This window comes from Microbacterium flavescens (assembly GCF_018588945.1).
Classification (GTDB): Bacteria; Actinomycetota; Actinomycetes; order Actinomycetales; family Microbacteriaceae; genus Microbacterium; species Microbacterium flavescens.
This window is the reverse complement of the sequence record NZ_JAFIWA010000008.1, coordinates 1-57,671: the sequence shown is the minus strand read 5'-3', so window position 1 is coordinate 57,671 and position 57,671 is coordinate 1. Positions and strand designations below refer to the sequence as shown.

General features: G+C 71.1%; 47 protein-coding genes (1 of these 47 running past the window's edge). 26 read left to right on the top strand and 21 right to left on the bottom strand.

Annotated elements, in window-relative coordinates; all coding sequences use genetic code 11:
- The 4 genes from JX005_RS14785 to JX005_RS14770 form a co-directional block, all read left to right on the top strand.
- Positions 1 to 231 carry the 3' end of an ABC transporter permease gene (locus JX005_RS14785; protein ID WP_214468364.1) on the top strand. The gene continues 582 nt to the left of window position 1, outside the view, so only the last 231 of its 813 coding nucleotides appear in the window; its start codon lies off the left edge, out of view; its stop codon occupies positions 229 to 231.
- A gap of 87 nt (positions 232 to 318) precedes the next feature.
- The gene (locus tag JX005_RS14780) at positions 319 to 1,476 is read left to right on the top strand and encodes an ABC transporter substrate-binding protein (protein ID WP_214468363.1); all 1,158 of its coding nucleotides are present in this window, start codon (positions 319 to 321) and stop codon (positions 1,474 to 1,476) included.
- A gap of 121 nt (positions 1,477 to 1,597) precedes the next feature.
- A complete protein-coding gene (locus JX005_RS14775) occupies positions 1,598 to 2,914 on the top strand; it encodes an aspartate aminotransferase family protein (protein ID WP_214468362.1) in 1,317 nt (438 codons plus the stop codon).
- Positions 2,915 to 2,966: 52 nt separating this feature from the next.
- Positions 2,967 to 4,499, top strand: a complete 1,533-nt coding sequence (locus JX005_RS14770) for a CoA-acylating methylmalonate-semialdehyde dehydrogenase (protein WP_214468361.1) — start codon at positions 2,967 to 2,969, stop codon at positions 4,497 to 4,499.
- A gap of 212 nt (positions 4,500 to 4,711) precedes the next feature.
- Here JX005_RS14770 and JX005_RS14765 read toward each other — a convergent pair whose 3' ends face one another.
- Both JX005_RS14765 and JX005_RS14760 read right to left on the bottom strand, forming a co-directional pair.
- Entirely contained in the window at positions 4,712 to 5,674 is a 963-nt protein-coding gene (locus JX005_RS14765) for a diacylglycerol/lipid kinase family protein (protein WP_307858606.1), read from the bottom strand.
- A 30-nt stretch (positions 5,675 to 5,704) separates the two neighbouring features.
- The gene (locus JX005_RS14760) at positions 5,705 to 6,190 is read right to left on the bottom strand and encodes an Lrp/AsnC family transcriptional regulator (RefSeq protein ID WP_214468360.1); all 486 of its coding nucleotides are present in this window, start codon (positions 6,188 to 6,190) and stop codon (positions 5,705 to 5,707) included.
- Between the two features lie 119 nt (positions 6,191 to 6,309).
- Between JX005_RS14760 and JX005_RS14755 the strand changes: the two genes are divergently transcribed.
- The 3 genes from JX005_RS14755 to JX005_RS14745 all read left to right on the top strand — a co-directional run bounded on the left by JX005_RS14755 (position 6,310) and on the right by JX005_RS14745 (position 9,641).
- Entirely contained in the window at positions 6,310 to 7,740 is a 1,431-nt protein-coding gene (locus JX005_RS14755) for a DUF6421 family protein (protein ID WP_214468377.1), read from the top strand.
- Positions 7,733 to 8,419, top strand: coding sequence for an SDR family NAD(P)-dependent oxidoreductase (locus tag JX005_RS14750; RefSeq protein ID WP_214468359.1), 687 nt, complete (start codon positions 7,733 to 7,735; stop codon positions 8,417 to 8,419). The genes JX005_RS14755 and JX005_RS14750 overlap by 8 nt, the downstream gene beginning before the upstream one ends.
- A gap of 151 nt (positions 8,420 to 8,570) precedes the next feature.
- Entirely contained in the window at positions 8,571 to 9,641 is a 1,071-nt protein-coding gene (locus tag JX005_RS14745) for a threonine aldolase family protein (RefSeq protein WP_214468358.1), read from the top strand.
- Between the two features lie 74 nt (positions 9,642 to 9,715).
- On the opposite strand, the gene JX005_RS14740 is transcribed toward JX005_RS14745, so the two are convergent.
- The 3 genes from JX005_RS14740 to JX005_RS14730 all read right to left on the bottom strand — a co-directional run bounded on the left by JX005_RS14740 (position 9,716) and on the right by JX005_RS14730 (position 14,186).
- A complete protein-coding gene (locus tag JX005_RS14740) occupies positions 9,716 to 11,287 on the bottom strand; it encodes a coiled-coil domain-containing protein (protein WP_214468357.1) in 1,572 nt (523 codons plus the stop codon).
- Between the two features lie 294 nt (positions 11,288 to 11,581).
- Positions 11,582 to 13,504, bottom strand: coding sequence for a M3 family metallopeptidase (locus JX005_RS14735; protein ID WP_214468356.1), 1,923 nt, complete (start codon positions 13,502 to 13,504; stop codon positions 11,582 to 11,584).
- 22 nt (positions 13,505 to 13,526) lie between these two features.
- Positions 13,527 to 14,186, bottom strand: coding sequence for an NUDIX hydrolase family protein (locus JX005_RS14730; protein WP_214468355.1), 660 nt, complete (start codon positions 14,184 to 14,186; stop codon positions 13,527 to 13,529).
- A gap of 95 nt (positions 14,187 to 14,281) precedes the next feature.
- Here JX005_RS14730 and JX005_RS14725 point away from each other — a divergent pair, with 95 nt between their 5' ends.
- From JX005_RS14725 to JX005_RS14715, 3 genes are all read left to right on the top strand, one after another.
- Positions 14,282 to 14,932: an alpha/beta hydrolase gene (locus JX005_RS14725; protein WP_214468354.1), complete on the top strand. Its 651-nt coding sequence runs from the start codon at positions 14,282 to 14,284 to the stop codon at positions 14,930 to 14,932.
- A 265-nt stretch (positions 14,933 to 15,197) separates the two neighbouring features.
- Positions 15,198 to 16,874, top strand: coding sequence for an ABC-F family ATP-binding cassette domain-containing protein (locus JX005_RS14720; protein WP_214468353.1), 1,677 nt, complete (start codon positions 15,198 to 15,200; stop codon positions 16,872 to 16,874).
- Positions 16,875 to 16,947: 73 nt separating this feature from the next.
- Complete coding sequence (locus tag JX005_RS14715; RefSeq protein ID WP_214468352.1) at positions 16,948 to 17,130, top strand: PspC domain-containing protein; 183 nt, start codon at positions 16,948 to 16,950, stop codon at positions 17,128 to 17,130.
- Positions 17,131 to 17,151: 21 nt separating this feature from the next.
- On the opposite strand, the gene JX005_RS14710 is transcribed toward JX005_RS14715, so the two are convergent.
- Positions 17,152 to 18,168, bottom strand: a complete 1,017-nt coding sequence (locus tag JX005_RS14710) for a hypothetical protein (RefSeq protein WP_214468351.1) — start codon at positions 18,166 to 18,168, stop codon at positions 17,152 to 17,154.
- Between the two features lie 152 nt (positions 18,169 to 18,320).
- Here JX005_RS14710 and JX005_RS14705 point away from each other — a divergent pair, with 152 nt between their 5' ends.
- The 9 genes from JX005_RS14705 (at position 18,321) to JX005_RS14665 (ending at position 32,125) form a co-directional block, all read left to right on the top strand.
- Positions 18,321 to 23,111: an Lhr family ATP-dependent helicase gene (locus JX005_RS14705; protein ID WP_214468350.1), complete on the top strand. Its 4,791-nt coding sequence runs from the start codon at positions 18,321 to 18,323 to the stop codon at positions 23,109 to 23,111.
- Positions 23,104 to 23,907 carry a DNA-formamidopyrimidine glycosylase family protein gene (locus JX005_RS14700; RefSeq protein WP_214468349.1) on the top strand — a complete coding sequence of 268 codons (804 nt, stop codon included), beginning with the start codon at positions 23,104 to 23,106 and terminating at the stop codon, positions 23,905 to 23,907. The genes JX005_RS14705 and JX005_RS14700 overlap by 8 nt, the downstream gene beginning before the upstream one ends.
- 271 nt (positions 23,908 to 24,178) lie before the next feature.
- Positions 24,179 to 25,348, top strand: a complete 1,170-nt coding sequence (locus JX005_RS14695) for an ABC transporter ATP-binding protein (protein WP_307858605.1) — start codon at positions 24,179 to 24,181, stop codon at positions 25,346 to 25,348.
- 84 nt (positions 25,349 to 25,432) lie between these two features.
- Entirely contained in the window at positions 25,433 to 26,602 is a 1,170-nt protein-coding gene (locus JX005_RS14690; protein ID WP_214468347.1) for a polyamine ABC transporter substrate-binding protein, read from the top strand.
- Positions 26,595 to 27,536, top strand: coding sequence for an ABC transporter permease (locus JX005_RS14685; RefSeq protein WP_214468346.1), 942 nt, complete (start codon positions 26,595 to 26,597; stop codon positions 27,534 to 27,536). Before JX005_RS14690 ends, JX005_RS14685 begins: the two co-directional genes overlap by 8 nt.
- Positions 27,533 to 28,444, top strand: a complete 912-nt coding sequence (locus JX005_RS14680) for an ABC transporter permease (RefSeq protein WP_214468345.1) — start codon at positions 27,533 to 27,535, stop codon at positions 28,442 to 28,444. Before JX005_RS14685 ends, JX005_RS14680 begins: the two co-directional genes overlap by 4 nt.
- Positions 28,445 to 28,449: 5 nt before the next feature.
- The gene (locus JX005_RS14675) at positions 28,450 to 30,105 is read left to right on the top strand and encodes an amidohydrolase (RefSeq protein ID WP_214468344.1); all 1,656 of its coding nucleotides are present in this window, start codon (positions 28,450 to 28,452) and stop codon (positions 30,103 to 30,105) included.
- A 245-nt stretch (positions 30,106 to 30,350) separates the two neighbouring features.
- Positions 30,351 to 31,787, top strand: coding sequence for an NAD(P)/FAD-dependent oxidoreductase (locus JX005_RS14670; protein WP_214468343.1), 1,437 nt, complete (start codon positions 30,351 to 30,353; stop codon positions 31,785 to 31,787).
- Positions 31,784 to 32,125 (top strand): cupin domain-containing protein, encoded by a 342-nt coding sequence (locus JX005_RS14665; RefSeq protein WP_214468342.1) that lies wholly within the window; start codon positions 31,784 to 31,786, stop codon positions 32,123 to 32,125. Before JX005_RS14670 ends, JX005_RS14665 begins: the two co-directional genes overlap by 4 nt.
- A gap of 214 nt (positions 32,126 to 32,339) precedes the next feature.
- Here JX005_RS14665 and JX005_RS14660 read toward each other — a convergent pair whose 3' ends face one another.
- A complete protein-coding gene (locus JX005_RS14660) occupies positions 32,340 to 33,926 on the bottom strand; it encodes a PucR family transcriptional regulator (RefSeq protein WP_214468341.1) in 1,587 nt (528 codons plus the stop codon).
- 168 nt (positions 33,927 to 34,094) lie between these two features.
- On the opposite strand from JX005_RS14660, the gene JX005_RS14655 reads away from it, so the two are divergent.
- Positions 34,095 to 35,501, top strand: coding sequence for an aspartate aminotransferase family protein (locus JX005_RS14655; RefSeq protein WP_214468340.1), 1,407 nt, complete (start codon positions 34,095 to 34,097; stop codon positions 35,499 to 35,501).
- 17 nt (positions 35,502 to 35,518) lie between these two features.
- On the opposite strand, the gene JX005_RS16310 is transcribed toward JX005_RS14655, so the two are convergent.
- Positions 35,519 to 35,641 carry a hypothetical protein gene (locus JX005_RS16310; RefSeq protein WP_281422076.1) on the bottom strand — a complete coding sequence of 41 codons (123 nt, stop codon included), beginning with the start codon at positions 35,639 to 35,641 and terminating at the stop codon, positions 35,519 to 35,521.
- Positions 35,642 to 35,899: 258 nt separating this feature from the next.
- Between JX005_RS16310 and JX005_RS14650 the strand changes: the two genes are divergently transcribed.
- Together JX005_RS14650 and JX005_RS14645 are read left to right on the top strand one after the other, a co-directional pair.
- Complete coding sequence (locus JX005_RS14650) at positions 35,900 to 36,307, top strand: LbetaH domain-containing protein (RefSeq protein ID WP_214468339.1); 408 nt, start codon at positions 35,900 to 35,902, stop codon at positions 36,305 to 36,307.
- Positions 36,308 to 36,398: 91 nt separating this feature from the next.
- Positions 36,399 to 37,004, top strand: a complete 606-nt coding sequence (locus tag JX005_RS14645) for a thermonuclease family protein (RefSeq protein ID WP_214468338.1) — start codon at positions 36,399 to 36,401, stop codon at positions 37,002 to 37,004.
- A 13-nt stretch (positions 37,005 to 37,017) separates the two neighbouring features.
- Here JX005_RS14645 and JX005_RS14640 read toward each other — a convergent pair whose 3' ends face one another.
- Positions 37,018 to 37,416 carry a DUF1304 domain-containing protein gene (locus JX005_RS14640; protein WP_214468337.1) on the bottom strand — a complete coding sequence of 133 codons (399 nt, stop codon included), beginning with the start codon at positions 37,414 to 37,416 and terminating at the stop codon, positions 37,018 to 37,020.
- Between the two features lie 34 nt (positions 37,417 to 37,450).
- On the opposite strand from JX005_RS14640, the gene JX005_RS14635 reads away from it, so the two are divergent.
- Positions 37,451 to 38,218 (top strand): LysR substrate-binding domain-containing protein, encoded by a 768-nt coding sequence (locus JX005_RS14635; protein WP_214468336.1) that lies wholly within the window; start codon positions 37,451 to 37,453, stop codon positions 38,216 to 38,218.
- Between the two features lie 220 nt (positions 38,219 to 38,438).
- Here JX005_RS14635 and JX005_RS14630 read toward each other — a convergent pair whose 3' ends face one another.
- The 4 genes from JX005_RS14630 to JX005_RS14615 are packed head-to-tail and all read right to left on the bottom strand — an operon-like array spanning position 38,439 to position 43,833.
- Entirely contained in the window at positions 38,439 to 40,886 is a 2,448-nt protein-coding gene (locus JX005_RS14630; RefSeq protein WP_214468335.1) for a CHAT domain-containing protein, read from the bottom strand.
- Between the two features lie 16 nt (positions 40,887 to 40,902).
- A complete protein-coding gene (locus tag JX005_RS14625) occupies positions 40,903 to 42,642 on the bottom strand; it encodes a S8 family peptidase (protein ID WP_214468334.1) in 1,740 nt (579 codons plus the stop codon).
- Positions 42,643 to 42,695: 53 nt separating this feature from the next.
- Positions 42,696 to 43,163 carry a hypothetical protein gene (locus JX005_RS14620; RefSeq protein ID WP_246534030.1) on the bottom strand — a complete coding sequence of 156 codons (468 nt, stop codon included), beginning with the start codon at positions 43,161 to 43,163 and terminating at the stop codon, positions 42,696 to 42,698.
- A complete protein-coding gene (locus JX005_RS14615) occupies positions 43,153 to 43,833 on the bottom strand; it encodes an RNA polymerase sigma factor (RefSeq protein WP_214468332.1) in 681 nt (226 codons plus the stop codon). The genes JX005_RS14620 and JX005_RS14615 overlap by 11 nt, the downstream gene beginning before the upstream one ends.
- A 113-nt stretch (positions 43,834 to 43,946) precedes the next feature.
- On the opposite strand from JX005_RS14615, the gene JX005_RS14610 reads away from it, so the two are divergent.
- Entirely contained in the window at positions 43,947 to 44,702 is a 756-nt protein-coding gene (locus JX005_RS14610) for a glutamine amidotransferase-related protein (protein WP_214468331.1), read from the top strand.
- Here the strand turns inward: JX005_RS14610 and JX005_RS14605 are convergent, their stop codons facing one another.
- From JX005_RS14605 to xylA, 7 genes are all read right to left on the bottom strand, one after another.
- On the bottom strand, positions 44,703 to 45,503 hold the full coding sequence (locus JX005_RS14605) for a TspO-related membrane protein (RefSeq protein ID WP_214468330.1): 801 nt from the start codon (positions 45,501 to 45,503) through the stop codon (positions 44,703 to 44,705).
- A gap of 72 nt (positions 45,504 to 45,575) precedes the next feature.
- Positions 45,576 to 46,067 (bottom strand): glutaminase, encoded by a 492-nt coding sequence (locus tag JX005_RS14600; protein WP_214468329.1) that lies wholly within the window; start codon positions 46,065 to 46,067, stop codon positions 45,576 to 45,578.
- A complete protein-coding gene (locus tag JX005_RS14595; protein WP_214468328.1) occupies positions 46,064 to 47,266 on the bottom strand; it encodes a cation:proton antiporter in 1,203 nt (400 codons plus the stop codon). Before JX005_RS14595 ends, JX005_RS14600 begins: the two co-directional genes overlap by 4 nt.
- 34 nt (positions 47,267 to 47,300) lie before the next feature.
- Entirely contained in the window at positions 47,301 to 48,041 is a 741-nt protein-coding gene (locus tag JX005_RS14590; RefSeq protein WP_214468327.1) for a GTP pyrophosphokinase, read from the bottom strand.
- Positions 48,042 to 48,089: 48 nt separating this feature from the next.
- Positions 48,090 to 48,923 (bottom strand): transposase, encoded by an 834-nt coding sequence (locus JX005_RS14585; protein ID WP_214468326.1) that lies wholly within the window; start codon positions 48,921 to 48,923, stop codon positions 48,090 to 48,092.
- A gap of 396 nt (positions 48,924 to 49,319) precedes the next feature.
- Positions 49,320 to 50,624 (bottom strand): xylulokinase, encoded by a 1,305-nt coding sequence (xylB, locus tag JX005_RS14580; protein ID WP_214468325.1) that lies wholly within the window; start codon positions 50,622 to 50,624, stop codon positions 49,320 to 49,322.
- Between the two features lie 99 nt (positions 50,625 to 50,723).
- Positions 50,724 to 51,911: a xylose isomerase gene (gene xylA / locus JX005_RS14575; RefSeq protein ID WP_214468324.1), complete on the bottom strand. Its 1,188-nt coding sequence runs from the start codon at positions 51,909 to 51,911 to the stop codon at positions 50,724 to 50,726.
- 133 nt (positions 51,912 to 52,044) lie between these two features.
- On the opposite strand from xylA, the gene JX005_RS14570 reads away from it, so the two are divergent.
- Both JX005_RS14570 and JX005_RS14565 read left to right on the top strand, forming a co-directional pair.
- Positions 52,045 to 53,049 carry a LacI family DNA-binding transcriptional regulator gene (locus tag JX005_RS14570; protein WP_214468323.1) on the top strand — a complete coding sequence of 335 codons (1,005 nt, stop codon included), beginning with the start codon at positions 52,045 to 52,047 and terminating at the stop codon, positions 53,047 to 53,049.
- Positions 53,050 to 53,199: 150 nt separating this feature from the next.
- Positions 53,200 to 56,655, top strand: coding sequence for an endo-1,4-beta-xylanase (locus JX005_RS14565; protein WP_214468322.1), 3,456 nt, complete (start codon positions 53,200 to 53,202; stop codon positions 56,653 to 56,655).
- 119 nt (positions 56,656 to 56,774) lie between these two features.
- Here the strand turns inward: JX005_RS14565 and JX005_RS14560 are convergent.
- The coding region (locus JX005_RS14560; protein ID WP_214468321.1) for a glycoside hydrolase family 3 C-terminal domain-containing protein at positions 56,775 to 57,671 on the bottom strand (897 nt) is incomplete at its 5' end.

Below are 57,671 nucleotides of genomic sequence, written 5' to 3'. Positions count from 1 at the left end.
ATCCGCATCGCGAGCTCGCTCGCCGTGATCTCCGCGCTCGTCGCCGAGTACTTCGGCGGTCCGCGCGGAGGCCTCGGCACCTTCATCGCCACCTCCGCCGCCACCAGCGCCTACGCCCGGGCGTGGGCGTATGTCGCAGCGGCGATCGCGCTCGGCCTCGTCTTCTACCTCGCGACGGCACTCCTCGAGTGGCTCGTCCTCCGCCGCATCCCGACCGGGGGCGCGCGATGATGCGCCGCCTCGCCCGACGTCCTCGCCCTGCGAGGCCGGCCATGCACCACTGCAGCCAATCCCCGTGAGGGGACGGAAAGGAACGACATGAGACACAGCACACGTCGCGCGCTCGCGACAGGCGCGTTCGCCCTGTCGGCCGTGCTCCTGCTCGCCGGATGCTCCGGCGGCGGGAACAGCCCTGACGAGGGCGGCGATCCGGAAGGCGGCGGCGAGCTCACCCCGGTCAAGCTCCAGCTCCAGTGGCTGCCGCAGGCCCAGTTCGCCGGCTACTTCGCCGCCATCGACCAGGGCTACTTCGAGGAGGAGGGCCTGGACGTCGAGATCATCCCGTCGGGAGGTGACATCGTCCCGCAGGATGCGCTCGCCAACGGCGACGTCGACTACGCGATCGCGTGGGTTCCCAAGGTGCTCGGCTCGATCGAGGCAGGCGCCAACCTCACCGACATCGCCCAGATCTTCCAGCGCTCGGGGACGCTGCAGGTGTCGTGGGCCGACTCCGGCATCGACTCGGTGGCCGACTTCGAGGGCAAGACCATCGGCTCGTGGGGCTTCGGCAACGAGTGGGAGATCTTCGCGGCGATGGCGGCGGAGGGACTCGACTCGACCACTGTGCAGATCATCACGCAGGACTTCAACATGAACGCGTTCCTGCAGGGCGACATCGACGCCGCGCAGGCGATGACCTACAACGAGTACGCGCAGCTGCTCGAGACGGTGAACCCCGACACCGGCGAGCTGTACCAGCCGGAGGACTTCAACGTCATCAGCTACGAGGACACCGTCGGAGCGATGCTGCAGGATGCGATCTGGGCCGACACCGCCCGGCTCGACAGCGACGAGGAGTACGCCGACACGACCGTCGCCTTCCTCAAGGCGGTCGTCAAGGGCTGGGCGTTCGCGCGCGACAACCCCGAAGAGGCCGCTGAGATCACCCTCGCGAACGGCTCGGCGTGGGGTCCGAGCCACGAGCTGTGGATGATGAACGAGATCAACAAGCTCATCTGGCCGTCGGCTGAAGGCATCGGCATCATCGATGAGACCGCGTGGCAGCGGACCGTGGACGGCGCCCTCTCGGCCGTCAACGAGACCGGCGCCCACCTCATCACTGAGGAGCCGCCGGCGACCGCCTGGTCGAACGAGTACATCCAGCAGGCGCTGGACGAACTCGAGGCCGACGGCATCGACCTGACCGGCGAGTCGTTCACGCCGATCGACGTCGAGCTGCAGGAGGGCGGCAACTAGCCGCGCCCGGACGTTTCGTATCGCTTCGCTCGCTCAACGACCGGGATCGTCGGTTGACCCCCGGTCGTTGAGCGACGAGCGTAGCGAGGAGACGAAATCCACCGATCCCGAGGAGCACACGATGTCCGACGACCTCGACGCCACGGCGAAGCAGCTCGACCGCGAGCACGTGTTCCATTCGTGGTCGGCGCAGGCCGGGCTCGACCTCCCCGTCATCGCGGGCGGGTCGGGCACCGTCGTGTGGGACCACGCCGGCAATCGGATGCTCGACTTCGCGAGCCAGCTGGTCAACGTGAACATCGGGCACCAGCATCCCGCCGTCGTCGCGGCCATCCAGCAGCAGGCAGCCGAGCTCGCGACGATCGGCCCCGCGACCGCGAACCTCGCGCGCGGGCAGGCGGCGCAGCGCATCCTGTCGAAGGCACCGGACGGGTTCGCGAAGGTCTTCTTCACCAACGGCGGCGCCGACGCGAACGAGAACGCCATCCGCATGGCGCGGCTCCACACCGGCCGCGACACGGTGCTGTCGACCTACCGCTCGTATCACGGCAACACCGGCGCGGCGATCGTCGCGACCGGCGACTGGCGGCGGGCGCCGAACCAGTACGCCCGCGGCCACGCGCACTTCTTCGGCCCCTACCTCTACCGCAGCGAGTTCTGGGCCACGACGCCCGAGGAGGAGTCGGCGCGAGCGCTGCACCACCTCGAGCGCGTCATCCAGTCGGAGGGCGCGACCACGATCGCCGCGATCCTCCTCGAGTCCATACCCGGCACCGCCGGCATCCTCCTGCCGCCGCCCGGCTACCTCGCCGGCGTGCGCGATCTGTGCGATCGGTACGGGATCGTGCTGATCCTCGACGAGGTGATGGCCGGGTTCGGCCGCACCGGCCGCTGGTTCGCCTTCGACGGCCACGACGTCGTGCCCGACCTCATCACCTTCGCGAAGGGCGTCAACTCCGGATACGTGCCGGTGGGCGGCGTCATCATCTCGGACGCGATCTCAGCCACGTTCGACGAGCGCGTCTTCCCGGGCGGGCTCACGTATTCCGGGCACCCGCTGGCCGCGGCATCCATCATCGCCTCCATCGACGCGATGGAGAGCGAGGGCATCGTCGAGAACGCCCGGCGCGTCGGCGCCGACGTCATCGGCCCCGGACTGCAGGAGCTGGCGGCCAAGCACCCGCTCATCGGGGAGGTGCGCGGCGAGGGCGTCTTCTGGGCCATCGAGCTCGTGACCGACCGCGAGAGCCGCGAGCCGGTGGGCGCCGATGTGATCGGCAAGCTCAAGAAGCAGCTGTCGTCGCGGGGACTGCTTCCCTTCGCTGCCGACAACCGGATCCACGTCGTGCCACCCTGCGTCGTCACCGACACGGAGGTATCCCAGGCCATGACGATTTACGATGAAGCCTTGACGAGCGTCGAAGAAGACCTCTTCTGACGCGTGCGCGTCCTCTCACGAGGAGGGCTTCCCAATGAAGGGCAGGAACACGATGACCGACACAACGACCCTGGAGCGGACCGACCAGTCCACCACCACGATCCTCGAGCACTGGGTGGGCGGGGCGGCCTGGGCCGGCGAGTCCGAGCGGACCGGCCAGGTCTACAACCCCGCGTTCGGCACGGTGCAGAAGCAGGTGCGGTTCGCATCGACGGCGGATGTCGGAGCCGCGGTCGACGTCGCATCCGAGGCGTGGGCGCAGTGGCGCGACGCCTCCATCTCCAAGCGGCAGACGGTCCTCTTCGCCTTCCGCGAGCTCCTCAACGCCCGCAAGGGCGAGCTGGCCGAGATCCTGACGGCCGAGCACGGCAAGGTGCTCTCCGACGCGCTCGGCGAGATCGCGCGCGGCATGGAGGTCGTCGAGTTCGCGTGCGGGCTCGGCCACCTGACGAAGGGTGCGTACTCCGAGAACGTCTCGACGGGCATCGACGTCTACACGCTGCGCCAGCCGCTCGGCGTCGTGGGCATCATCAGCCCGTTCAACTTCCCGGCGATGGTGCCGCTGTGGTTCTTCTCCATCGCGCTGGCCGCCGGCAACGCCGTCATCCTCAAGCCGTCCGAGAAGGACCCGACCGCGGCCAACTGGCTGGCGGCGCTCCTCAAGGAGGCCGGGCTCCCCGACGGCGTGCTCAATGTCGTCCACGGCGACAAGGAGGCGGTCGACGCCCTCCTCGAGCACCCCGACGTGCGGGCCATCTCCTTCGTCGGCTCGACGCCGATCGCGAAGTACGTCTACGAGACGGCGACCGGGCACGGCAAGCGGGTCCAGGCCCTCGGTGGCGCGAAGAACCACATGCTGATCCTCCCCGACGCCGATCTCGACCTCGCCGCCGACGCCGCCGTGAACGCGGGCTTCGGCTCGGCGGGCGAGCGCTGCATGGCGATCTCGGTCGTCCTCGCCGTGGACACGATCGCCGACGAGTTCGTGCAGAAGGTGTCCGAGCGCATGGCGACGCTGCGCACCGGCGACGGCATGAAGGGCTGCGACATGGGCCCGCTCATCACCGGTCAGCACCGCGACAAGGTGACGTCGTACATCGACGTGGCCGGAACCGATGGCGCGACGGTCGTCGTCGACGGCCGCGACGCCGAGATCGACGGCGACGAGAACGGGTTCTGGCTCGGACCGACCCTCATCGACAAGGTGCCCACCTCGTCGACGGTGTACACCGACGAGATCTTCGGCCCGGTGCTCTCGGTCGTGCGCGTCGAGGGCTACGAGGACGGTCTCGACATCATCAACTCGAGCCTCTACGGCAACGGCACGGCGATCTTCACCAACGACGGCGGCGCCGCCCGGCGCTTCCAGCGCGAGGCGCAGGTCGGCATGATCGGCATCAACGTGCCGATCCCGGTGCCGGTCGCGTACCACTCGTTCGGCGGCTGGAAGGCCTCGCTGTTCGGCGACGCTAAGGCGTACGGCCCCCACGGGTTCGACTTCTTCACGGCCGAGAAGGCGATCACCTCGCGCTGGCTCGACCCGTCGCACGGCGGTCTGAACCTGGGCTTCCCGCAGCACGACTGACGCGGAACGGGGCGCGTTTCGACTCGCTTCGCTCGCTCAACGACCCGGGGGTGCGACCACCGGGTCGTTGAGCGAGAAGCGAAGCGACGAGACGAAACGCCCCTCATCAGCGCAGAGCGTTTCGTCTCGCTTCGCTCGCTCAACGACCCGGGGGGAGCTTCGCTCGCTCAACGACCCGGGGGTGCGACGCGAAGCGACGAGACGAAACGCCCCTACACGCGCAGGGCGTACACCCGCAGCGCATCGGGCACCACCGCACACCGCAGGCGGAAGCCGCCCGGATCGCGCTCCTCGAGCTCGCCGTCGTGGACGAAGACCGACGGGCGCCCCGGCTGCGGCGTGACCCTCAGCTCGAGCTCGCGCACCACCAGCCGCTCGATGTCGGCGTCACGGGGGAACAGGCCCACCGCCCGCAGCACCGCGGCGGTGCGCTTGCCGAAGGCGAGTGAGGCGAGCGCGCGCACGCGCGACCCGCGAGAGTGGTGGATGCGCACGTCGAGCACCGACGCCTCCGCCGCCTGGCGCTGCATCGTGGCGACGCGCTCGGGGTCGTTCCGGCCGACGCTCACGAAGACCGACCACACTCGCGCGCGCTTGCCGCCGACGACGATGGTGAGCGGCTCGGTGCTGCGCAGCGCCGCCCAGGTCGCGGCCACACCGCCCAGCCACTTGCCGAGGCTGCTGCGGCGTTCGCGCTCTCCGATCAGCTCGGGGTAGGCGCCGACCGACACCACGTTGAGCACGGTCACCGCCTCGTCGTCGTCGGCGATCGCGTCGACCACGCCCACCGGCACCGTCGACCCCGCCTCCAGCGCGTCGATCGCCGCCTCGACGTCGGTGAGGCCGAGCGCCCGCGCGAAGTGGTTGAAGGTGCCGCCGGGCAGCGCGAGCAGCGGTCGATCATGGCGACGGGCGAGGTGCGCCATGCGCGACACCGACCCGTCACCGCCGTACACGCCGAGCACCTCGGGCGGCCGATCGGAGGCCATGGCCGCGGCGACGACGTCGTCGAGCTCCTCGCCCTCGGCGAGCTCGTGCACGTCCGCCTCCGGCAGTCGCGTGGCGAACACCTCCGCTGGGTCGGCCCGGACGACCGCCGTGCCGGACTGCGCGTTGCGCACGACGAGCACGCCGCGCCCCCGCGCGTGCGCGCCGACTTCGCTGGACCCCTCCACGGGCCCGAGCGTACCCGCCCGACCGCCGGGTCAGGCCGGAAAGATGGGCCGGTTCTCGTAGAACGTCTGCAGCACGACGGTGGTGCGCGTGTTCACCGAGGCGGCGAGGCGGATGTCGCGGATCAGCGACTCCAGGTGCCTCGGCGTGCTCACGCGCACGAACAGGATGTAACTCGCGTCGCCCGCGATGGAGTGGCACGCCTCGATCTCTGTCAGGTGCTCGAGCATCTCGGGCGCGTTGTCGGGCTGCGCCGGATCGAGGGGCGTGATCTCGACGAAGGCCGACAGCGGCTTGCCGACCGCCTCCGCGTCGATGACCGCCCGGTAGCCGGTGATCACGCCGCGCGACTCGAGCCGGCGCAGCCGCGTCTGCACGGCCGACACCGACAGCCCCGCCGCCGCCGAGAGCTCCGCGAGCGTGGCCCGTGCGTTGAGCGACACCTCCCGCACGATGACCGCGTCGATCGGGTCGTCGACCGTTGCCGCCGGCTCGGGCTGGGCGTCGGAGCTGAGCATGCGTCGACAATACCAATCACGGCCCACCACCACAGGAATGTTTCCGGTCGTGCGGCTGAAACGCCGGAAGTTCTCCCGTACAATTGCGGATGTCCTACTCGACCGATCGGAGGTTCACCATGCCCACCAGCCCGACTTCTGCACCGCAGGCCATCGTCGGCGAACCCGAGGTCGTCGAGGACGCCCGTGGCGTCGAGACGTCGCCCGCGTGGATCTCGCTCAAGGCCGCCGCGACCGCTCTGCAGTCCCTGCAGATCAAGGACGGTTCGATTCCGGATGCCGCGGCCCACCCGCAGGCGCGCGAGCACGTCTCCGCGATCATCGCGTCGATCACCGAGCTCGCGCCCCGTTTCCCTCACGACGCCGCCTACCTCGAGGCATCCGTCCGCGATTTCGAGCGCTGGATGGGCGAGGACTTCGGCGTTCCCGACTTCCTCGACTCGCTCGTGGCCTTCCAGCCGCAGCAGCACCGGGTCGACGGCATCCGTCACCTCGTCGTCTTCCCGATGTACACGCAGAACGGCTCCTCCGACCGTCATGTCGAGGCCGTCCTCGTCGAGGTCATCTGGCCGGAGTTCATCGCCGAGCTCGAGACCGAGTACACGAACAAGCTGTTCGTGTCGCTGCGGTTCCTCGACTTCACGCCGGGGTACGACACCAACAGCGCCGTGCTCTTCCCCGAGACGGTCGCGATGCGCGAGATTCCGTCGTTCACGTGGGGCGCGATCTTCCAGGACCGCGAGGCCGCGCGCTACCGACGCGTCGTGCGCGCCGCGGCCGAGATCACGAAGCTCGACCTCCCCGCCGACGCCGCGCGCATGCTCGACGATCAGGCGCTGACCGAGAAGACGTTCGTGATGTGGGACATCATCCACGACCGCACGCACATGCGCGGCGACCTGCCGTTCGATCCCTTCATGATCAAGCAGCGGATGCCGTACTTCCTGTACTCGCTCGAGGAGCTGCGCTGCGACCTGACGGCCTTCCGCGAGTGCGTCGCGATCACGAAGCGCCTCCGTGCGCGCGTCGACGCCGGCGCGACGCTGGATGCCGCCGAGGCCGAGATGCTCGAGCACGCCGTGCTCGTGCAGTACGCCGTGATCTTCGACCGCATCTTCCGGTTCGCGATCACCGGGTCGCGCGTGCGCAACTACGACGGGCTCGGCGGGCAGCTGCTGTTCGCGTGGCTGCATCAGCGCGGCGTGCTGCACTGGACCGACACCGCCCTCGCCTTCGACTGGGACGAGGTGCCGGCCGCGGTCGTCGCGCTCGCCGACGCGATCGACGAGCTCTACTGGCGCTCGATCGACCGGCCCAAGACGGCGCACTGGCTGGCCGCCTACGACCTCGTGCGCGGAACGCTCACGCCGAACCCGGCATCGGCCTGGGCCCGCGGCCTCCCCGACGAGATCCTCGCCGGCGCGCCGAAGGGATACACCGACGCCGTCATGGACGACGAGTTCCCGCTGTCGATGTTCTTCGAGGCGCTCGGCAAGAAGATGAAGCCGGTCATCGAGTCGACCGCCGGGATCGTCGCCGCCGATGCCTGAGAGCAACGTGGACGGTCGGCTCGTCCTGATCGCCGGCGCCACCAGCGCCTCGGGTCTCGCGGCCGCCCGCGTCCTGGCTTCGGCCGGGGCGCGGGTCGTCGCGGTCGGCCGCGACGCCGAGAAGCTCGACGAGCTCTCGGCCGCGGTGCCCGGCCTCCGCACCGAGGTGTGCGACCTGACCGACGAGGACGACGTCGCCGCACTGGCCGGCCGCGTCCATGCGGCCGACGGACCGGTCGACGGGGTGCTCCACCTCGTCGGGGGCTGGCGCGGCGGCGGCGGACTCGCCGGGCAGACCGACGAGGACTACCGCGCGCTCGAGGCATCGTTCACCGCCCTGCGCCACGTCAGCCGTGCCTTCGACGCCGACCTCCGTGCATCGGATGCCGCGCGCCTGGCGGTCGTGTCCTCGACCGCCGTCGCCCGCCCGCTCGCCGGCGGCGCCAACTACGCCGCGGTCAAGGCGGCCACGGAGGCCTGGGCGCGCGCGGTCGCGCAGGGCTTCGCGAAGGGCGCCCGGGATGCCGCAGCGCCGCTGGCCGCGGCATCCGTCGTCTTCCGGGTCAAGAGTCTCGACGGCCTCGAAGAGGCGCTCGCACAGCGGTTCGCCGACCTCTGGGCCAGCGAGGCGGCGGACGTCAACGACACGATCGTCGAACTGACCGACCCCTCGCTCTGACCCGGGCGCGGGCCGAGCTGCCGTGCGCTGCGCGTACCGTTCTCAGGACCAGAGCCGAGCGCCCCTCGTCCCGCCCGCGGGAAGTCGCGGCGGCCGCCTCCCCACCCGACACCTCCTCCTGAGCTGCGGCACGCAGCTAGATTGGAACATCGTGACGACGATCCACGACCCGAACCTCCGCGGCTTCGCATCCGACAACTACTCCGGCATCCACCCCGAGGTGCTGGCGGCGATCGCGGCCGCGAACGACGGCCACCAGGTCGCGTACGGCGAGGACGTCTACACCGAGCGGCTGCAGTCCGTGATGGCCCGCCACTTCGGCGACGGGGTCGAGGCGTACCCGGTCTTCAACGGCACCGGAGCGAACGTCGTCGGGCTTCAGTCGATGCTGCCCCGCTGGGGCGCCGTGATCTCGGCGACGACCGCGCACATCAACGTCGACGAGGGCGGCGCGCCCGAGCGCGTCGGCGGGATCAAGATCCTGAGCGTCCCGACCGACGACGGCAAGCTCACTCCCGAGCTCATCGACCGCGAGGCGTGGGGCTGGGGCGACGAGCACCGGGCCCAGCCCCTCGTGGTCTCGATCACCCAGTCGACCGAGCTCGGCACGCTGTACTCGGTAGAGGAGATCCGCACGATCGCCGACCACGTGCACGGCCACGGCATGCGGCTGCACATGGACGGATCGCGCCTCTCGAACGCGGCCGCCTCGCTGGGCGTGCCCTTCCGCGACTTCACCCGCGACGCCGGCGTCGACGTGCTGAGCTTGGGCGGCACGAAGAACGGGGCGATGCTCGGCGAGGCGATCGTCGTGCTGAACCCCGAGGCATCCCAGGGTCTGACCTACCTCCGCAAGCTCGACATGCAGCTGTCGTCGAAGATGCGGTTCGTCTCGGCGCAGCTCGTCGCGCTGCTCGACGGCGACCTGTGGCACCGCAACGCCTCCCACTCGAACGCGATGGCGCAGCGCCTGCGCTCCGGCGTCGAGGCCGGACTCGCCGACGGCACCATCCGCGGGGTGGCCTTCACGCAGCCGACGCAGGCGAACGGCGTCTTCGCGACGCTGCCCGACGGCGTCGCCGACCGGCTCCGCGAGTCCTTCCGCTTCTACGACTGGGATGCCGCGAAGAACGAGGTGCGCTGGATGTGCTCGTTCGACACGTCCGAGAACGACATCGACGCCTTTCTGGCCGCGATCGCGCGCGAGACCACGCGCGACTGACCGCGACCCCGCCCGGGGACGAAGAAGGGGCAGGATCCGCCACGGCGGATCCTGCCCTTCGCGTACTCGGCGGGTCAGGCGTCGGCGGGCTGCTCGGCCTCGTCGTCCGAGTGCTGCTCCTCCGGCTGCTGCTCCGCGTCCTCGGCGGACTCCGCGGAGTCGTCCGTCGGCTCCGCCTGCCCGCCCTCGCCCGCCTGCTCGCCCTCAGCGGAGGGGTCGCCTTCGGCGACCGGCGCCGCGTTCTCGCCGTGCTCGGCGTCGACGTCTTCTGCGTGCACCACGTGCTCGATGGGCGCGGCGTCCTCGAGGGGGTCGGCCACGGCGTCGGGCGCCGAGAAGTCGACCGGCGCGGCGGGCCGGATGAGGTCCTTGACCTCCGCCATGAAGCTGGTCAGCTGGTGCTGCTGCCAGCGCAGCTGGCGGGTGCGGTCCTCCGCGTCGCGGAGCACGGCCTGCGAGTGGTTCGTCACCAGGTCGATGATCTGCTGCGCCTTGGCACGGGCCTGGTCCAGCTGCTCGCGGGCGCGGACGTTCGCGTCGGCCTCGACCTGCTGAGCCTGGGCCCGCACGAGCCGCTCGAAGTCGTCGGCCTTCGCCGACACGCGCTGGGCGTGCTCGAGCGACGCGGCCACCTGGTCGTTTGCGTCCTGCGTGATGCGCTCGGCGTGTGCGACGGCCTGATTGTGCAGCACGAGGAACTCCTGCTGGGCGTCGTCCTGACGGCGGGTGAGGGATGCCTCGAACTCGAGGGCGCGCACGCGCAGCTCGCGCACCGCCTCCTCCGCCTCGGACCGGGCGTGCGCCGTCTCGCGGGCGACCATCGACCGCAGCGTCGCGACGCCCTTCTCGGCCTCGGAGCGGATCGCGGCCGCTTCGCGCTCGGCCTGCGAGATCTTCTCGGCCGCATGCGCCGTCTCGCGCTCGATGCGCGTCTGGTGTGCGGTGAGCTCGGTCTCGATGCGCAGTCGCGCCTGCTGCGCCTCGTGCTGGGCCTGCGAGATGATCGCGTCGGCTTCGACCTTGGCGTCCTTGCGGCGGTTGGCGATGTCTTCGTGGGCGGCTCCGAGCAGTCGCTCGCCCTGCACCGTCGCGTTGCGCAGCACGACGCTCGCCTGCTCCTCGGCGACGCGGAGGATCTCCTCGAACTGCGGGCGGTTGGGCGATGCCGACTCCTCGGTCGCGCTGACCAGCTCCTCCGTGAGCGCCTGGACGCGGTGCTCGGAGTTCGCGAGCTTGGCCTGGAGCGCCGCGAGCTCCGCCTCGAGCCGCGCGACGGCGTCGCGGTCGCGGGAGCCCGCCGCCTCGGCCTCGAGGCGCTCGAGCGCCTCCTGCCGCTGGGAGTTCGCGGCGGCCAGCTCGCTCTCAAGGCGGTCGGCCTTCTCGCGGCTCTGCGACACCGCCGCGCTGGCGCGACGCTGGTTCTGCTTGAGCAGCGTCACCTGCTCGGTGGCGGCACGGACACGGGCGTTGAGGCCCGCGATCATCGCGTCGACCTCGTCCTTGTCGTAGCCGCGGAAGGCGGTGGTGAACGCGGCGTCGGCGTTGGCCGCCGGCGCGCTGCCGGAGCTGCCCATCAGGCGGTCGAACGGGTGGGTGCTGGTGTCTTCGGCTGCGTCATGACGCGTGGGCGAGGGATTGTCGGACATCGGCTGTCTCCGCTTCTACGGGGATCGGGGGTCGGCGAGCGCATCGGGGGGATGGGGCGGCGCAGACCCGCGTTCCTCGTCCCGGCGGAGGGTGCATCCGACAGCGGCGAGGGGCGGAGACGACGCCCTCGACGACACCAGGGTTCTGGGCGCAGCGAACTGCGGCTCGGGCAGGTGAAGACTACCCCGCCGACCTGTGTGTCGGGCATGCGCGGAGGACGAACCTGTGGACAGCGGACACGACGCCGCGCGGGCGATTCGCGGGGCCGTGACAAGTGCCCGGATACCGCGGCTTCAGGCCCCCGCGAGCCACTCCCGGTAGGCCTCGAAGGAGTACTCGCGGCCCAGGAAGGACTGCACCAGTTCGCGGGCGTCACGCGACCCGCCGGGCTCGAGGATCTCGCGCCGGTAGCGGTGCGCCGTCTCGCCGTCCATGAGGCCCTTGTCGAACCCCGACAGCAGGTCGCGGGCGATCACGAGGCTCCACTGGTACGTGTAGTAGCAGGCGCCGTACCCGGTGAGATGACCGAAGCCGGCGTACGGGTGCAGCCCCGGCAACGGCTGGACGGGACTCGTGGCGGCGTAGAGGCGCTCGGTCTCGGCCTGGAGGTCGCCCGGACGGTCGACGTGCAGGTGGTACGAGACGTTCGCGTGACCGAGCTGGCGCCGCACTTCGAGCGCGCGCCCGAACGCGTCGGCGACGCGCATCTTCTCGACGAGCTCGCCGGGGATCGGCTCGCCGTCGGCGTTCGCGGTGAACGACCGCAGCACCTCGGCGTCCCACGCCCACTCCTCGAGCAGCTGGCTCGGCGCCTCGACGAAGTCCCACTCGGTCGCGACGCCACTGAAGCGCACCCAGCGCTGATCGGCGCCGAGGATGTCGTGCACGAGGTGTCCGAACTCGTGGAAGAACGTCACGACCTCGTCATGCTCGAGCAGCCCGCGAGAGAAGTTGCACAGCAGCACCGCTTCGGGGAGCGAGCGGCCGGAGACGCCGGGCACGAGCGGGAAGCACGCCGCGTGGTTGAACTTCCCGGCGCGCGGGTGCAGGTCGAGGTGGATCCGGCCGATCCGCTCGCCGTCGCGCAGCACGTCGTAGCTCGACACGTCCTCGTGCCAGGTCGGCACGTCGACGGGCCGGTACTCGACGCCGAGCAGCCGCGCGGTCACGTCGAGGACTCCCGGCTTCACGCGCTCGAAGGGGAAGTAGGACCGCACCAACTGCGCGTCTACGTCGTACTCCTCGCGCTTCAGCGCGCCGAGCAGGTACCAGTAGTCCGCGATCGTCACGACGTCGGCATCGGCGACGTCGCGGCGCAGCCGCTCCTGCAGCCGGGAGTGCTCGGCGTCCGCCGCGGCGGCGGACGCGGCATCCAATCGGGAGAGGAATGCTGGGATCTCGGCACCCGAGCCGATCATGCGGGTCTCGGTCTCGTAGTCGGCCCAGTCGGTGAAGCCGAGCAGCCGCGCGCGCTCCTCGCGCACCTGAAGCAGCTCAGCGAGCACACGGTCGTTGTCGGGCCATGCGAGGTCGTTGTAGGCGCTGAGAAGCGCGACGCGGGTCGCGCGGTCGGCGGCGTACTCGCGCACCGGCATGAGGTCGGTGTAGTCGGTGGTGAGGGTGACGGTGCCGTCCGCATCGGCGGGATGCGCGTCGATGAAGTCCTGCGGCAGACCGGCGAGCCCGGCCGCCGGCACGCGGACCTCGCGGCGGCCGTCACGCACGTTCCGTGAGAACTCGAGCGACAGCTCCGTGTCGCGCTCGGTGAGCGCACGCACCCGCTCCCGCGTCTCGTCATCGAGGTCCACTCCGCCGCGACGGAAGTCGCGCAGGAGGTGCGACAGCAGCCGGGCGGCGTCGTCGTCGAGTCCGGCGGGGTCGGCGTCGGCGAAGACAGCCCAGAGTTCGCGGTCGAGCAGGCGGGCGCTGCTGAGAGCCTCCACCGCCTGCACCTGCGCCTCGGCCGCGTCGCGCACGGCCTCATCAGGGTGCGCCTCGCTGAGCAGGTAGGCCGCGCTCAGCGCTTCGGACAGCGCGATCTCCGCGTCGTTCCACAGCTCGAGCCGCTCGACCGTCGACAGCTCGGGCCCCGCCTTGAGCCGGTCGTCCAGCTCGGCCACACGGGCGATGCGTTCGGCCGCGCGATCGGTGGCGAGGGTCAGCCAGCCCGCGGCGTCAGTGGGGAAGGACAGGGGCTCGAGAACGTCGGTGGTCACCGGACGAGCCTACGACGCCCGATCAGCGCAGTGCCCCGACGCTCGCGAGAGCGAGGCGCACGAGGGTGCCCCGGCCGCCCTCCATCTCGGCGGAAAGGGCATCGGATGCCGCTTCCTCCGGCTTCAGCCACGTCACCTCGAGCGCGTCCTGGCGCGGCTCGCACGTGCCCGTGACCGGGACGACGAAGGCGAGCGACACGGCGTGCTGGCGGTCATCGTGGAACGGGCTCACCCCGGGGATCGGGAAGTACTCTGCGACCGTGAACGGGGCGGGCTGCGGCGGCAGCATGGGGAAGGCCATCGGGCCCAGGTCGTTCTCGACGTGGCGGAACAGGGCGTCGCGCACGGTCTCGCCGTACCGGACCCGGCCCGAGACGAGAGTGCGCGTCATCTCGCCGAGGGGCGTCGCCCGCAGGAGGATGCCCACCTCCGTCACGGTCCCGATGCCGTCGGTGCGCACCGGCAGCGCCTCGACGTACAGCATCGGCAGGCGGCGCCGGGCCTCGGCCAGTTCGACGTCGGTGAGCCAGCCGGGGTTGGCCGCGGCATCCGGTGTCGGCGATCCGAAACCGCCCTCGCCCAGCGGACGACCTCCCGCGCCGAAGGACGCGCCGAGCGGATCGCGGGGGGTCCCGTCGTCGTCGCGCTCGTTGGGGTCGGGATCGGGGGTGCGCACCGGCATGCCTCCTGTATACCCCACGGTCCCGTGCGGCGAGAGTGCCCGGGCGGGGCGTGCGTGAGCCTGCGGCCCGCGCGAGAGCGAGGCAGGATGGAGGGGTGAGCACCCACGCGCCCCTCGACGCGGACGCCGTGCTGTGGTCCGCGGATGCGGGCGACCACGACGGACGGCCGCTTCTGATCCTGCTGCACGGCTACGGTGCGGACGAACGCGACCTGTTCGGGCTCGTCCCCTACCTGCCGCCCGAGTTCGCGGTCGCCGCCGTGCGGGCGCCGCTCGCCCCGCCGTTCCCGGCGCCGGGGTACTCGTGGTACCCGATCGAAGGCCTCGAGACCCGCGACCCCGCGCATGTCACGGCAGCGGCACGCGGACTGATCGAGTGGACGGATGCCGCGGCATCCGCTCACCGCACGGTGGGGCTGCTCGGCTTCTCGCAGGGAGGAGCGGTGGCGCTGCAGGCGATGCGGCTCGACCCGGCGCGCTTCGCCTTCGCGGTCAACCTCTCGGGCTACGTCACGCCCGGCGAGCTTCCCGGCGACCCGGACCTCGCGGAGCTGCGCCCGCCGGTGTTCTGGGGCCGCGGCACGCACGACGACGTCATCCCCGACTTCCTCGTCACCCACTCGACCGACTGGCTTCCCGGCCACGTCGAGCTCAGCGGCCGGGTCTATCCCGGTCTCACCCACAGCGTCTCGGAGCAGGAGCTTGCCGATGTGAGGGTCTTCCTGGACAAGCAGCTCGAGCAGTAGGAACCACGAGATTCCCAGGCGGATCTGCGAGGCATCCGCTATCGTGTCCTCTGGCCTTGTCCCCTCTGTGAGGAACTCCGTTGAAGCTGATCGTCGCGACCGCGCTGTAATCGCGCTGCTCCGTCGTTCCTTCTGACGGCCCAGCGCTTCCGATTCGCGCTGCCGTCGATCCTGCCGCTTCCCCCCGGCTTCTGCCTGCCTTCCGCCGGCGTCGGGTGACCCCGCGGCATCCGGTGCCAGCGCATGACCGCACCACGGAGGTCTCATGCCTACCCATACCCTCACCCCTTCCGTCGTCCTCGAGCGCGTCTCGTTCGCGTGGCCGGACGGCACTCTCGCCCTCGCCGACGTATCCGGCTCCTTCGGAGTCGGGCGCACCGGCCTCGTCGGCCGCAACGGCTCGGGCAAGTCCACGCTCCTGCGGCTCATCGCCGCGGAGCTCGCGCCCGCTTCGGGCAGCGTCGCGACGTCCTCGGATGTCGCGTACCTGCCGCAGCGGCTGACCCTCGACGTCGATCGACCCGTCGCCGAGCTGCTCGGCGTGTCCGGGCCGCTCTCGGCGCTGCGGGCGATCGAGTCCGGCGACGCCGACCCGCGGCACTTCGACGCCGTCGGCTCCGACTGGGACATCGAGGCCCGCTCGCACGCCGCGCTCACCGAGGCGGGCCTCGCGCCCGACATGCTCGACCGACGCGTCGGCGAGCTGTCCGGCGGCGAGGCCGTGCTCACCGCGATCGCCGGCATCCGCCTGCGCGAGGCATCCATCGCCCTCCTCGACGAACCCACCAACAACCTCGACCGCGACGCCCGGGCCCGGCTCGGCGCGATGGTGCGGGGGTGGCGGGGAACGCTCATCGTGGTGAGCCACGACGTCTCGCTGCTCGAGCTGATGGACGAGACCGCCGAGCTCTACGACAACGAGCTGTCCGTCTTCGGCGGCCCCTACTCGGAGTGGCGTGCGTGGCTCGACAGCGAGCAGGATGCCGCGAAGCAGGCCGAGAAGGCGGCCGCGCAGGCCGTCCGGCGCGAGAAGCGCGAGCGCATCGAGACCGAGACCAAGCTCGCCCACCGGAGCGCGGTGGGCAAGAAGGCGCAGGCCGAGAAGCGCGTCCCGGGGATCATCGCGGGCGGCCGCAAGATGTCCGCCCAGGTCTCGGCCGGGAAGCTGCGGACCGAGGCGCGCGGGAAGGAGGCGGAGGCGCGCGACGTGCTCGACGCCGCCGGCCGGCGCGTGCGCGACGACGACACGATCCGCATCGACCTCCCCGACCCGGGGGTGCCCGCGGGGCGCCGCATCGCGACGCTGAGCGACGACCACCGGTCGTGGGTCGTGCAGGGACAGGAGCGGGTCGCCCTCGTCGGCGCCAACGGCGTCGGCAAGACGACCCTGCTGGAGCGTCTGGTCGGGTCGGCGTGTCACAACTCAGCCTCGAATGGCGGTGGCGTCCCCGATGCCCCCGCGACGACGGGCGAGGCGAGCCAGGACGCCGATCCGAGGCGGAGTCACGGCACTGCCGAGCTGCACACCGACCGGGTCGGGTACCTGCCCCAGCGGGTGGACGGCCTGGACGAGGACGCGTCCGTGCTCGAGAACGTCAGGGCCGCGGCATCCGCTGTCCCCGTTCCCGAGCTTCGCAACCGGCTGGCCCGGTTCCTCATCAGGGGCGCCGCGGTCGAACGGCCGGTGTCGACACTGTCGGGCGGCGAGCGGTTCCGCGTCGCGCTGGCCCGCCTGCTGCTCGCCGACCCGGCGCCGCAGCTCATCGTGCTAGACGAGCCGACGAACAACCTCGACCTCGACACGGTCGGGCAGCTCGTCGACGCACTCGCCGCCTACCGCGGCGCGGTGCTGATCGTGAGTCACGACGACGCGTTCCTCGAGCGGCTGGGTCTCGACCTGAAGCTCGAGCTCGGACGCGACGGCGGCCTCACCGAGCTGTGACCGCGACGCTCGGCATCCGGTTCCTTCCGCGGAACCGGGTGCCGAGCGCGCCGAACAGGGCCATCATGAGCACATGAACCAACTCGTCCGGCCCCGCGAGGGGCGCATGATCGCCGGAGCGTGCCTCGCGGTCGCCAACCGGTTCGGTGTGAACGTCGTGGCGGTGCGGATCCTCACGGTCCTCGCGACGGTGTTCTTCGGCCTGTCGATCTGGGTGTACCTGCTGCTCTGGGTGCTCATCCCCGCCGAGCGCTGAGCAGCGGGTCTCGGCCCGGGCTCAGAGCTGGAAGTCGGATGCCGCAGCCGCGGCGACCGCCGTCGCGATCTGCTGCTCGCTCCAGCGCCCCTCGTTACTGACCTCCGCGCTCACGCCGTTCACGCCGTCCGTCAACTCGTACACGCGCCAGACGGTGTAGCCGCCCTTGTCCTTGACGAATGAGTCGATCCCGGGAATCCCCAGGTCGATCGGCTCTCCCAGACCTTCCCACGGCACGTCCCAGGCGATGCCGGCGTCGGCCCGCACGACGACGAACGCTTCGCCGTCGTCATCGGACAAGCTGCACCACGCCATGCGCGACGCGGCATCGGCGATCTCCGTGGCCGCGCCCGCCGGGTCGTGATACCCGGCTTCGGCGGCGGTGACGTCGCTCCCGAGCTGTTCGCCGACCGCGGCCGCGATGTCGTCGCAGGTGAGGATGGGCAGCCATCCCGTGCGATCCCGCGCCCAGAGGTCGTCCGAAGACCTCCAGCTCTCCGCGACGGCCGGTCCGACGGAAGCCGCCGCGGCATCGGCCTCCTCGCGTGTGCGACCCTCAGCCCCCCAGCTCGAGCCGCTGACCCACAACGACTCGTCCTCCCACACCCACGCGCACGCGTAGTCGCAGGCACCGAAGTAGTACGTCTGCGAGCCCGGTTGGAGCTCCGCTTCTCCCAGCCCCGCGCGCGGGATGATGTCGAGCCGCCCGCCTTCCCACTCGCAGCTGAGCCCTCCCGCTGCGCTGATCGACCGTGTCCAGCGCAGGTCCCTGGCCGTGTAGCCGATCACCTCGTACCCGAGGGCCTCGCCGAGCTCGGCGGCTGAGATCGCGGCCTCGCAATCACCGCTGAACGCCGCCGGGGGGCGTTCGGCCGCGCCGACCACCCGCACCTCGGAGGACGGCGTCGTGCTCGGCGTGGCGTCAGGCGCGGGTGCGGCCGCGGCTGTCTGCTCCGGTTGCGTGGAGGGCGTCGCGCACCCCGCGAGCATGACGACAGCGGTCGCGAGGACCGCGGCGGCGAGGGGGGAGCGTCGCATCACGGGAATCCTTGGGAGTGAAGTTGTCGGGCGACTCTATCCCGGCGGCGTCGGCGCGCAGCATCCGCTTTCCAACGATTCGGCAACGACCGCTCGCGAGAGGCTCGCGTCAAGCCCGCCCGGATGTCGCCGCCAGCGACCAAGATGGAGGGATGAGCGACGTGCTCGAGCGGTTCAGCCCTGCCACGCAGGACTGGTTCCGCGGCGCCTTCGCCCGCCCGACCGACGCGCAGATCGGCGCGTGGGACGCCATCTCGCACGGCAAGCACGCCCTCGTCGTCGCCCCGACCGGGTCGGGCAAGACCCTGTCGGCGTTCCTCTGGGCCATCGACCGGGTCTTCCGCGAGCCCTTCGATACGGCGGCTTCGCCGCCTACTCAGGGACCGGGTGCCCGCGGCCAGGGCAAGAAACGGCGCGACCACGACGCGACCAGGCGCACCCGCATCCTCTACATCTCCCCGCTCAAGGCGCTGGGTGTCGACGTCGAGCGCAACCTCCGGTCGCCGCTCGTGGGCATCGGGCAGTCCGGGCGGCGCCTCGGCGTCGCCGTGCCGGATGTGACCGTGGGCGTCCGCTCCGGTGACACGACGTCGAGCGATCGGCGGAAGCTGGTCACGGCACCGCCCGACATCCTCATCACGACACCCGAGTCGCTGTACCTGATGCTCACGAGCGCGGCGGGCGAGACGCTCAAGGGCGTCCACACCGTGATCGTCGACGAGGTGCACGCCGTCGCCGCGACCAAGCGCGGCGCGCACCTCGCGGTGAGCCTCGAGCGCCTCGACGCCCTGCTCGAGAAGCCCGCACAGCGCATCGGACTCTCGGCGACGGTGCGCCCGATCGATGAGGTCGCGCGGTTCCTCGGCGGTTCGGCACCGGTCGAGATCGTCGCCCCGAAGTCGTCGAAGGCGTTCGACATGCGAGTGGTCGTGCCGATCGACGACATGCTGAACCCTCCTCCTCCGCCGGGCACCGCACCGCCGGAGGACTGGGCACCGGCCGCCGCCTCCAGAAACGGCGACGGCGACGGCGACGGCGACGCGATCGACGAGGACTGGTTCGCCGACGGGTCGAGCGGCAAGACGCGCGCGGCCGGCGCCGGCGAGATCGAGATGACGGGCTCGGTGTGGCCGCACGTCGAGGAGGCGATCGTCGACCGCATCCTGCAGCAGCGGTCGACCATCGTCTTCTGCAACTCGCGCCGCCTCGCCGAGCGGCTCACGGGGCGCCTCAACGAGATCTACTCCGAACGGCTCGGGCTCGCTCTGCCCGAGACATCCGTCCCCGCCGCGATGATGGCGCAGGCCGGGGCGACCGCAGGAGCCGACCCGGTGCTCGCCAAGGCGCACCACGGCTCGGTCTCGAAGGAGCAGCGCGCGCAGGTCGAGGAAGAGCTGAAGTCAGGCGTCCTGCGATGCGTCGTCGCGACCAGCAGCCTCGAGCTCGGCATCGACATGGGGGCGGTCGACCTCGTGATCCAGGTGGAGGCACCGCCCAGCGCGGCCTCCGGCCTGCAGCGCATCGGGCGCGCCGGCCACCAGGTCGGCGAGGTGAGCCGGGCGGCTCTGTTCCCGAAGCATCGCGGCGACGTGCTCCACACCGCAATCGTCACGGAGCGCATGCTGGCCGGCCAGATCGAGGCGATCTCCATTCCCCAGAACCCGCTCGACATCCTCGCGCAGCAGACGGTCGCGGCCTGCGCGCTCGCTCCGATCGACGTCGAGGGCTGGTACGAGACGCTCAAGCGCAGCGCGCCGTTCCGCTCGCTTCCGCGCTCGGCCTACGAGGCGACGCTCGACCTGCTCGCCGGGCGCTTCCCGTCCGACGAGTTCGCCGAGCTGCGGCCGCGGCTCATCTGGGATCGCGACCACGGCACGCTCACCGGGCGCCCCGGCTCGCAGCGCATCGCCGTGACGAGCGGCGGCACCATCCCCGACCGCGGGCTCTTCGGCGTCTTCGTCGCGGGGGAGTCGGCGAACGCCCGCGTGGGCGAGCTCGATGAGGAGATGGTCTACGAGTCGCGCGTCAACGACGTCTTCACACTGGGCACGACGAGCTGGCGCATCGTCGAGATCACCCACGACCGGGTCAACGTCGTGCCGGCGTTCGGGCAGCCGGGCAAGGTGCCGTTCTGGCACGGCGACGGCATCGGCCGCCCCGCCGAGCTGGGCGAGGCGCTCGGGAAGTTCTCGCGGGAGGTCTCGGCGGCGAAGCCCGGCGCGGCCGAGGAGCGGCTGAGCGAGGCCGGCCTCGACGACTACGCGCAGGGCAATCTGCTCGCGTACCTCGCCGAGCAGCGGGAGGCGACCGGCACCCTCCCCACCGACCGGCAGCTGACCGTCGAGCGCGGCCGCGACGAAGTCGGCGACTGGCGGGTCATCCTGCATTCCCCGTACGGCATGCAGGTGCACGCACCGTGGGCGCTGGCCGTGAACGCGCGCATCCGCGAGCGGCTGGGCGTCGAAGGATCCGCGGTCGCGAGCGACGACGGCATCATCGCGAGGATCCCGGATGCCTCGGCCGAACCACCCGGGGCGGAGCTCTTCGTCTTCGACCCCGACGAGCTCGAGCAGATCGTCACCGAGGAGGTGGGCGGCTCGGCGCTGTTCGCCTCCCGGTTCCGCGAGTGCGCGGCGCGGGCGCTCCTCATGCCCCGGCGCAACCCGGGTCGGCGGAGCCCGCTGTGGCAGCAGCGTCAGCGGTCCGCGCAGCTGCTGGAGGTGGCGCGGCGCTATCCGACGTTCCCGATCATCCTCGAAACGCTGCGGGAAGTGCTGCAGGACGTCTACGACGTCCCTTCGCTGCTGCGCATCGCCCGCAGCATCGGCGACCGCCGCATCCGTCTCATCGAGACCGAGCCCGCGCAGCCCTCGCCGTTCGCACGCGACCTGCTCTTCGGATATGTCGGTGCGTTCATGTACGAGGGCGACTCGCCGCTGGCCGAGCGTCGCGCGGCTGCGCTCTCCGTCGATCCGGCCCTCCTGTCCGAGCTTCTCGGCAAGATCGAGATGCGCGAGCTGCTCGATCCCGACGTCATCGCCCAGTTCGAACGCGAGGCTCAGCGGCTCGATCCCGACCGCCGTGCCCGCGGGCTCGAGGGCGTCGCCGATCTCCTGCGCCTGCTGGGCCCCCTCGACGCGGCCGAGGTCGCCGCGCGCCTCCAGTCCACCGACACGGACGCGGCCACCGAGGGCGAGGCCGCCGCTCTTCTCGAAGACCTCGTCACCACCCGCCGCGCCATCCGGGTCACCATCGCCGGCGTCCCGCGCGTGGCGGCCATCGAAGACGCCGGGCGGCTGCGCGACGCGATCGGCGTGGCCCTCCCGGTCGGCATCCCGACCGCGTTCCTCGAACCGCTCGCCGACCCGCTCGGCGACCTGGTGGCCCGACACGCCCGCACGCACGGACCCTTCACCGCGGATGCCGTGGCCCAGCGTCTCGGCGTCGGCATCGCGGTGGCCCGCCACACTCTGCAGCGCCTCGAGTCGCAGGGCCGTCTCGCGAGCGGGTTCTTCCTTCCCGCGTCGGAGGCCACCGCCGGCGACGACACGGAGTGGTGCGACGCCGAGGTCCTGCGCCGCCTCCGGATGCGCTCGCTCGCGGCCATCCGCGGCAGCGTCGAACCCGTGCCGCAGGACGCATATGCCCGCTTCCTGCCGGTGTGGCAGCACGTCTCACGGCCGCTCGACGGCATCGACGGCGTCGCAGCGGTGGTCGAGCAGCTCGCCGGCGTGCCGATCCCGGCGAGCGCGTGGGAGTCGCTCATCCTGCCGGGGCGCGTCGCGGACTACACCCCGGCGATGCTCGACGAGCTGACCGCCACCGGCGAAGTCGTCTGGTCTGGCCACGGCAGTCTTCCGGGCCGTGACGGCTGGGTCGCCCTGCACCCGGCCGACGCCCTGCCGCTCACCCTGAGCGTCGCCGACGACGAGGTCGCGGCCGGCTCTCTCGACGAGCAGCTCCTCGCGGCGCTCGACGCCGGCGGCGGGTTCTTCGCCACGCAGCTGCGACAGCTGACGGGCGCCGAGAACGAGCAGTCCGTCGTCGACGCGCTGTGGCGGCTGACGTGGTCCGGAAGGGTCACGAACGACACGTTCGCCCCCGTGCGCACGCTGGTCGGCGGCGGCTCGCAAGCGCATCGCGTGGCGCGCAAGACCCCGCGCACGCGGCTGTACCGGGGCGCCGCCGTGCGCACGGTGGCGGCATCCGTGCCGCCGCGCCCACCCACGATCGGCGGACGATGGTCGCTGCTGCCCGCTCCCGAGGCAGACCCTGCGCTGCGCGCCACGGCGGCCGCCAGCCTGCTCCTCGACCGCTACGGCGTCGTCACCCGCGGCGCGGTCCAGGCGGAAGGGCTCCCGGGCGGGTTCGCCCAGGCCTACCGCGTGCTCGCGGGGTTCGAGGAGGCGGGTCACTGCCGCCGGGGGTACGTCATCGAGAAGCTCGGCGCCGCCCAGTTCGCGGCGTCCACCACCGTCGACCGGCTGCGCGAGTTCGCCGGCCTGTCCGATCCGCCGCCCCTGCGGGCCGTCACGCTCGCCGCCACAGACCCGGCCAATCCGTACGGCGCCGCCCTCGCGTGGCCTGCGCTCGAGGGAGTGAGTCATCGTCCGGGGCGCAAGGCGGGTGCGCTCGTCGTGCTCGTCGACGGCGCGCTCGTGCTCTATCTCGAGCGCGGCGGCAAGTCGGCCCTTGCGTTCACCGGCGACGAAGCGGCTATCGCGGCCGCGACGCGCGACCTGGCGGCGACGGCACGGGCTCGGCGGCTCGACACGCTCACGATCGAGCAGGTCAACGGCGCATTCGTCCACGGCACCGGATGGGGCCGGGCGCTGCGCGAGGCCGGCTTCGTCGAGTCGCCGCGCGGCCTGACCCTGCGCCGTCTGACGGCCGGCGATGCCGAGCGCGCGGCGCGCCAGAGCGCGGGATCGGCGAATGCCTGAGGGCGACACCGTCTACCGCACGGCCCGGCGGCTCGACGACGCCCTCGCCGGCGCGACGGTCACGCGCTTCGAGCTGCGCGTGCCCCAGGTGGCGGCGGTCGACCTGACCGGCAGCGTCGTCCACGGCGTCGTGTCACGCGGAAAGCACCTGCTGCATCGCATCGGCGACCAGACTCTCCACTCGCACCTCAAGATGGAGGGCGAGTGGCACGTGTACCGGCGCGGCGAGCGCTGGCGCAACGCCGCGTTCAAGGCGCGGGCGGTCATCGGCGCCACCTCTCCCGACGGCACGGAATGGGAGACGGTGGGCTTCGACCTCGCCGACATCACCGTCGTGCCGACGACCGCGGAAGACACGCTCGTCGGCTACCTCGGACCCGACCCGCTGTCGCCGGACTGGGATCCCGCCGAGGCCGCGCGCCGTCTCAGCGCCGACAGCCGCGCGGTGCACGTCGCGATCCAGGATCAGCGCAACGTCGCGGGCTTCGGCAACGAGTACGCCAACGAGATCCTGTTCGTGCGCGGCGTCCTCCCCACCACGCCGGCGGAACGGACGGACGCCGCTGCCCTCGTCGACCTCGGCGCCCGCATGATCCGCGCGAACCGCGACCGCAGCGGCCGCACCTTCACCGGCGACGCCCGACCTGGCCGCTCGACGTGGGTGTACCGCCGCGAGGGCCGCGAATGCCGTCGCTGCGGCGCGATCATCCGCGGCGGATCCCTCGGCGCCGATCCCACGAAGGAGCGCATCGTGTTCTGGTGCCCGGTGTGCCAGACCGACCCGTCCGCGGAGTGACGTCGACGGCTCATCGCCGGTTCCACGGACGATCTGTCGGCAGGGCGACGTGGCCGGCCGAGCCGCAACGCGTGAGCGCCCCGAAACCGCGCGGTTTCCTGACCGTTACACAACTCCGGACGTTCTGTCAGGCTCGACCTCGGCACGCCCCGGATCGTCCGGTTCGACGACCGGCACGTTGCGGCGGATGAACCACCCGCTATTGAATACCCCACACATGCCACCCCGGTCGTGCACCGTCGCGCGGCCCGCAGCAGAAGGACCTCAACAGGTGACCACGGCGACTGACGCGGAGACCACTCCGACGACCAACCCGGTTTCGACGGAGGGCCGCGGTGCGGTGGTCCTGTCGGGGATCACGAAGCTCTACGGCGACCAGGTCGCCGTCGACGATCTGTCCCTCACCGTCCAGCCCGGCGAGTTCATCTCGCTCCTCGGTCCGTCGGGATGCGGCAAGACCACCACCCTCCGCATGATCGCCGGCTTCGAGCATCCGGATGCCGGCGACATCAGCGTCTCGGGCAAGTCCGTGCTCAACGCGCCCCCGTACCGCCGCGACGTCAACACCGTCTTCCAGGCCTACGCGCTCTTCCCTCATTTCAGCGTCGCGGAGAACGTCGCGTACGGGCTCCAGCAGCGCCGCACGCCGAAGGCCGAGATCCGCGAGAAGGTGACGCAGGCGCTCGACCTGGTGCAGATGCGCAGCTTCGGCGACCGCAAGCCCACGCAGCTCTCCGGCGGCCAGCAGCAGCGCATCGCCCTCGCCCGCGCCCTCGTCAACAGGCCGTCGGTGCTCCTGCTCGACGAGCCGCTCGGCGCGCTCGACCGTCAGCTGCGCGAAGAGATGCAGCTGGAGCTCAAGCTGCTCCAGTCCCGCCTGGGCATCACGTTCGTGTTCGTGACGCATGACCAGGGCGAGGCGCTCTCGATGAGCGACCGCATCGCGATCATGCGCGCCGGCCGCATCGAGCAGCTCGCCGACGCCGACACGGTGTACGCCCGTCCCGCGTCCGCCTACGTCGCGGCGTTCGTCGGCCAGCAGAACTTCTTCCGCGGTCAGATCGCCGAGTCGGGCGCCGCGATCGCCTCCCCGCACGCGCTCGTGCGCGCGGCCGAGACGCGGCTGGCGGGCACCGGGCAGGGCGAAGCCGCCGTCCGCCCCGAGTACATCCGCATCGAGGCGGCCGGCCCGGCCGCCACCTCCGAGGCCAACACCGCGCGCGGCGCGCTCATCGGCGTCTCCCACCTCGGCGACACGATGCAGTATCTGGTGAGCCTCGGCGACGAGCAGAGCCTCATCGTCCGGCGCCCGACGCCTGACGCCCCGGCACTGCAGATCGGCGATCCCGTCGTGTGCACGTGGTCTGCGAACCACGTGCTGCTGTTCCCCGCCGACGAAGCCGCTCAGGAGGGCGGCTACATCGCACCGCCCACCGTCTGACCCTTTCCACGACCGCACGACCGCACGACCGCACAGCCGCAGCACCCGCTCACCCGGCTCCCCGACCCGAACCTGGAGACCACGATGACCGACTCACGCAACCCCATCCGCATTCTCGCGCCTGAGGGCTCGGCGCCGTCGATCATGCGCGAGCTCTCGCGCCGCCGGTTCCTCAGCATCGCGGCCATCGCGGGCTCCGCCGCCGCGCTCGCCGCGTGCGCCCCGGGCGGCGGCGGCTCACCTCAGCCGCAGGCGACCGGCGGTGCGCTCGAAGGCAACCTGTCGGTGTACACCTGGGGCGACTACGACTCCCCCGATGTCGTCTCGGGCTTCACGTCCGAGCTCGGCCCGAAGGTGACGCTCGACTCCTACAGCTCGAACGAGGAGCTCATCGCGAAGCTCGTCGCCGCGAAGGGCACGTCGGGCTACGACATCGTCGTGCCGACGGGCGTGTTCATCCCGCAGATGATCGAGAACGGCCTGCTCCTCGAGTTCAACAAGGATCTTCTGCCCAACATGTCCAACATGGACCCGGCCTACCTCGGCCGGGCGTGGGACCCGAGCAATGACTACTCGATCTGCAAGGCGTGGGGCACGACAGGCTTCGTCTACGACAAGAACGTCATCACGCGCGAGCTCACGACGTGGGCCGACTTCTTCGACGCCGCACAGAACGAGGCGAGCGGCAAGACGTCGATGCTCGACGACCCGGCCGGCACGCTCGGCTCCTACTTCTGGGCCAACGACACCGACTGGAACACCGAAGACCCGGACCAGCTCGACGCCGCGCGCCAGTTCCTCGTCTCCGACATCGCGTCGCACATCTCGGCGTTCGACTCGTACCCCAGCACCGCCATCGTGCAGGGCTCCCAGGTGCTCATGCAGTCCTGGAACGGCGAGGCGCGACTCGGCATCCAGGAATCGAGCGATCCCGACCGCTGGCAGTGGGTTCTGCCCGGCCCTCAGACTGAGCTGTGGATGGACAACTGGGCGATCGCCGCAGGCGCTCCGCACCCGGAGGCCGCGCACGCGTTCATCGACTACTCGATGTCGCCCGAGAGCCTCGCCCTCAACCTGGACTACATCGGCTACAACGTCGGCGGCAAGGACATGGACACGAGCGGCGTCGAGCTCAGCGAGTTCATCTTCTTCACGCCCGAGCAGCTCGAGACGATGCACGAGCAGGAGCTCAACGACTCCCAGACCACGCGGGTCGAGATCCACAACGAGATGAAGGCCGCCGCAGGTGCGTAGTCGCGCGGCGGGAGCCGCGCTCGCCGTGCCGGCGTGGGCGTGGCTCCTGCTCTTCTTCGTCGCTCCGGTGGCGATGGTCGTGTGGTTCAGCTTCGGGTACAAGCCGGGCGTCTTCGGCACGCACTCGAACGACATCCTCTCGTTCGACCGGTACGTCGAAGCCTTCTCACCCACGTTCTTCGCAACGTTCCAGAACACCTTGTGGGTCGGCATCCTCGGCACGGTTCTGTGCTTCCTCATCGGGGCGCCGGTGGCGTACTGGATGGCGTTCAAGGTGCGGCCGGATCGCCGCGGCATCCTCATCGCCCTCGTGCTCGTGCCGTTCTGGACCAACTTCCTGGTCCGCACCATCGGGTGGCAGGTCATCCTCGCGCCCGAGGGGTGGCTGTCGACCGTGCTGCAGTCCATCGGCGTGCTCGACGGTCCGCTCGCCCTCATGTACACGCGCACGGCAGTCGTCATCGGCGTGGTCTACAACTACCTGCCGCTGATGATCCTGCCTCTGTTCGTCGCATTCGACCGGGTCGGTCCTGCGCTGCGGGAAGCGTCGAAGGATCTCGGCGCGGGCAAATGGACGACCTTCTTCCGCGTCACGCTGCCACTGTCGCAGCCCGGCATCATCGCCGGCGTGCTGCTGGTGTTCATCCCGCTGATGGGCGACTACATCACCGCGACGGTGCTGGGCGGCGCGCAGGGCAACATGGTGGGCCAGCTCGTCGCCAGCCAGTTCCAGACCGCCCAGAACTGGGCGCTCGGCTCGGCGATGGCCGTGCTGCTCATGCTCGTCATCATGCTCACGATCGGCGTCGCGGGTGTCGTGATCTGGCTCGTAACCCTGCCGTTCCGCACCCGCAATCGTCTCGTGCTGGGTCCGGTGCCCGAGACCGCCCGGGTGAATGACTCGATCGAGGTCCCCGCGGAGGCGACGACATGACCCAGACGATGACCGAGACGATGCTCCGGGCGCAGGCACCGGCAGGCGCCCGCGACACCGCGCGACGCCGTAAGCGTTCGTGGTCCGACATCGCCCTCAACGTGTGGGGCATCGCCGTGATGCTCTTCCTGTTCCTGCCGATCATCGTGATCGTCATCTACTCGTTCAACACCGGGCGCCTCCTGGTGTCCTGGGGCGGGTTCGGATTCGACGCGTTCCTCACCATCCTCGAGAAGCCTGCCATCCAGAACGCCGTCCGGGTGTCGCTCATCACGGCGTTCATCGCGGCGATCATCGCCACGGCTCTCGGCACGCTCGCCGGCATCGCGATGGCGCGGCACCCCGGCAAGTGGGTGTGGTGGTTCCTCGGCCTGCTGCTGCTCGTCTCGGTGACCCCCGAGATCGTCGACGCCGTCGCACTCCTCCCCTGGATGGTGCTCCTCGGACAGGACCTCGGCTTGACGATCTTCAACGACGGCATCGTGCGGCTCTCAGTAGGCTCATCGCTCTTCGCCACAGCCGTGGTGTCGTACATCGTCCGCGCCCGGTTGGTCGGCATGGATGCCCACCTGGAAGAGGCGTCGGCCGACCTGTACGCGAAACCGGGGACGACCTTCCGCCGCGTGACGCTGGCGCTCGCGATGCCCGCCGTGCTCGCCGGCTTCCTGCTCGCCTTCACGCTGAGCCTCGACAACACGATCGTCGCCTCGTTCGTGCAGGTGTCGGGAACGACCCCGTGGCCCGTGTACGTGCTCAGTGCGGTGCGTTCAGGGCTCCGTCCCGAGATCGCGGCGGTGTCGACGATCATGCTCCTGCTGACCCTCATCGCCCTCGCACTGGTCGCGCTGGTGCTGAAGCGCGCCGGCGACTCCGCGACGCAGATCGCCCGCACGATGACGGGAGGCTGACCGCGGTGCGGTACGCCGACCTCGTCTTCACCGGTGGCCCCGTCTTCACGGCGAACGCCGTGCGGTCGCGCGCCCGCACGGTCGCGGTGGCCGGAGGCAGGATCGTCGCGGTCGGCAGCGACGACGTCCGCGACCTCATCGGCCCGAAGACAGAGCTGGTCGATCTGAACGGACGGATGCTGCTGCCCGGGTTCCAGGACGCGCACGTGCACCCCGTGTGGGGCGGCCTCGACATGCTGCGGTGCGATCTGTCCGAGCACAGCACCGCTGCGGAGTACCTCGACGCGATCGGCGCGTATGTCGCCGACCACCCCGACGACGAGTGGATCCTCGGCGGCGGCTGGCAGATGTCGGCGTTTCCCGGAGGGACGCCCACGGCGGCGGCGCTCGACGCCGTGGTGCCCGATCGACCCGCGTTCTTCCCGAACCGCGACGGGCACGGCGCCTGGGTGAACTCGGCCGCGCTCCGCCTGGCGGGCATCGACCGCGACACTCCCGACCCGGCCGACGGGCGCATCGAGCGCGACGCCGACGGCCATCCCTCGGGAACCCTGCACGAGGGCGCGATGGGCCTCGTCAACCGCCACCTCCCCGAGGAGCCCCTCGAGCGACTCACCGAGGCGCTCCTCGTGGGGCAGCGCTACCTCCACTCGTACGGCATCACGGCCTGGCAGGACGCCATCGTCGGTTCCTACGGCGATGCCGGCGACCCGGGGCCCGCGTACCTTCGCGCGGCAGCCGACGGCACGCTGACCGCACGCGTGGTGGGCGCCATCTGGTGGGATCGCAGGCAGGGACTCGAGCAGATCCCGTCCATCCTCGACCGGCGCGAGCGGTACCGCGGCGGGCGCTTCGCCGCGACGTCCGTCAAGGTCATGCAGGACGGCGTGGCCGAGAACTTCACTGCCTCGATGCTCGAGCCGTACTGCGATGGTCACGGCCACTTCACCGACAACTCAGGAATCTCCTTCGTCGATCCCGACGTGCTCAACGAGGCGGTCCCGCTCCTCGACGCCGAAGGATTCCAGGTGCACTTCCACGCCATCGGCGACCGCGCCGTGCGGGAGTGCCTCGACGCGGTCGAGCACGCGATCGCCCGGAACGGCCACGGCGACAACCGTCACCACATCGCCCACATCCAGGTCGTCCACCCCGAAGACGTCCCGCGCTTCCGGCAGCTGGGGGTTGCGGCGAACATGCAGTCGCTGTGGGCGGCCCTCGAGCCGCAGATGATCGACCTCACGCTTCCCTTCCTGGGCGAGCCGCGCAGCGCGTGGCAGTACCCGTTCGGCGACCTCCTGCGCGCGGGCGCCGTGCTCGCCGCCGGCAGCGACTGGTCGGTCTCGACGCCCGATCCGCTCGCCGCGATCCACGTCGCCGTCAATCGCCTGGCGGCCCCCGGCCAGGAGGAGCACGAGTACGAGGTGTTCCTCCCCGAGCAGGCCGTCGACCTCGCGACGTCGCTCACCGCCTACACGGCCGGCTCGGCCTGGGTGAACCACCTCGACGAGAGCACCGGAACGATCGAGGTCGGCAAGTACGCCGACCTCGCCGTGCTCGACCGCGACCCGTTCGACGGCCCGGCCGACGAGATCGGCGAGACGCGCGTGCTGCAGACGTTCGTCGAGGGCGCGCGCGTGTACGCCGCGCCCGACGCGTAGGCCGATACAGAGGCCCAGGCCGAGCCAGGAGCGCAGGCCGAGGCATCCGCTCTCCCGCCGCACCCGACGTCCCACCCGCAGCCGACCTCCACCCGCACCCGACCTCCCACCCGCCCAGAACAGGTGATCTGACGGAAACAGGGCGATATCGACCGATCCGTCCTGTATTCGCCGGATCACCTGTTCTGGGCGACCGCGAGAAACCAAGATCGAAGCAGACAAAACCGAGCAGGGAAGTGATACCCGTGGGCACGACCGTCTTCGAGCGACAACGGCCGGCAGCATCCGTCATCCGTTACAGCCTCTCCGAGACACGGCAGAGCGTCTTCTGGCTGGACGACCTCCCCGACGCCCCGGCGCGTGCGCGCGTGACCGGCGAGTCGACGGCCGATCTGGTCGTCGTCGGCGCCGGCTACACCGGGCTCTGGACCGCCCTGCAGGCGAAGCGCCGCAACCCCGCGAGCCGCGTCGTCGTGGTCGAGGCGCGCACGGTCGGCTGGGCGGCATCGGGCCGCAACGGCGGGTTCTGCGAGGCGAGCCTCACGCACGGCCGCGACAACGGACTGAGCCGCTGGCCCGACGAGATCGACCGCCTCGACGAGCTCGGACTGGCGAACCTCGACGCGATGGGCGAGGACATCGCGCAGTACGGCATCGACGCCGACTGGGAGCGCGTCGGTTCGCTCGGCGTGGCCACCGAGCCGCACCAGCTCGAATGGCTGGACGAGTGGGCAGCGGATGCCGCGGCCCGAGGCGAGGACGGAGTGCTGAGGCTCACCGAGGCCGAGGTGCAGGCATCCATCGCCTCCCCCACGTATCTCGGCGCCGTCTGGGAGCAGCACTCCACGGCGATGGTGCACCCGGGCAAGCTCGCCGCCGGCCTCGCGCACGCCGCCGAGGAGGCGGGCGTCGAGATCTTCGAGGGCTCGCCCGTGCACGCGCTCGACGACGCCGGCGAGACGGTGAAGGTCGTCACGACCCACGGCCGCATCACCGCGGGCCGCGTTGCGCTCGCCACCAACGTCTTCCCGTCGCTGCTCAAGCGCAATCGCCTCATGACCGTGCCGGTGTACGACTATGTGCTCATGACCGAGCCGCTGTCGGACGCGCAGCTCGACGAGATCGGCTGGCGAGACAGGCAGGGCATCAGCGACCTGGCGAACCAGTTCCACTACTACCGTCTCAGCCGCGACAATCGCATCCTGTTCGGGGGCTACGACGCCGTCTACCACTACGGTCGCCGCGTCCGATCGCAGTACGAGAACCGGCCGCAGTCGTTCGAGAAGCTCGCGAGCCACTTCTTCACCACGTTCCCGCAGCTGGACGGACTCCGGTTCACGCACAAATGGGCCGGCGCGATCGACACGTCCACCCAGTTCTGCGCGTTCTTCGGCACCGGACGTCAGGGGCGGGTGGCCTACGCCGCGGGCTTCACGGGGCTCGGCGTGGCCGCGACGCGCTTCGCCGCCGACGTGATGCTCGACCTCCTGTCGGGCGGGCGCACCGAGCGCACCGAGCTCGAGATGGTCCGCAAGCGCCCGCTCCCGTTCCCTCCCGAGCCGGCGGCCGCCATCGGCATCAACGCCACCCGCTGGTCGCTCGATCGTGCCGACCACCACGACGGCAAGCGCAACCTGCTGCTGAAGACGCTCGACGCCCTCGGCCTGGGGTTCGACTCATGAGCGACCTGGACGCCGGAGTCCTCGTCTCCGCGAGCGAGGTCGACGTGCCGCTCACCCCCGTGCCGCCCGCGCAGGTCGTGTCGGGGTCGCCGTCGACAGGGTCGGTCGATCTGGACGAGGACATGGGCATCGGCGTGTGGGAGATGACGCCGGGCGCGATTTCCGACGTCGAGGTCGATGAGGTGTTCGTCGTGGTCGCGGGTTCGGCGACGGTGGAGTTCGTCGACCCCGCCCTGCCCTCGATCGACCTCGAGCCGGGCTCGATCGTGCGGCTGGAAGCGGGGATGCGCACGATCTGGACCGTGCGCGAGGCCCTCCGCAAGGTGTACCTGGCGTAGAGCTCCTTCCCGGGAGGCGCGTTTCGTCTCGGTCGCTGCGCTCCCTCGCTCAACGACCGGGTACCCCACCCCCGGGTCGTTGAGCGAGCGAAGCGAGACGAAACGCCCCTCGCCGCCCAAAGCGTTTCGTCTCGGTCGCTTCGCTCCCTCGCTCAACGACCGGGTAGCCCGCCGCCGGGTCGTTGAGCGAGCGAAGCGAGACGAAACGCGGGCGTCAGCGGCCGGCGCTGCGGCGCACGAGCAGCGCGAGGTGCAGCGCCGTCTGGGTCTCGCCGTCGTCGAGGTCGGCCCCGAGCAGCTCCTCGATGAGGGCGATGCGCTGGTAGAACACCGAGCGGGACAGATGGGAAGCGGATGCCGCGGCCGTGCGATTCCCCGGATGCGACAGCATCGCCTCCAGAACGTCCAGCAGGTCGCCGGTGCGGGTGAGGTCGTGCACGATCAAGGGCGCCAGCATGCGCTCCCCGTGCTCGAGCAGGCGGTGGTCGTCGCGGAGCGCCGTCACGAGCTGCACCAGGGGCCGGTTCTCAGCCCGGCGCAGGTTCGGTCCCTTGCCGGCGCGCCGCCGACGCCCGCGCGCGAGGTCGACGGCGTCGTGGAGCGACGCCAGCGCGGCGTCGAGCCCTTCGGCGACGCGCCCGACCGAGACGGTCAGGCGATCGGCGTCGGCCCCGGGCTCGACGAGCGCGCCGGCGAACGCGAGCGCGGCCGCGTCGTCGAAGACGGTGTCCGCCGGGAGCGAGAGCAGCATGGCGGTCGCCGGTGCGGCGACGCCGTCGGGCGCCGAGCCGGCCAGCGTACGGCCACGGAGGGCGCGGGCCGCGGCATCCGCTCGCTCCGCAGGAATGGCGGCACCGGAGGCCACGATTCCGTACAGGCGAGAGCCGCGCAGCGGCAGACCGGCGGCCTCGAGGCGTGCGGCGGCGCCCCCGACGCCGGCGAACCGCCCGGCGAGGAGACCGTCGACGAGGCGGCGGCGCCCGATGCGGCCCCACTCGTCGGACTCGCCGTCGGCCAGGCGGCCGACCGCGAGCGCGATGGCGCCCTGCTCGAGCACGGCCGTGCGTCCGGCGGGGTGATCGGGTCCGGGCAGCGCGATGAGGGTGCCCCAGCGGATGCCGCGGGCCTCGACGGGCACGACCAGCCAGTCCTCCGGTCCGGCTCCGGCGCCGCGCTCGCGCCGCTGCTCGGCGCGGCGATGAGCGGAGCGCGAGCGCAGCTCCCACTCCGTGAAGAGCTCTTCCTCGAGCGCGAGCGGCACCTCGGCGGCGACGACCTCGTGCCCGCGGTTCTCGAGGATGACCGGGGCGCCGAGCGTCTGGGCGAGCTGGTACACGATGAAGTCCGCGGGCGAACCGCGCAGCACCAGCGCGGTGAAGCGCTCGCGCACCTCGTCGCGCGAGCGCAGGGCGTCGCTCTGCCCCGTGATGATGCGACCGTGGACGGCCTCGGTGATCGTGATGAACTTCAGTTCCCGGTGCAGGACGATGAGCGCCAGGCCCCGCTCACGGGCCGCCTCGACCACGACCGCGGGCACGTAGCGGTAGTGCGTGCCGAGTTCGAGGATCAGCCCCGAGAGACCCGCGTCGTCGAGCTCTCCGATGAACCGCCGGAGGTCGGCCGGATCCTCCGGCCACGACGATCCGGTCGACAGCAGAAGCTCTCCGCCGTCGAGCAGCGGGGCGACCCCGGCGCTGTCCGACACGTGCAGCCAGCGCACGCGCGCGTCGAGCGCATCGTCGCCGACGAGCACCTCGGGGACACCCTGGACGACGGCGTCGAGGGCGATCACCTCGCGCACGGTCGGGAGGGTTTCAAGCGCGGATCCGGCGACCAGACGATCCGTACGGATCGCCTGATCTTCGCGACGGTCGGGCACCGTTGCACCAACTTCTGCTCTGACAAACTGGGCCGACCCAGCCTAAACCATCCCCGGTCGATCTGTCCGGGAGCTTTCCGGGAGCCCGCCATGACCGACACGCTCTCCCGCGCCGCGACCTACACCGACCGCACTGGCGCCGCTCACTCCCTGCCCGATCCCGAGGCCGACGCCCGCGTCCGCGCCGACGACCGAGCACATGTCTTCCATTCCTGGAGTGCGCAGGCGGTGATCGATCCGCTGCCGATCGCCGCGGGCGCCGGCTCGACCTTCTGGGACTTCCGCGGCAACGCCTACCTCGACTTCAGCTCGCAGCTGGTGAACCTCAACCTCGGGCACCAGCATCCGGATCTCGTCGACGCGATCCAGCGGCAGGCCGGCCGCCTCGCGACCATCCAGCCGTCGATGGCGAACGACGTGCGCGGCGAGCTCGCCCGGCGTATCTCCGACGTCGCTCCCGACGGCATGGAGAAGGTGTTCTTCACCAACGGCGGAGCCGACGCGAACGAGAACGCCGTGCGCATGGCGCGGCTCGTCACCGGTCGCCGCAAGGTGCTGTCGATGTACCGCAGCTACCACGGCAACACGTCCACGGCGATCGCGCTGACGGGCGACCCGCGGCGGTGGCCCAACGAGCCCGCCGACGGCTCGGTGGCCAAGTTCTTCGGCCCCTACCCCTACCGCTCGGCGTTCCACTCGGCGACGCCCGAGGAAGAGGCCCAGCGCGCACTCGAGCACCTCGAGCAGACCATCGTGCTCGAGGGCGCGTCGACGATCGCGGCCATCGTCATCGAGACCATCGTCGGCACGAACGGCGTGCTCGTGCCGCCGCCCGGCTACCTCGCGGGCGTGCGCGCGCTGTGCGACCGGTTCGGCATCGTGTACATCGCCGACGAGGTCATGGTCGGTTTCGGGCGCGTCGGCGAGTGGTTCGCGTTCCAGGCCTTCGACGTCGTGCCCGACCTCATCACCTTCGCGAAGGGCGTGAATTCGGGCTACGTGCCGCTCGGCGGCGTGGTGATCTCGGACCGCATCGCCGCGCACTTCGACACGCTGGCCTTCCCCGGCGGACTCACCTACTCCGGACACCCCCTCGCCTGCGCGGCGGGCGTCGCGACGTTCGAGGTCTTCGAGCGCGACGGCATCCTCGCTCGCGTCCGCGACCTGGGTTCGCGCGTCGTCGAGCCCCGTCTGCGCGACCTGGCCGCCCGGCATCCGTCCGTCGGCGACGTCCGCGGCATGGGACTCTTCTGGGCCATCGAGCTCGTGCGCGACCGCGAGACTCGCGAGCCGCTCGTGCCGTTCAACGCGAGTGGAGCGGATGCCGCGCCCGTCGCCGCGGTCGCGGCGGCGTGCAAGCGCGACGGCGTCTGGCCGTTCACGCACTTCAACCGCGTTCACGTCGCTCCGCCGCTGGTCATCTCGGAGGGCGACCTGGTGCGCGGGCTGGACGTGATCGACCGCGCCCTGTCGCACGCCGACGCGCACGCCCGCTGACGCCGCGCCCACCGGGATCACAGCGTGCGGCGAGAGCCCCGCAGGTTCAGCCAGCTGAGGATCGTGAGCATGACCAGCTCGGCCCGCGAGGCCTGGCTCAGGACGGTCCAGGTGCGGGCGTCGTGCGGATCGGCGATCATCGCTCCCGCTCCTTCCCGACCGCTTTCTGGTCTCATCAAGAAGGAGGCGCCTGAGCCGGCCCACGTACATCTCTCGCGTACCCCCATCGACGCCGAAAAATCAAGAGGGAGGTATTCCCCACCTGATTGCTGTGGAATCCGATTGGTACAGGGCGACGAACAACTTCAGCACCCGCCAGAGCGGATGCACGGGAATGAATCGAAGAGGTTCGTCGTTATTCCTGTACTCAGCACGATCCGGTGCTGCAGGAGGGGACTGTGGGCAAGAACTACGTCGACATCGAGAACGACCGGGGCGAGACGCTGCGTTACCGCAAGCACGTCAACGGTCGCGGACTCATCGCGCACGGCGCCAAGGTGCACCCGAGCGCCATCGTCGAAGCGGGGGCATATGTCGAACCGGGGGTTCAGATCGCCGCAGGCGCGCACGTCGGCCGCGGCGCATGGGTGGAGTCCGACGCCGTGATCGGCCCCGACGCCGACATCGCGCCCCACGCCCACATCGGTCCCGGAGCCGCGATCGGCGCCGGAGCCAAGATCGGCGTCCGCACGCACGTCGGCAGCGAGGCCCGTGTGGCCGTCGGATCCCTCATCGGCGACGACGAGACCATCGGTGACGGCGAGCGCGTCGCCACCGACCAGCGCGGGCTGCGCCTCGCGGCCTGACACCCCCGCCGAGTTGCCGGTTCGCGTGCGTTGACCGGCGCGCCAACCCGCCGCAACCGGCAACTCGCGGACGACCGCTATCGTGGCGGGCATGAAGGGGTTCGTCACGGCGCTCGCGGTCGTGCTCGGATCGCTCCTGGTCCTCGCGGTCGGCGTCGCCCTCGCGCTGTGGTTGTTTCTGAGCGTCGGCGCCTTCGACGCGCCGGCTGAGCCCGCGTCCTCACCGGGCACGGAGGGGCCTCTCGCCAGCGGCATCCCGCCGCGCCCCGCGGACGCCTTTCCGCTCACCGTCGACTACGTCTTCGACGGCGACACGATCGAGGCACGGATGCAGCAGCCGAACGAACTCGTCACGACCTCGGACGCCATCCGCATCCGCCTCATCGGCATCGACACCCCCGAGGGGACACCGACGCCCGAGTGCTGGGCCGACGAGGCCCGCACGCATCTGCGCGCACTCCTGCCGGAGGGCGCGACGGTGTGGGCGGCGCCCGACGCCGAGACGTCGGACCGCTACGGCCGCTACCTCTTCAACCTCTGGTCGGACGACGGCCGCTTCATCAACCACGAGCTCGTCGCGGCCGGAGACGCCGAGGCGATCCGGGTCGGATCGAACGACGCGTTCTACGACCTGCTCACGGACGCGCAGGGGCAGGCCGAGGCATCCGGAGCCGGCAGATGGGCCGCGTGCGGCTGAGCCGGCGGGCCACTCAGGCGAACAGGAACAGCACGAAGCCGATGAGCGGCAGCGTGCCCTGAGTCAGTGCGGCTCGCAGGTACTTCATTCCCGTGGTCAGCAGGACGAGGGATGCCGCGACCATCGATCCGAGGCTGAACAGCACGAGCGCGAGCCCGGCGGCGCGCAGCGCCGAGTCGTCGGATCCTGACAGGAACAGCACCAGGCCGATCGCCGTGCCGACGGCGAGGAAGAGGTTGTAGAAGCCCTGGTTGTAGGCCATCGGCTTGGTGATCTCGGCGGCGGCCTGGTCGGCGACGCCGAACCGCTTCCAGGTCTTCGGCTGCGTCCACTGCACGCTCTCCATCACGAAGATGTAGACGTGGAGGAGGGCAGCCAGCGCGGCGAAGACCGTGGCGAGGATCGCGACCATGAGCGAACGATAGCGCCCGGCTACGCTGAACCACATGGCACGCAGCGGAGGGTCGCACGCGCGACCGGGCAAGTCAGGACGGGATGCCTCGCCCCGCCGCAGCGGCAAAGGCGCCAAGCCCGGTCCCTCCGGAGGCAGGGCCGGCTCCCGGCCGCGCGCCAAGACGCCGCCGGCCCCGAAACCCGAGGCCCCCGCCGAGCCGCCGATCACCGGGCCCTTCAGACTGGGCGCGATCCCGGGTGCGACGCCCGGCAAATGGATCTCGGCGTGGCGCGACCGCCTGCCCGAGGTCGAGCTCGAGCTGGTGCCGCTCGAGGTGTCCGACCAGCGCCGTGCCCTGATCGACGGCGAGGTGGATGCCGCGCTCGTGCGTCTGCCCATCGAGCGCGACGGCCTCCATGTGATCGCGCTCTACGACGAGACGCCCGTCGTCGTGGTGGGGGCGGACTCGCACCTGACCGCGGCCGACGATCTGGGGCTGGAAGACCTCGGGGGCGAGGTGGTCATCGCGGCGCGCGACGACGTGCTCGGCATCCGGGTCCCCGATGCTGTCGCACCCGCGTTCGCTCCCCCGGCCGACACCGCCGAGGCGATCGCGACCGTCGCCGCCGGGGTGGGCGTGGTCGTCGTGCCGATGTCGCTCGCCCGGCTCCACCAGCGCAAGGACGTCGAGCACCGTCCGCTGCGCGACGGCCCGACCTCGACCGTGGCGCTCGCGTGGGTCGCCGACCGCACGACTCCGGCGGTCGACGCCTTCGTCGGCATCGTCCGCGGGCGCACGGCGAACTCGTCGCGCGGCTGAGCGGACAGAAGTCCGGGGGATGTCGCCGACCTGGGTCTCTGCGACATCCCCCGTCGGTTCTGCTCAAATGACCACGTCCCCAGACGCTCTTTTCCCCAAGAGGCGGTCACCCGCTCCCAGCGACGGCATCCCCAACTGCCGTCGCGCATGAGCAGATCCAATGATGAAGAGCGTGCCCCGTACCGCCTGATACATCGCGGCCGAGATTTCTCGGCGATCGTCAGAAGCCCGCGCCATGCACCTGGAACGGCGCCACGATCCCGGTGCTCTGGGCGGCGTCGGCGAGTGCCTCCGACGGTCGCGCACCCGCCGCCAATCCGGCATGCATGGCGCCGAGCAGCTCGCACGCGGCGTCGTCGGCCACGATGACCGGCGCGGCGACCACGCAGCGCGATCCGGCATGCAGCCAGATCCGTGTCATGCCGATCGCCTCCTCGCCCCAGCGCACCGAAGATCGCCCGACCTCGCAGGCCGAGAGGACGACGGTGTCGGGCACATCGGGCATGAGGTCGATGTCGTAGCCGAACAGCGTGCCGTCGGCGAGCTCGAGTCCCGAGAACAACGGGTTGTCGACGGCGTGGCGCCCGTGTGCCGCCACGTGGAGCACATCGACACGCGTCGCGAGGTCGGTGACGTGATCGACGGATGCCTCGTCCGCACCCAGCACGGCGGCCTCGGGCCACGCCGCCGCGGCGGCGGCGACCTCCTCCTCGCCGCGGGCGACGCGGGGTCCGACGGCGAAGCCCACGCGCCGGTGGGGTCGGGTCTCGCCTCGCATGCGCAGCCACCGTGACGCCGACGACGCCATGGTGAACGCGTGGCCGCGCATCGCGGGCAGCATCGCCCACGGGATGCCGCCGAGGACGCCGGGGATCGTGATCACGAGCCTGCGACGGCCGGCGCGCTCGACCGCATCCGCCAGGAGGATCCTCGACAGCTCGTCCAAGCGCGCATCGAGCGACCGACGGACGACCGCGGCCATCGGCCCGCTGCGCACCGAGGCCGCCATGTCGAGATCGGCTCGGAGCCCGCCGAGGAGGAGGTCGGGATCCCACTGCCGGATGGGCACGACGTGATCGCCGTCGGCGGTCACAACGAGGGCCACGAGGGCAGTCCTCGCGAACACGTAGGCGATGTGGGCGGTGTCCGGCGGGAGCGCGCTGCGCAGCTCCGCCAGTGTGGCCGGATGCTCCACCTGGACCGCGCCCGTGGCCGACCACTGACGCTCCCGCGCGCGTTCTCGCAGGGCCGCCGCGCGCGGCCGGGAGAGCCACTCCTCACCGGGGTCGTCGGCACGGATCATGCGCAGCTCGGCGAGTTCTTCCGCAAGGCGGGGATCGGGCGGGGGCCGCAGGGGCGTGACCTGCTGGCTCAGGTGCCGTGCGCGTTCCGACCATTCGAACAGCACGTCGGGCCGGCCCGACTCGACGGCCGAACCCAGTCCGGTGAAGATGAGACCTGTCGCGTGCATGCCGAACGACGTCTGCAGGTCGAGGCTGCCGAAGGAGTGCTGCCATTCCGTGAGCATGTCGAGGCCGTTCGCGGCGTGCCGGCGCACGAGGGCGGGCCTGCCCGCCGCGCGGGCACGTGCCGCCCGGGCCTGATGCGCGAGAAGGCGCACCTCCATCGACGCCGAGGCCGACGGCCTGATCTGGCGGGTGGAGGGCTCGCCCCGCTCGGCGAGCGCGAGGTCTTCGGCCAGGCGCAGCGCGGCCGCTTCATTGAGGAATCGATGGCGTTGAAGGGCGGCGACCGCGTCGGCCACCTCCGCCGCGGACGGACGCTCGACGGAGGACGGCAGCTCCGGTGCGAGCAGCGCTCGAAGTCGCACGCCCTCGGCGCGCACGCGCCAGGCCTCGTTGCCGAAGGCCTCGAATCCGGCACAGGCGGCTGCCGCGACGATACAGGCGCGCTCGGGCGCATGGTGCAGCAGCGATCGGGCCAGGTGCAGCTCGGCCATGGCGCGATCCAGCGGCATCCCCAGCTCGCCGAACGTCGCCGCGACGCGTTCGAGGATTGCCTCCGCCTCGAAGGTCTGACCCGCATCGCGCAGCACTTCGGCGCGGTCCAGGTCGCCCACGGCAGCACCGACCGCGGTGTCGCCGGCGAGCGGTGCCGCGGCGACCATGGCCTGCAGCGCACCGACCAGGTCGCCCGACAGCATCGCGACGTAGCCGAGGTTGTGCCGCGCCTGCGCCTCGGCGACGGGCATCCCGGCCGCGGCGTATGCGGCGGCCGCAGCGCGCAGGTCGTCTTCGGCGTCGTCCAGGCGGCGGTGCTGCATCCGCACCAGGCTGCGGTTCACCCGCGTGTTCGCCTCGGCCACCGGGTCGTGGATGAGCGCCTCGATCGCGCGCGTGAGCCAGCGCTCCGCGTCCGCGAGGCGACCGGCTTCCTCGGCCAGGGCGCCGAGCTGACCGGCGAGGATGGCGACGGTGTGGTCGCTGAGCCCCGGCTCGGCGATGGCGTCGCGGCAGATCTGCTCGGCGTCGCCGACGTGCCCGGTCCGCGCGAGGACGTAGGCACGCGTGCCGGCGATGCGAGCGCGAAGGTTCGCATCGCCGGCGTCGCGGTCGGCGCGGTCGAGCACGTCTGCGGCCTCGTCGTAGCGGCCGCGGTTGACGAGGTCCACGGCCTCACTGTGCAACGCGTCCGCCGAACCGGTCATGCCCCTATCTTGGCGGCTACAGCTTCGGCGTGAACTCCAACTTCTTCGCTTCCTCGCGCAGCAGCTTCTTGATCTCTCCGTCGCTGGGCGCCTTCGCCGTCGCCCCCGTCGTGCCCGTCGCCGTCGGGTCCGGGCCCATCACGACCGGTGCGATCGCCTGGGCCAGCTTGCCCGCGATGTACGGAGCGGCGAAGGACGTGCCGCTCCAGACCGCGAACCCGCCCCGCCAGTCGTCGGGGTCAAGGCTCTGGCGCGGCAGCGGCTGCGTCACGCCCGGCAGGTCGTAGAGATCGTCGCGCGTGCCCGCCTGGATGCCGCCGAGGAAGCCCGGCGACGTGCTGAACACGGACACGCCGGGTGCGTAGGTCTTCACCCAGTCGCCCACGTTGCTGAACAGCGCGATCGTGCGGCTGTTCGGGTTCAGTGCTCCGACCGACACATGCGGTGCGGCGTTCTTGAGGGCCTCGGCGTCGTCACGCTTCGTCGGGAACTGCCACAGCGCCGCCGGGAAGGCCGGGCGCTCGGTGGAATCGTTGCCGGCAGAGCACACGACGGCACAGCCCAGCGTGCGCGCTTCTTCGAGGAGCGCACCGAGGGTGGCGTCGAACAGCTCGTCGTCGGGGGTCTCGTGGTAGTACCCCAGCGAGATGTTCATGACGTCGATCTTCTTGCCGTCGCGCATCCACTCGACCAGCCGCCGCACCGCGTCGAGGAACTCGCCTTCGAGCACCACGCCCTGGCTGTTCGCCACGCGAACCGCGATGATGTCGGCGTCGGGACAGACCTGACGCACCACGCCCGCAACGAACGTGCCGTGTCCGGCCGCATCGTCGAGGAACCCGTCGAGCGGCCCCGACTGATCGGGGTAGACCTCCGGGTTCGTGTCGGGATCGTGGTCGCCGATCGGCCCCGTCGGCGACTTCGGATCGCGCGTCACGATCGAACCGCCGAGCCAGTCGTGCTCGCCGCACCCGGTGTCGAAGACGGCGACGACAGGCCGTCGCCCCGACACCTTGGCGTCGTCGGTGCGCACAGGCTCCGGCCCGATGTAGGTGACGATCTCGCGGCCTCCGCTGCCCGGCTCGGCGTATGCGTCGGGACCGGGCGCGTTGGTGCGACCGTACGGGTTCGTGCGGCCATAGGGATTCGTGCGACCGTACGGGTTCGTCCGACCGTAGGGGTTGGTGCGGCCGTACGGCCCCAGCGCGAGGACGTGGTCGAGCCCCACCCCGCGCGGGAGCGTGCCACTCTGCGGTGCGGTCGCCGCGCCTCCCGGCTGCCGCGCGGTGCGCGAGCCCTCGTCCGCCAGCGGGAACCTCTGACGCGCCGCCTTCAGCAGCCTCCACGCATCGACCGGCGGCACGGGCTGGTCGTCGACGTCGACCTTCGGATCCTGCGAGATGTCGGCGCGGTAGAGCGGCGGGGTGCGACGCTCGCTGCGGTCGGCTCGCGCCTGCTCCTCGGCCGCCGCGAGATCGATCTCACCCTCGCCCTCCTCCTCGGGACGGCGAAGAGGTCGGACCGTCACCGACCAGCCGAAGGCGCGCGCAGCCTGGTTCAGATCGCTCTGGATGCGCTGCAGCTCCTCTCCGGCACTCACCAGCAGGTGCGTGGGCGCGTACTCCGTCGGGAACGCCGGCACGCCGGGTTCCGGCTCGACCGCCGGGTCGAGCACGACTCCGAGCGGCTTCGTCGCCTCGTATCGGGAGCGCCACGTCTCGTTCGGCGGTCGCCGGGGCGGATTCTCGTCAACCATTGATCTCCTTGATCATCGGGCGGAGCGCGGCCCCAGCCGCGGCATCCGCATTCTCACACTTCGAACTGCGGTGTCTGGAAGTCGCGCAGCTCGCCGGTCGAATCCTTGACCACCATGCGCAGCCGCGCCACCCCCGGCGGGACGTCTTCGAAGGCGAAGCGGCCGTGGTCGCCGGGCTCGGCCGACCATTCGCGCTCGCCCTGCACCAGCCGGATGGCGAGGGCCGAGGCATCCACCCACCCGTCGACGCGGCGCCCGCCGCCTTCGGTCAGGCTCACGTGAAGGAGCACGCTCGTCGTGCCGTCGCTGAACTGCAGCGTCGCGGTGTCGGCTTCGCCGCGCACCGCGGCCAGCGACTCCTCGACGAGCGTGAGCAGCGCGTACTCGCGGGTCAGGTCCTCGACGGCCACCGCGGCGACCATCCGATCGACCAGATCCGCCGGCACGGGATCGACTTCCTCCCACACCGCGCGCATTCGTGCGAAAAGCGCCGCATCGGCGGCGAAGTCCTCAGTGTCCATCGTCATCTCCTCCCCATCCGGAGCCCTCGAGTTCGGCCCGGAGCTTGGCGAGACAGCGCTGGCGGGTCGGTCCGATGGATCCGATGGGCATCGCCAGATCCTCGGCGATGTGCGCGTAGTCGGGCCGGTCATCGAACGCGACGATCCGCAGCAGACGCTGGCATCGTTCGTTGAGCGTCGCGACGGCATTCCACAGGCGCCGGGTGGCGTCGTCTGTGGTCGCCGTCTGCTCGGCGGATTCGTGGACGGGCAGATGGGATTCGAGCGCTTCGGCCTCAGTCGGGTCGGCTCGGCGCTGCTGCTTTCCGACGCGCCACGCCTCACGGCGCGCGCACATCGTGAGCCATCCCGACACGGCCTGCGCGTCGTGGATGGTCTCGTGACGCCGCACGAGCGTCAGCCACGTCGTCTGCACGACGTCCTGAGCAAGTGCGTGGTCGAGCCCGTATGCGCGCACGACGTGCCACAGGGGCGGTGTCATGAGCCGGACGAGCTCGTCCATCGCGCGACTGTCGCCTTCGCGCCAGCGCACGAACAGGTCGGCGGCGCGCTGCCATCGCGCCGGCTCGACATTGTCGGTCGTCTCCGCCGTGTCTCCGTGCGTCGATTCCAGATCGCGCGGATCCTCTGGCGGCGGCGAGGCCCCAGCCTCGGCGTCCGCATGCGTCATGACGCCAATTGTGTCCACACTATGACGAGAGCGATAGATGTCTCCTGATACATCGGGTCGCACGATTTCTTCCGCGTCGCGTGACGGAGGGGCCGCCGCCTAGAATTCTGCGCATGACCTCTGCGCCGCTGCTCTACGTGTGCGTGCGGCCGCAGCAGGGTGCAGCAGCCGCCGAATACGAGTCGTTCCGCACCGCGATGAGGCTCGACGAGCACTCCCTCGGCCACCTCGATCTCGTGCGCGAACCCCTGCCCGATGACGTCTTCGACCGCTACAGCGGCTTCGTCGTCGGCGGAAGCCCGTTCAACGTCGCCGACCCTGGGTCCACCAAGACCGACGTGCAGCGGCGCCTCGAAGCCGACCTCGAGCGCATCGCCCGTCGCGTGGCGGACGGCTCCGTCGGCCATGACGGGCCGGCCGCGCTCTTCACGTGCTACGGGATCGGGGTCGTCACGCGCATGCTCGGCGGCGAGGTGAGCCGCGCCTTCCCCGAAGACACCGGCCCTGTGACCATCGAGCTCACCGCCGACGGCCGGAGCGATCCGCTGTTCGGCGGCCTCGCCAGCCGCTTCACCGCTCTGACCGCGCACAAGGAGGGCACGGCGACCGCGCCTCCGGGTGCGACGCAGCTCGCGGTGAACGACGCGTGCCCGATCCAGGCCTATGTCGTGGGCGACCGCCTATATGCGACGCAGTTCCACCCCGAGCCGACGACGAAGGCGTTCACGGAGCGCATGGCGGTGTACCGCGACGACGGCTACTTCGAGGCGGACGACTACGAGGTCGTCGCGGGGCGCGTGCTCGCGGCATCCGTCACCGAGCCGGTACGGCTCCTGCGGGCGTTCGCCCAGCGGTTCGGCCCGGCCTGATCACGCCTCGGCGTTGCGCACGTCCGCGACGCGGTGCAGCGCCGTGCCCGCCAGCGGCACCAGCAGCACGACCGCTGCGACCACCAGCGCGGTGATGCCGATGGGGGTGCTCTCGGGCTCGGACGCCAGTCGGCCCACGCCGATCCAGACCAGGCCCCACGACATCGCCAGGCCGGGTGCGACGCGCCAGCCGCTCGCCCAGGCGATGGCCACGCCGATCACGCCGACCACGATGAGCACCGCGATCCCCCACAGTGCGGCCGCGTCCGCTGCCTCAGCGGGGGCGATCGTCGTCAGCCAGGCGGACGTGTTCGCGACGGTGGCGAGGGTGACCCAGCCCAGGTGCAGGCCGGTCACGCCGTCGATGAGCACCGCGTCGACCACGCCACGACCGGGATTGGTGATGGTGGTGCGGAAGGTCACGCACAGCAGCGCCAGCAGCAGGACGATGGACAGCACCGTCAGCGGCAGAGTGAGGAACTGGGCCGTGATCAGCCAGAGCCCGTTGAGCACCATCGTCCCGGCGACGAGCCATCCGATGGCCCGCTGACGCGAGCGCTCGCGCTGCCGGGGGAACGCCTGCCAGACCGTGTAGGCGAACAGTCCGACGTAGATGACGGACCAGATCGAGAACGCTGTGCTGGCGGGTGCGAGGTACGAGCCCTCGGAGGAGAGGGCTCCGTCCTGCAGGTCCTCGACAGCGGTGCCGCCGAACAGACCCGAGCCGACCATCGCAGCGATGATCATGAAGCAGAACGCGCTGATGACGACGATCTGGCGAGTGAGATCCTTGGCGGCCATGCCCCCCACGGTACGGAACGCGCTCTCTCAGCCCACCCCTGTTGACAGGCACCGGACGGTCCCCTACGGGCGTCAGGCGCCGGCGGGCGGGTCGAGCAGCAAGCCGACGCGCTCGTCGAGGTAGCGCTCGAGGGGCATGAAGCCACCCGCCGCGCTCCAGCGGATGCTCGCGACGCCGTCGACGAGAGCGAGGGGATCGGATGCCGCGACCTCGCCGCGATCGAGGGCTGAGGGATCCAGCATCCGCCAGCCGATGTGGAAGGTCTCGCCTTCTTCGAATCCGCCGCGGCGTGCGGCCGCCGCCAGTTCGGAGCGACGACGCTGCGATTCGGCGGTGTAGCCGCGGATGGCCTCGCTGCGGGCGCGGAGGATCTCACCCGTCGCGAGGAGCGCGTCCTCGGTGAGCAGCAACGCCCCCAGGTGCCATGCCGTTCCGGCGCGGACGATCCGCGGGGCGCGACCGATCCCGAGGATCCGCCGCGGTGCGACGAGCTCGCCGAGCGCCTCGCGCGGCGCCAGGGCGAGGCGTGCGCGGGCGGCGTCGAGGAGGGGTCCGATGCTCACGCCAGGTCGTCCTGCGCCGGGACGGTCGCGCCGGTGCGGCGCTCACCGCGGATCGTCATGGCCACGAGCGGGAAGAGCAGCACCGAGAGCATCCCGGCGCCGACCAGCATCGCGGATGCCGCCGTCGAGAGGATGCCCTCGTCCACGCCGATCGCGGTGACCGCGACGATGATGGGCAGCGCCGTCGCACCCAGCAGCGCGACCGAGATCCGGTCCCGGCGCGTGGCGCCCTCGGGAGCAGCGAGCATGGACGGAAGGCCGCGCACCACCAGCAGCATGACGAGCACGACCGGCAGCAGCAGGAAGAGCACGGGTTGCGCCAGCAGCGCCGCGAGGTCGAACGTGACGCCCGTGTAGATGAAGAACACCGGCACGAGGAACCCGAACGCCAGTGCCTCGACCTTGCTCTCGACGGCCTCGCGATCGGGCTCGGCGGCGTCGCGCATGAGGAGGCGCCAGATGATGCCGGCCGCGAATGCGCCGAGCAGGATGTCCAAGTCGAGCACGATGCTCAGCGCAATGAGTCCCGAGAGGATCACGAGCACGACGCGGATCGCGAACTGACCGGAGGTGTGGAGCGTCGAGTTGACGAACTCGTGCATCGCACCGCGCGGCACGCGCATCGCGAGCCAGATCGCGAAGCCCGCCAGCAGGGCGAAGAGCACGAGCACGATCGTCGAGATGCCGGGGTTGCGTCCCCCGAGGAAGAGCGAGATCGCGATGAGCGGCCCGAACTCGCCGACGGCGCCGATCGCGCCGATCGCCTTGCCGAACGGCGTCTTGAGCTCGCCGGCGTCGCGCAGGATCGGCAGGAGCGTGCCCAGCGCGGTCGAGCTCAGGGCGATGCCGATGATCACGGCTTCCTCGCCGGGAACGAAGATCCAGGCCAGCCCGACGCCGATGACCAGGCTCAGCAGCCAGCCGAGCGACGCGCGCCGGCCGGTGCGGCCTCGGAATGCCGCGAACTCGATCTCAGACCCCGCGACGAAGAAGAGCATGGCGAGGCCGAACTCGGCGAGGACGTCGATGAAGGCATCCGGCTGCGCCCAACCGAGCACGCTGGGGCCGACGAGGATGCCGAGCAGCAGCTCGAACACCACGATGGGCACGCGCACCCAGCGGCCCAGGCCGCGTGCGGCGAGCGGGGCGAGCACACCGAGGATCGGGATGATCAGCAGCGTCGGCTCGAGGTCGTCCACGGACTCACCCTAGCGACGGGGCGAGTGCTGCGGCTCAGGCCTCGATGGCGCGCGCCGGGCGTGCGGAGCGCGGGCGGATCGTCGCGACGGACGGACGGCCGCCGCGGATCTCGCCGTGCAGCCGCTCCATGCGCTGGTCGAGCTCGGCGGCCGTGTCGGCGGCGTCCTTGAGGCTCTCGAGCAGCTCGGCCGGCACGTTGGTGTCGTACTTGTAGTAGATCTTGTGCTCGAGGCTGGCCCAGAAGTCCATGGCGATCGTGCGGAACTGCACCTCGACGGGCACTTCCACCCGGCCGCTCGAGAGGAACACCGGCACCTCGACGATCGCGTGCAGGCTCTTGTACCCGTTGGGCTTCGGCTGCGCGATGTAGTCCTTCACCGTCAGCAGGCGGATGTCGTCCTGCGCCGTGAGCAGGTCGAACAGTCGGTAGGCGTCGGAGACGAAGCTGCACGTGACCCGCACCCCGGCGATGTCGGTGACCTGCTCGCGGATCGAGGCGAAGTCCGGATCGATGCCCTTGCGCTGCACCTTCTCGACGAGGCTGTCGGGCGACTTCACCCGGCTGGAGACGTGCTCGATGGGGTTGTAGTCGTGTACCAGCTGGAACTCGTCGCGCAGGATGCCGAGCTTCGTCTCGACCTCCTGCATCCCGAAGCGGTACTCCATGAGGAAGCGCTCGAACTCGTCGCGCATCTCGCGGAGCTCGGCCGCCGAGACGGTGATCGAAGTGTCGTCGGAACTCGATGCGCGCGCGAGGGGCGCCGGGTTGGCCATGCTCCCCACGCTAGGGAGGCCGTCTACGAGACTCCTGTGAGATCGGCCTCAGCCCTCCAGGGCGTCCCGCGCGCGTTCGGCGTCCTTCGCCGCCGATTTCGCTCGGGATGCCGCAGCCCCCCGCTCCTCCTCGACCTGCTCGAGCGCGGACTGGGCTTTGGCCCGCTCGTCTTCGAGCCGCTCGAGGTCACGGCGGAGGTCGTCGATGCGCTCGGACACGTGATCGACGCGCTCCTGGAGCTTCGTGCGCTGTGCGTCGATGCGGGCGAGCTCGCGCTCGGCCTCGTTCGCCAGGCGCTCCGCTTCGCGCGCGGCCTTCTCGGCCGCCTTGCGCGCGCGCCGTTCGGCGAGATCGTCCCGCCGCGGCGCGGCCGCGACGCCGGGCACGGATCCTCCGACGGCGTCGACGAGGGCAGCCTCCTCGAACGCGCCCGCCTCCAGCGGGGTGACGAGCCGGCCGGTCATGACGGCGGCGGCGGCCGCGGCATCCATCACCGCCGCATTGATCGTCTTCTCGACGTCGTCGCGCGCCGCAGCGCTGACGGCGACGCCCGCGTCCTTCGCGAGACCGACGGCCTGCGTCGCGAGCGCGGCCACCAGCGCGCGGCGCTGGCGTCCGAGGCGTGAGAGCTCGGCGGCGTCGAGGTCCTCCTGCGCCTCGCGCAGCGCCGCCGACAGCTCGAGCGCCTCGCCGAGCTGTCCGCCGCTCGCGAGGAGGTTGACCGTCCAGGCGGCCACGGTGGGCTTGCGCAGCGCCTTCACCTGCGCGGCGATGGAGCGGTCGGCCATCCCGGCACGCGCGTTGCGGGCCGCCGTGAACTCCGACGGCGGGAGCGCATAGAGTTCGGCCGCGATCGCGTCGAGGTCCTTGCGCTCAGCCACGGCACCATTGTGTCCCAGCCGGCCCGGCGCCGCTCGTTGGCACCCGGTCGTTGAGCGAGCCAAGCGAGACGAAACGCCCCGGACCTCCGCGGAACCCCGACCGCGTTTCGTCTCGGTCGCTGCGCTCCCTCGCTCAACGACCCGGAACCTCACCCCCGGTCGTTGAGCGAGCGAAGCGAGACGAAACGCCCCGGACCTCACCCCGCGGTCGTTGAGCGAGCGAAGCGAGACGAAACGCCCCGAACCTCCGCGGAACCCCGACCGCGTTTCGTCTCGGTCGCTGCGCTCCCTCGCTCAACGACCCGGAACCTCACCCCCGGGTCGTTGAGCGAGCGAAGCGAGACGAAACGCCCCGAACCTCCGCGGAGCACCCTCGCGAAGCGAGACGAAACGCCCTCAGCCGGCGAGAACCGAGGCGGCCTGGCGGGCGGCGCCCAGCGCCACATACTCTCCGGGCTCGGGCACCTCGACGGCGAGGCCGAGGACGAGAGGCGCGATCGTGCGCACCGCCTCGGACTGTGCGCCCCCGCCGATGAGGAGCGCGCGCTCGAGCGGCACACCGAGATCGCGCAGGGCGTCGAGGCCGGCGGCGAGGCCCGAGAGCATCCCTTCCACGGCGGCGCGTGCGAGGTTCTCGCGAGTGGTCGACGCGAGCGTCATGCCGGTGAGCGAGGCCGTCGCGTCGGGAAGGTTCGGCGTGCGCTCGCCCTCGAAGTACGGCACGAGAGAGAGGCCCTGCGCGCCGGCGGGCGCAGCGAGGGCGAGACGTGAGAGCTCAGCGTGGTCCGCCCCCAGCAGGCCGCCGATCGCGTCGAGCACGCGCGCAGCGTTGAGCGTCGCGACGAGCGGCAGGAACCTTCCCGTGCAGTCGGCGAAGCCGGCGACCGTGCCCGTCGGGTCGATCGTGCGCTCGTCGCTGACGGCGAAGACGGTGCCGCTCGTGCCGATCGAGACGACGACGTCGCCCGGTCTGGCGCCGAGTCCGAGTGCGGCGCCGGCGTTGTCTCCCGCACCTCCGCCGACCCGTCGGCCGTCGGCGTCTTCGGCCCACTCGTCCGGGCCGAGCACACGCGGCAGCACCGCGTCGTGTCCGAGCCCTGCCGCCAGCAGGTCGCGGTCGTAGCCGCCGGTCTCGGGGTTCCAGTAGCCGGTGCCCGAGGCATCCGATCGATCCGTCACGAGCTCGTCCAGCACCGGTCCGCGCGGCGACTCGCCCTCGGGACCGAACCCGCGCAGGCGCCACGTCAGCCAGTCGTGCGGAAGCGCGACGGCGGCTACGTGCGCGGCGTTCTCGGGCTCGGCATCGCGCAGCCAGCGCAGCTTCGTGATGGTGAAGGATGCCACCGGCACGAGTCCCGTGCGGCGCGCGAGCTCCTCGGCGCCGAACTCCGCGATCAGGTCGGCGGCGGCGCCCGCGGAGCGGGTGTCGTTCCACAGGAGCGCGGGACGGATGACCCGCCCGGCCTCGTCGAGCACGACCATGCCGTGCTGCTGGCCGCCGATGGCCCACGCCTCGACGTCGGTGAGGCCGCCCGCGTCGGCGATCGCGGCCTGCAGCGCCTCCCACCACGCGGCGGGGTCGACCTCCGTGCCGGCCGGGTGCGACGCGCGCCCCTGGCGCACGATCGCGCCGGTGGCGGCATCCGTGATCACGACTTTGCAGGACTGGGTCGACGAGTCGACTCCCATGACCAGGCTCATCGGTCCTCCTTCGAACAGCCGAGTGTCCACGACACGCCGGTCGCGGGGCGACCCGGACGGCGTGTCGTGGACACTCGCGGAATGGGTAGAGGGTGCGGGTCAGCGGGCGCCGAGCAGGTGCTCGGTCGCGAGCTGCTGCAGGCGGACGAACCCGCCGCCCTTGCCGCCGAGGTAGACGCTCGCGTCGAAGTCCTCATAGGCGGAGCGGTCGGCGAGGAAGTCGTCGTAGCTCTCGCCCGGGTTGAGCGTCGGCGTCGCGAGCTCGTCGACCTTGGCCGCGGCGAGCGCCTCCTGCACCTCGGGGTCGGCGCGGAAGGCCGCGGCGCGCTCCTTGAGCAGCAGGTACGTACGCATGTTCGCGGCAGCGGACTCCCACACGCCGACCTCGTCCTCGGTGCGCGAGGGCTTGTAGTCGAAGTGGCGGGGGCCGTCGTAGGCCGGGACGCCGCCGGGACCGCCGTTCTCGAGCAGGTCGACGAGTGCGAACGCGTTGTGCAGGTCGCCGTGGCCGAACACGAGGTCCTGGTCGTACTTGATGCCGCGCTGGCCGTTGAGGTCGATGTGGAAGAGCTTGCCGTGGAACAGCGCCTGGCCGATGCCGGCGGCGAAGTTCAGCCCGGCCATCTGCTCGTGCCCGACCTCGGGGTTGAGGCCCACGAGCTCGGGGCGCTCGAGCGAGTCGATGAACGCGATCGCGTGGCCGAGCGTCGGCAGCAGGATGTCACCGCGGGGCTCGTTCGGCTTGGGCTCGATGGCGAAGCGGATGTCGTAGCCCTTGTCGGTGACGTAGTCGCCGAGGAGGTTGACGGCCTCGCGGTAGCGCTCGAGGGCCTGGCGGATGTCCTTGGCCGAGTCGTACTCAGCGCCCTCGCGGCCGCCCCACATCACGAACGTCTTGGCGCCGAGCTCGGCACCGAGGTCGAGCTGGCGGAACACCTTGCGCAGCGCGAAGCGGCGCACGTCGCGATCGTTGGCCGTGAAGCCGCCGTCCTTGAACACGGGCGCAGAGAAGAGGTTGGTGGTCACCATCGGCACGATGAGGCCCGTTTCGGCGAGCGCGCCCTTCAGCCGGTCGATCTGCTTCTGGCGCTCGGCGTCGGTCGAGCCGAAGGCGAAGAGGTCGTCGTCGTGGAAAGTGAGGCCGTAGGCGCCGAGTTCGGCGAGCTTCTCGACCGCGTGCACGACGTCGAGCGGGTGGCGGGTCGGGCCGCCGAAGGGATCGGTGCCGTTGTAGCCGACGGTCCAGAGTCCGAACGAGAACTTGTCGTCGCGAGTGGGGGTGGGCATGACGCTCCTTTGCGGGAAATTGTTGCGTAAGACAACCTATACCAGATCGGATGCCGCGTCCACCCTTCACGCGCCCTTCACCGCAATCCCTCCCCTGCGACCTCCGATAGTTTCGAGGCGCTACCATCGACGCATGCCCGAGACCCGCGTCACGCTCGCTGCCATCGCCGCCGAGGCCGGCGTGTCGCTCGCCACGATGTCGAAGGTGCTCAACGGACGATCGGATGTCGCGCCCGCGACACGTGCCCGTCTCGAGGAGCACCTCGCCCGCCATGGATACACGCGTCGCAACTCCGCGCAGCGCAGCGACTTCGTCGAGCTGGTGTTCCACGAGCTCGAGCCCAGCTGGTCGATGGAGGTCATCGAGGGCGTCGAGGAGGTCGCGCACGCGGCGAACCTCTCGGTGGTCCTGACGGTGAGCGGCGATCGCCACGCGCCCTCCGCGGACTGGATCGACGGCGTGCTCCGGCGGCGTCCGGTCGGGGTGATCCTCGTGTTCTCCGACATCGAGGCCCGCTACCGCGAGAAGCTGCACTCGCGCGGCATCCCCTTCGTCATCGTCGACCCCGCGGGCGATCCGTCGCCGGAGGTGCCCTCGGTCGGATCCGCCAACTGGTCGGGCGGACTGATGGCCACGCGGCACCTGATCGAGCTCGGACACCGCCGGATCGCCGCCATCACCGGCCCCGAAGACATGATGTGCTCGCTCGCTCGCGTCGACGGCTACCGCTCCGCGATGAACGCCGCCGGCCTGCCGATCGACCCGGCGCTCATCCGGTTCGGCGACTTCCACCCCGCGGGTGGCGAGCGCCATGCCGCCGAACTGCTCGCGCTGCCCGATCCGCCCACCGCCATCTTCGCCGGGAGCGACCTGCAGGCGCTGGGCGCGATCGCCGCGGGCTCTGCGGCGGGGCTTCGCGTGCCCGACGACCTGTCGGTCGTGGGCTACGACGACATCGCCCTCTCCCGCTGGATGAGCCCGCAGCTGACGACGGTGCATCAGCCGCTGCGGCGGATGGGCGAGGAGGCGACGCGGCTCGCCCTGCGCCTCGCCGACGGCGTCACGCCCGACACCCTGCGGATGGATCTCGCGACCCACCTGGTCGTGCGGGGCAGCACGGCGCCGCGCGCCGCGTGACGGCCGCCGACGCACTCACCCGCGTCCCAGCGCCCGAAAGTTCCGCTGGAGTTTCGTAACGTTTCCGTAACGGAGAGGTTCGACCCGAGAAGCGCGGGATTAGTTTTCGAGGACTACAAATTCTCACTCCCCAGCGCAAAGGAGCGCCCCGTGAGACGCCTCATCCCCCACACCTTCTCCGCCCTCCTCGCCGCGACCGCACTCGTGGTCTCCCCCCTCGCCGGCCCAGCGGTCGGCGCTCCCTCGGCCGCCGCGGCCGACTGCGAGCCGACCACCGTCACGGTGGCGGGCACCGACTTCTCGTCCGGTGCGCTGCCGGCAGAGCTGCGCCAGAGCGGCGGCGGCACCGGCACGCTGACCTTCGCCGACGGCGCGATGGCCGTCAACGGACGCAACGCCGACTATGTCGGCATCGAGACCGTTCCCGGCCTGCTCGAACCGGGCGTCTCGTACACGGCGAGCGCGTCGATCCGGCTCGCCGACGGCACACCGGCCACGCAGGCGCGCTGGGTGGGCTTCCCCGGCTACAGCTGGATCGGCAACGCCGCCGTCACCGCAGACGCCTGGACGACCATCACGGGCACGTGGGTCGCGCCGGCATCGGACGACCCCGCGGCGACGCGCCTCTACATCGGCACGTCGGATCTGCCGGATGCCGCGGCCTACACGTACCTGGTCGACGACGTCGTCATCACGACGCAGGTCGACGACTGCGAAGGCCCGGTCCAGGAACCGGGCACGGTGCTCATCGACGAGGACTTCGAGGACGGCGCGCTCGGCGACTGGTTCGCACGCCAGGGCTCCGACACGGCCGGCGTCACCGTCGGCGTCGTCGAGGGCGGCGCCGACGGCACGACCTTCGCAGCGCAGGTGTCCGACCGCGTGCACGAGGGCGACGGCATCCAGATCGACGTCCGAGACGTGCTGCTTCCCGGCCGCACCTACGAGCTCGAGGCCTTCGTGCGGTTCGCGCCGGGAGCCGAGACGGGGCAGGGACTCACCGTGTCGATGCGCACCGTGACGGGCTCGTCGATCTCGTACGGCAACCTCTTCCAGATCGAGGATGCCACCGCGACCGGCTGGACCAAGGTCGCCGGGCAGTTCACCGTTCCCGGCTACGACACCAACGCCGAGCTCTACGTCGAGGCCCGCTACAACAGCGGCAACACCTCCACGTTCCTGGTCGACCAGGTGACGGTGCGGGTGCCCGAGCCCGAGGTGATCGACACGAGCCTCGTGCCGATCAAGGACACCGTCGACTTCCCGGTCGGCGTGGCCATCGACGAGCGCGAGACGACGGGCGCGGCATCCGATCTCCTTCTCCACCACTTCGACCAGGTGACCCCCGAGAACCACATGAAGGTCGAGTCCTGGTACGACGCAGACGGTCAGTTCGCGCGGCATTCGCAGGCGACGGCGCTGCTCGACTTCGCCCAGCAGAACGATCTGCGCGTGTACGGACACGTGCTGCTCTGGCACTCGCAGACACCGGCGTGGTTCTTCCAGGATGCCGACGGACGTGAGCTGACGGCATCCGAGGCGGACAAGCAGATCCTCCGCGACCGTCTCGCCGCGCACATCGATGCGGTCGCCCGCTCGATCCACGACGACTACGGCGACTATGGCTCGCCCACCAACCCGGTCGTCGGGTGGGACGTCGTCAACGAGGTCATCGCCGACCAGGAGACCCCCGACGGGCTGCGCACGAGCCGCTGGCACGACGTGCTCGGCGAGGAATACATCCACTTGGCGTTCGAGCTCGCCGACCAGGCCTTCAACGAGACGTATGCCGCCGCGGACGCAGACCGCCCGGTGAAGCTCTTCATCAACGACTACAACACCGAGCAGGACCGCAAGGGCGACCAGTATGAGGCTCTTGTGAAGCGGATGCTGGCTGCCGGAACGCCTCTGGACGGAGTGGGGCACCAGTTCCACCTGTCGATCACCTCGACCATCGCGTCGCTCGAGGCGGCTCTCGACCGGTTCGCCGGACTCGGGCTGCTCCAGGAGGTGACCGAGCTCGACGTGACGATCAACCCGGCGGACGAGCCCAACCGGGTGCGTCAGGGGCATTTCTACCGTGACGCGTTCGCGCTCTTCCGCGAGTACGACGCCGGGGCTCCGGCATCCGAGAAGCTCTTCGCCGTCACTGTCTGGGGGCTCACCGACACGCGATCGTGGCGCGCCGCCCAGCAGCCGCTGCTGTTCACCGGCGATCTGCAGGCCAAGCCCGCGTACTACGGCGCGGTGGGAGACGAAGACGACCTTCCGCCGCTCATCACCACCGCGAACGTGTTCGAGGGCGACGTCGCCCTCGACGACGGATTCGCCGACGCCGTCGAGTGGCTCAACCTTCCCGAGCAGGCGCTCACCGGCGGCATCGGCGGGTTCCAGACCCGCTGGAACGCCGATCACCTCACCGTGCTCGTGCGCACGACGGTCGACTACGAGCGCATCGAGTTCACCTATGACGGCGCCGAGCTCGTGTACGAGCCGGGTGCCGCAGGCTCGCCGGCCGGCGCCACGACGTCGGTGGACGGCATCCGCTACACGGTGGTTCACCTTCCCCACACGGATGCCGCGGCCGGCGCCTCGAAGGAGTTCGACGTGCGCGTCGTCGTGGGCGGTGCCGTCGCGGGCGCGTGGAACACGCCGGGCGCGCTCGGGCGGCTGACGCTGCTCGAACCCCTGTCGTACCTGGAGGTGCCCGAAGCAGCCGCGCCGACCATCGACGGCGCCGTCGACGCGACATGGGCGCAGGCCGCGGTCGCGACCACGGCGAACCTCGTCGAGGGAAATGCCGCGGGAGCCACGGCCGACGTCCGCACCGTCTGGCAGGGCAACACGCTGTACGCCCTGTTCGAGGTGACCGACCCCGAGATCGACACGACCAACAGCGACCCGTGGAACCAGGACTCGGTCGAGCTCTTCCTCGATCTCGGCAACAGCAAGGCCGGGGCATACGGCCCGAACGACACCCAGATCCGGATCACGGTCGACAACGCGCTGTCGTTCGGCACGGGCAACGCGGCGCAGCAGGAGGCGCGGGTGATCGGCAGCGCCACGGCGCGCACCGGCACCGGCTACGTCGTCGAGGCGGCGATCGAGCTGATCGGGCAGTCCGGCGGTCAGAGCGACGTGCCGCTCGGCGGCGCCGGCACCTTCCACGGCATCGACTTCCAGGTCAACGACGGGCGCGCGGGAGCGCGGTACGCCGTGCACACGTGGGCCGAGCCCACCGGCACGGGGTACCAGAGCACTGCCCGCTGGGGCGTGGCGCGGCTCGTCGAGCCGACTGCGCCGCCGGTCGACACCCGCGTCGACTCCGTCGTGCTGGGTGTGCCGCACACGCTCATCGCGACGCAGAAGTCGAAGGTGAAGTACACCGTGATCGTGCTGGCGACGAAGCGCCCGACCGGGACGGTGACCGTCTACGACGGCACGACGCCCGTCGCAACGGCGACGCTGGAGGCGAAGCACCGCGGCACCCTCACCGTGCAGCTGCCCCGCCTCGACCGCGGGGTGCACCGCCTGTGGGCCGAGTACGCCGGCTCCGACCTGGTGCGCGGGTCGACGTCTCCCAAGGTGCCGCTCCTGATCCTGTAGGCGTCCCGGCTCCGGCCGGCAGGCGGAGCCGGAGCACCCTCCAACCGCCCCCCGCCGAAAGACCCGAGGCCGGATGCCGAGCGGCATCCGGCCTCGGGTTGCGAGCCCGTCCGGGGGGATCAGGCGTCGGGGGTGACCGACACGGTCGCGTGCAGCGCGCGGTCGTGACCGACGACGCGGGTTCCGCCGGTGATGCGCACGGAGCGGGTCGCGACGATCTCGGCGCTCGAGCGGCCGAAGCCCAGCACGACCTCACCGGGCTCGACGATGCGCCTGCCGTCCGCTCCGGTGAACGCCACGAGGTCGGCCGGCACATCGAAGGCCACGCGCGCACGCTCACCGGGGCCGAGCGGCACACGGGCGTACGCGATCAGCCGCTGCAGCGGACGCACGGTCGAGGCGACGGGGTCGTGCAGGTAGAGCTGCACGACCTCGACCGATTCCCGGTCACCTGCGTTGCCGAGGTGGATCGATACGGTCACCGACCCGTCGGCTGTCATCTCGTCGGCCGTCGACAGCGGGTCCGACCACACCGACAGGGCGTAGCCGAGGCCGTGTCCGAACGCGTACGCCGGCGTCGGGTCGATGTTCGACACCTCGTTGCGCCGCGCGAGCTTCGACGCGAGATACGTCGACGGCTGCGCGCCCGGGTCGCGGGGGATGCTGACAGGAAGCCGCCCGCTGGGGTTCACGCGCCCGCTGAGCACGCCGGCGATCGCGCCGGTGCCCTCCTCGCCCGCGAAGAACGTCTGCACGATCGCGGCCGCGGTGTCGGGCGCCGAGCCGAGCGCGTACGGCCGCCCGGAGAGCAGCGTGACGACGGTCGGCACGCCGGCGGCGAGCACGGCGTCCATGAGCTCCTGCTGCGCACCGGGCAGCGTCAGGTCGGCGACATCGCAGCCCTCGCCGCTCGTGCCGCGGCCGAAGAGACCCGCGCGGTCGCCGAGTGCCAGCACGACGACATCGGCAGCGGATGCCGCGGCCGCGGCATCCGCGAATCCATCGGTCTCGCCGCC

What these genes read in the sequence shown, in the direction of transcription:
- JX005_RS14645 (WP_214468338.1), top strand. Translation starts at nt 36,399, where the DNA reads ATGAAGGGGTTCGTCACGGCGCTCGCGGTCGTGCTCGGATCGCTCCTG.
- JX005_RS14570 (WP_214468323.1), top strand. Translation starts at nt 52,045, where the DNA reads ATGCCCGAGACCCGCGTCACGCTCGCTGCCATCGCCGCCGAGGCCGGC.
- JX005_RS14720 (WP_214468353.1), top strand. Translation starts at nt 15,198, where the DNA reads ATGCCTACCCATACCCTCACCCCTTCCGTCGTCCTCGAGCGCGTCTCG.
- JX005_RS14665 (WP_214468342.1), top strand. Translation starts at nt 31,784, where the DNA reads ATGAGCGACCTGGACGCCGGAGTCCTCGTCTCCGCGAGCGAGGTCGAC.
- JX005_RS14640 (WP_214468337.1), bottom strand. Translation starts at nt 37,416, where the DNA reads ATGGTCGCGATCCTCGCCACGGTCTTCGCCGCGCTGGCTGCCCTCCTC.
- JX005_RS14740 (WP_214468357.1), bottom strand. Translation starts at nt 11,287, where the DNA reads ATGTCCGACAATCCCTCGCCCACGCGTCATGACGCAGCCGAAGACACC.
- JX005_RS14620 (WP_246534030.1), bottom strand. Translation starts at nt 43,163, where the DNA reads ATGGACACTGAGGACTTCGCCGCCGATGCGGCGCTTTTCGCACGAATG.
- JX005_RS14775 (WP_214468362.1), top strand. Translation starts at nt 1,598, where the DNA reads ATGTCCGACGACCTCGACGCCACGGCGAAGCAGCTCGACCGCGAGCAC.
- xylA (WP_214468324.1), bottom strand. Translation starts at nt 51,911, where the DNA reads ATGCCCACCCCCACTCGCGACGACAAGTTCTCGTTCGGACTCTGGACC.
- JX005_RS14705 (WP_214468350.1), top strand. Translation starts at nt 18,321, where the DNA reads ATGAGCGACGTGCTCGAGCGGTTCAGCCCTGCCACGCAGGACTGGTTC.
- JX005_RS14605 (WP_214468330.1), bottom strand. Translation starts at nt 45,503, where the DNA reads ATGGCCGCCAAGGATCTCACTCGCCAGATCGTCGTCATCAGCGCGTTC.
- JX005_RS14680 (WP_214468345.1), top strand. Translation starts at nt 27,533, where the DNA reads ATGACCCAGACGATGACCGAGACGATGCTCCGGGCGCAGGCACCGGCA.
- JX005_RS14700 (WP_214468349.1), top strand. Translation starts at nt 23,104, where the DNA reads ATGCCTGAGGGCGACACCGTCTACCGCACGGCCCGGCGGCTCGACGAC.
- JX005_RS14780 (WP_214468363.1), top strand. Translation starts at nt 319, where the DNA reads ATGAGACACAGCACACGTCGCGCGCTCGCGACAGGCGCGTTCGCCCTG.
- JX005_RS14755 (WP_214468377.1), top strand. Translation starts at nt 6,310, where the DNA reads ATGCCCACCAGCCCGACTTCTGCACCGCAGGCCATCGTCGGCGAACCC.
- JX005_RS14655 (WP_214468340.1), top strand. Translation starts at nt 34,095, where the DNA reads ATGACCGACACGCTCTCCCGCGCCGCGACCTACACCGACCGCACTGGC.
- JX005_RS14730 (WP_214468355.1), bottom strand. Translation starts at nt 14,186, where the DNA reads ATGCCGGTGCGCACCCCCGATCCCGACCCCAACGAGCGCGACGACGAC.
- JX005_RS14750 (WP_214468359.1), top strand. Translation starts at nt 7,733, where the DNA reads ATGCCTGAGAGCAACGTGGACGGTCGGCTCGTCCTGATCGCCGGCGCC.
- JX005_RS16310 (WP_281422076.1), bottom strand. Translation starts at nt 35,641, where the DNA reads ATGATCGCCGATCCGCACGACGCCCGCACCTGGACCGTCCTGAGCCAG.
- JX005_RS14615 (WP_214468332.1), bottom strand. Translation starts at nt 43,833, where the DNA reads ATGACGCATGCGGACGCCGAGGCTGGGGCCTCGCCGCCGCCAGAGGAT.
- JX005_RS14610 (WP_214468331.1), top strand. Translation starts at nt 43,947, where the DNA reads ATGACCTCTGCGCCGCTGCTCTACGTGTGCGTGCGGCCGCAGCAGGGT.
- JX005_RS14590 (WP_214468327.1), bottom strand. Translation starts at nt 48,041, where the DNA reads ATGGCCAACCCGGCGCCCCTCGCGCGCGCATCGAGTTCCGACGACACT.
- xylB (WP_214468325.1), bottom strand. Translation starts at nt 50,624, where the DNA reads ATGAGCCTGGTCATGGGAGTCGACTCGTCGACCCAGTCCTGCAAAGTC.
- JX005_RS14715 (WP_214468352.1), top strand. Translation starts at nt 16,948, where the DNA reads ATGAACCAACTCGTCCGGCCCCGCGAGGGGCGCATGATCGCCGGAGCG.
- JX005_RS14710 (WP_214468351.1), bottom strand. Translation starts at nt 18,168, where the DNA reads ATGCGACGCTCCCCCCTCGCCGCCGCGGTCCTCGCGACCGCTGTCGTC.
- JX005_RS14625 (WP_214468334.1), bottom strand. Translation starts at nt 42,642, where the DNA reads ATGGTTGACGAGAATCCGCCCCGGCGACCGCCGAACGAGACGTGGCGC.
- JX005_RS14690 (WP_214468347.1), top strand. Translation starts at nt 25,433, where the DNA reads ATGACCGACTCACGCAACCCCATCCGCATTCTCGCGCCTGAGGGCTCG.
- JX005_RS14760 (WP_214468360.1), bottom strand. Translation starts at nt 6,190, where the DNA reads ATGCTCAGCTCCGACGCCCAGCCCGAGCCGGCGGCAACGGTCGACGAC.
- JX005_RS14635 (WP_214468336.1), top strand. Translation starts at nt 37,451, where the DNA reads ATGGCACGCAGCGGAGGGTCGCACGCGCGACCGGGCAAGTCAGGACGG.
- JX005_RS14770 (WP_214468361.1), top strand. Translation starts at nt 2,967, where the DNA reads ATGACCGACACAACGACCCTGGAGCGGACCGACCAGTCCACCACCACG.
- JX005_RS14630 (WP_214468335.1), bottom strand. Translation starts at nt 40,886, where the DNA reads ATGACCGGTTCGGCGGACGCGTTGCACAGTGAGGCCGTGGACCTCGTC.